Annotated in this window: 49 protein-coding genes and 2 tRNA genes (2 of these 51 only partly in view); 30 read left to right on the forward strand and 21 right to left on the reverse strand. The window is 72.6% G+C overall.

The genetic code is table 11. The annotated features are described in order from the left end of the window. The 9 genes from E8M80_RS08740 to E8M80_RS08780 form a co-directional block, all read left to right on the forward strand. Nucleotides 1-706, forward strand: partial view of a cysteine desulfurase family protein gene (locus tag E8M80_RS08740; protein ID WP_137125289.1) — the 3' portion only. Its footprint begins 392 nt before the window's first position; the window shows 706 of its 1,098 coding nt (coding positions 393-1,098); its start codon lies off the left edge, out of view; its stop codon occupies nt 704-706. A 17-nt stretch (nt 707-723) separates the two neighbouring features. Beyond that, nucleotides 724-1,911 (forward strand): cysteine desulfurase family protein, encoded by a 1,188-nt coding sequence (locus E8M80_RS08745; protein ID WP_137125290.1) that lies wholly within the window; start codon nt 724-726, stop codon nt 1,909-1,911. 2 nt (nt 1,912-1,913) lie between these two features. Next, nucleotides 1,914-2,243 (forward strand): ferredoxin family 2Fe-2S iron-sulfur cluster binding protein, encoded by a 330-nt coding sequence (locus tag E8M80_RS08750; protein WP_137125291.1) that lies wholly within the window; start codon nt 1,914-1,916, stop codon nt 2,241-2,243. A 4-nt stretch (nt 2,244-2,247) separates the two neighbouring features. Next, nucleotides 2,248-2,949: a TenA family protein gene (locus tag E8M80_RS08755; RefSeq protein WP_137125292.1), complete on the forward strand. Its 702-nt coding sequence runs from the start codon at nt 2,248-2,250 to the stop codon at nt 2,947-2,949. Continuing rightward, entirely contained in the window at nt 2,949-4,052 is a 1,104-nt protein-coding gene (gene mnmA / locus E8M80_RS08760; RefSeq protein ID WP_137125293.1) for a tRNA 2-thiouridine(34) synthase MnmA, read from the forward strand. The genes E8M80_RS08755 and mnmA overlap by 1 nt, the downstream gene beginning before the upstream one ends. Before the next feature lie 19 nt (nt 4,053-4,071). Beyond that, a tRNA-Met gene (locus tag E8M80_RS08765) sits at nt 4,072-4,148 on the forward strand. 46 nt (nt 4,149-4,194) lie between these two features. Then, nucleotides 4,195-4,905, forward strand: coding sequence for a thermonuclease family protein (locus tag E8M80_RS08770; protein WP_137125294.1), 711 nt, complete (start codon nt 4,195-4,197; stop codon nt 4,903-4,905). Nucleotides 4,906-4,984: 79 nt separating this feature from the next. Then, nucleotides 4,985-5,992 carry a tripartite tricarboxylate transporter substrate binding protein gene (locus E8M80_RS08775; RefSeq protein ID WP_170979291.1) on the forward strand — a complete coding sequence of 336 codons (1,008 nt, stop codon included), beginning with the start codon at nt 4,985-4,987 and terminating at the stop codon, nt 5,990-5,992. Continuing rightward, entirely contained in the window at nt 5,989-7,446 is a 1,458-nt protein-coding gene (locus tag E8M80_RS08780; RefSeq protein ID WP_137125296.1) for a class I adenylate-forming enzyme family protein, read from the forward strand. The genes E8M80_RS08775 and E8M80_RS08780 overlap by 4 nt, the downstream gene beginning before the upstream one ends. Before the next feature lie 244 nt (nt 7,447-7,690). Here the strand turns inward: E8M80_RS08780 and E8M80_RS08785 are convergent, their stop codons facing one another. Genes E8M80_RS08785 through E8M80_RS08800 form a run of 4 tightly spaced genes read right to left on the reverse strand, consistent with a single transcriptional unit; the run spans nt 7,691 to nt 12,498 of the window. Continuing rightward, nucleotides 7,691-8,257 carry a sugar O-acetyltransferase gene (locus tag E8M80_RS08785; protein ID WP_137125297.1) on the reverse strand — a complete coding sequence of 189 codons (567 nt, stop codon included), beginning with the start codon at nt 8,255-8,257 and terminating at the stop codon, nt 7,691-7,693. A gap of 24 nt (nt 8,258-8,281) precedes the next feature. Beyond that, a complete protein-coding gene (locus tag E8M80_RS08790; protein ID WP_137125298.1) occupies nt 8,282-9,991 on the reverse strand; it encodes an amidohydrolase family protein in 1,710 nt (569 codons plus the stop codon). A 12-nt stretch (nt 9,992-10,003) separates the two neighbouring features. Then, nucleotides 10,004-10,987, reverse strand: a complete 984-nt coding sequence (locus tag E8M80_RS08795) for a zinc-binding dehydrogenase (RefSeq protein ID WP_206035593.1) — start codon at nt 10,985-10,987, stop codon at nt 10,004-10,006. Between the two features lie 8 nt (nt 10,988-10,995). Beyond that, complete coding sequence (locus E8M80_RS08800) at nt 10,996-12,498, reverse strand: ABC transporter substrate-binding protein (RefSeq protein ID WP_137125299.1); 1,503 nt, start codon at nt 12,496-12,498, stop codon at nt 10,996-10,998. A gap of 194 nt (nt 12,499-12,692) precedes the next feature. Here E8M80_RS08800 and E8M80_RS08805 point away from each other — a divergent pair, with 194 nt between their 5' ends. Then, a complete protein-coding gene (locus E8M80_RS08805) occupies nt 12,693-13,553 on the forward strand; it encodes a hypothetical protein (RefSeq protein ID WP_137125300.1) in 861 nt (286 codons plus the stop codon). Nucleotides 13,554-13,602: 49 nt separating this feature from the next. On the opposite strand, the gene E8M80_RS08810 is transcribed toward E8M80_RS08805, so the two are convergent. The 6 genes from E8M80_RS08810 to E8M80_RS08835 all read right to left on the reverse strand — a co-directional run bounded on the left by E8M80_RS08810 (nt 13,603) and on the right by E8M80_RS08835 (nt 18,722). After that, nucleotides 13,603-14,088: a hypothetical protein gene (locus E8M80_RS08810; RefSeq protein WP_137125301.1), complete on the reverse strand. Its 486-nt coding sequence runs from the start codon at nt 14,086-14,088 to the stop codon at nt 13,603-13,605. Nucleotides 14,089-14,201: 113 nt separating this feature from the next. Beyond that, nucleotides 14,202-15,377, reverse strand: a complete 1,176-nt coding sequence (locus E8M80_RS08815) for a M20 aminoacylase family protein (protein ID WP_137125302.1) — start codon at nt 15,375-15,377, stop codon at nt 14,202-14,204. 18 nt (nt 15,378-15,395) lie between these two features. After that, a complete protein-coding gene (locus tag E8M80_RS08820; protein ID WP_137125303.1) occupies nt 15,396-16,253 on the reverse strand; it encodes an SDR family oxidoreductase in 858 nt (285 codons plus the stop codon). After that, entirely contained in the window at nt 16,250-17,974 is a 1,725-nt protein-coding gene (locus tag E8M80_RS08825) for a dihydroxy-acid dehydratase (protein WP_137125304.1), read from the reverse strand. The genes E8M80_RS08820 and E8M80_RS08825 overlap by 4 nt, the downstream gene beginning before the upstream one ends. 34 nt (nt 17,975-18,008) lie before the next feature. Next, complete coding sequence (locus tag E8M80_RS08830; protein ID WP_137125305.1) at nt 18,009-18,398, reverse strand: VOC family protein; 390 nt, start codon at nt 18,396-18,398, stop codon at nt 18,009-18,011. Between the two features lie 57 nt (nt 18,399-18,455). Beyond that, a complete protein-coding gene (locus E8M80_RS08835; protein WP_137125306.1) occupies nt 18,456-18,722 on the reverse strand; it encodes a hypothetical protein in 267 nt (88 codons plus the stop codon). A gap of 148 nt (nt 18,723-18,870) precedes the next feature. Between E8M80_RS08835 and rplM the strand changes: the two genes are divergently transcribed. The 9 genes from rplM to E8M80_RS08880 all read left to right on the forward strand — a co-directional run bounded on the left by rplM (nt 18,871) and on the right by E8M80_RS08880 (nt 25,810). After that, a complete protein-coding gene (gene rplM / locus E8M80_RS08840) occupies nt 18,871-19,356 on the forward strand; it encodes a 50S ribosomal protein L13 (RefSeq protein ID WP_137125307.1) in 486 nt (161 codons plus the stop codon). Nucleotides 19,357-19,360: 4 nt separating this feature from the next. Continuing rightward, nucleotides 19,361-19,846: a 30S ribosomal protein S9 gene (gene rpsI / locus E8M80_RS08845; protein WP_137125308.1), complete on the forward strand. Its 486-nt coding sequence runs from the start codon at nt 19,361-19,363 to the stop codon at nt 19,844-19,846. 133 nt (nt 19,847-19,979) lie between these two features. Then, nucleotides 19,980-20,945, forward strand: a complete 966-nt coding sequence (argC, locus tag E8M80_RS08850) for an N-acetyl-gamma-glutamyl-phosphate reductase (protein WP_137125309.1) — start codon at nt 19,980-19,982, stop codon at nt 20,943-20,945. Nucleotides 20,946-21,020: 75 nt separating this feature from the next. Continuing rightward, a complete protein-coding gene (locus E8M80_RS08855) occupies nt 21,021-21,572 on the forward strand; it encodes a gamma carbonic anhydrase family protein (RefSeq protein ID WP_137125310.1) in 552 nt (183 codons plus the stop codon). Between the two features lie 52 nt (nt 21,573-21,624). After that, a complete protein-coding gene (locus tag E8M80_RS08860) occupies nt 21,625-23,136 on the forward strand; it encodes an acyl--CoA ligase (RefSeq protein ID WP_137125311.1) in 1,512 nt (503 codons plus the stop codon). A 1-nt stretch (nt 23,137) separates the two neighbouring features. Continuing rightward, nucleotides 23,138-23,542: a VOC family protein gene (locus E8M80_RS08865; RefSeq protein WP_137125312.1), complete on the forward strand. Its 405-nt coding sequence runs from the start codon at nt 23,138-23,140 to the stop codon at nt 23,540-23,542. Then, nucleotides 23,539-24,519 carry a 2-dehydropantoate 2-reductase gene (locus E8M80_RS08870; RefSeq protein ID WP_137125313.1) on the forward strand — a complete coding sequence of 327 codons (981 nt, stop codon included), beginning with the start codon at nt 23,539-23,541 and terminating at the stop codon, nt 24,517-24,519. The genes E8M80_RS08865 and E8M80_RS08870 overlap by 4 nt, the downstream gene beginning before the upstream one ends. A gap of 71 nt (nt 24,520-24,590) precedes the next feature. Then, a complete protein-coding gene (locus tag E8M80_RS08875) occupies nt 24,591-25,184 on the forward strand; it encodes a hypothetical protein (protein ID WP_137125314.1) in 594 nt (197 codons plus the stop codon). Then, entirely contained in the window at nt 25,181-25,810 is a 630-nt protein-coding gene (locus E8M80_RS08880) for a hypothetical protein (protein WP_137125315.1), read from the forward strand. Before E8M80_RS08875 ends, E8M80_RS08880 begins: the two co-directional genes overlap by 4 nt. Before the next feature lie 173 nt (nt 25,811-25,983). Here the strand turns inward: E8M80_RS08880 and E8M80_RS08885 are convergent, their stop codons facing one another. Further along, on the reverse strand, nt 25,984-27,786 hold the full coding sequence (locus tag E8M80_RS08885) for an alpha/beta hydrolase (RefSeq protein ID WP_137125316.1): 1,803 nt from the start codon (nt 27,784-27,786) through the stop codon (nt 25,984-25,986). A 171-nt stretch (nt 27,787-27,957) separates the two neighbouring features. Here E8M80_RS08885 and E8M80_RS08890 point away from each other — a divergent pair, with 171 nt between their 5' ends. The 6 genes from E8M80_RS08890 to E8M80_RS08915 all read left to right on the forward strand — a co-directional run bounded on the left by E8M80_RS08890 (nt 27,958) and on the right by E8M80_RS08915 (nt 34,063). After that, nucleotides 27,958-28,524 carry a hypothetical protein gene (locus tag E8M80_RS08890; protein ID WP_137125317.1) on the forward strand — a complete coding sequence of 189 codons (567 nt, stop codon included), beginning with the start codon at nt 27,958-27,960 and terminating at the stop codon, nt 28,522-28,524. Nucleotides 28,525-28,591: 67 nt separating this feature from the next. After that, nucleotides 28,592-29,812, forward strand: a complete 1,221-nt coding sequence (locus tag E8M80_RS08895) for an LL-diaminopimelate aminotransferase (protein ID WP_137125318.1) — start codon at nt 28,592-28,594, stop codon at nt 29,810-29,812. Further along, nucleotides 29,809-31,101, forward strand: coding sequence for a homoserine dehydrogenase (locus E8M80_RS08900; RefSeq protein ID WP_137125319.1), 1,293 nt, complete (start codon nt 29,809-29,811; stop codon nt 31,099-31,101). Before E8M80_RS08895 ends, E8M80_RS08900 begins: the two co-directional genes overlap by 4 nt. A 56-nt stretch (nt 31,102-31,157) precedes the next feature. Next, a complete protein-coding gene (gene glpX / locus E8M80_RS08905) occupies nt 31,158-32,156 on the forward strand; it encodes a class II fructose-bisphosphatase (protein WP_137125320.1) in 999 nt (332 codons plus the stop codon). Then, nucleotides 32,156-33,940: a single-stranded-DNA-specific exonuclease RecJ gene (recJ, locus tag E8M80_RS08910; RefSeq protein ID WP_137125321.1), complete on the forward strand. Its 1,785-nt coding sequence runs from the start codon at nt 32,156-32,158 to the stop codon at nt 33,938-33,940. Before glpX ends, recJ begins: the two co-directional genes overlap by 1 nt. Before the next feature lie 47 nt (nt 33,941-33,987). After that, nucleotides 33,988-34,063: transfer RNA gene (locus E8M80_RS08915), tRNA-Glu, on the forward strand. 120 nt (nt 34,064-34,183) lie between these two features. Here E8M80_RS08915 and E8M80_RS08920 read toward each other — a convergent pair. The 6 genes from E8M80_RS08920 to E8M80_RS08945 form a co-directional block, all read right to left on the reverse strand. Beyond that, complete coding sequence (locus tag E8M80_RS08920) at nt 34,184-36,436, reverse strand: class I SAM-dependent methyltransferase (protein WP_137125322.1); 2,253 nt, start codon at nt 36,434-36,436, stop codon at nt 34,184-34,186. 9 nt (nt 36,437-36,445) lie between these two features. Continuing rightward, the gene (locus E8M80_RS08925; protein WP_137125323.1) at nt 36,446-37,327 is read right to left on the reverse strand and encodes a class I SAM-dependent methyltransferase; all 882 of its coding nucleotides are present in this window, start codon (nt 37,325-37,327) and stop codon (nt 36,446-36,448) included. Continuing rightward, the gene (locus tag E8M80_RS08930; protein ID WP_170979292.1) at nt 37,324-39,351 is read right to left on the reverse strand and encodes a glycoside hydrolase family 99-like domain-containing protein; all 2,028 of its coding nucleotides are present in this window, start codon (nt 39,349-39,351) and stop codon (nt 37,324-37,326) included. The genes E8M80_RS08925 and E8M80_RS08930 overlap by 4 nt, the downstream gene beginning before the upstream one ends. A 1-nt stretch (nt 39,352) precedes the next feature. Beyond that, nucleotides 39,353-40,999 (reverse strand): glycosyltransferase family 2 protein, encoded by a 1,647-nt coding sequence (locus E8M80_RS08935; RefSeq protein ID WP_137125324.1) that lies wholly within the window; start codon nt 40,997-40,999, stop codon nt 39,353-39,355. A gap of 472 nt (nt 41,000-41,471) precedes the next feature. Next, nucleotides 41,472-42,239, reverse strand: a complete 768-nt coding sequence (locus tag E8M80_RS08940) for an arginyltransferase (RefSeq protein WP_137125325.1) — start codon at nt 42,237-42,239, stop codon at nt 41,472-41,474. A gap of 71 nt (nt 42,240-42,310) precedes the next feature. Then, entirely contained in the window at nt 42,311-44,692 is a 2,382-nt protein-coding gene (locus E8M80_RS08945) for a penicillin acylase family protein (protein ID WP_137125326.1), read from the reverse strand. A 93-nt stretch (nt 44,693-44,785) separates the two neighbouring features. Here E8M80_RS08945 and E8M80_RS08950 point away from each other — a divergent pair, with 93 nt between their 5' ends. Beyond that, nucleotides 44,786-47,284 carry a tetratricopeptide repeat protein gene (locus E8M80_RS08950; RefSeq protein ID WP_137125327.1) on the forward strand — a complete coding sequence of 833 codons (2,499 nt, stop codon included), beginning with the start codon at nt 44,786-44,788 and terminating at the stop codon, nt 47,282-47,284. A gap of 5 nt (nt 47,285-47,289) precedes the next feature. Here the strand turns inward: E8M80_RS08950 and E8M80_RS08955 are convergent, their stop codons facing one another. Continuing rightward, complete coding sequence (locus E8M80_RS08955; RefSeq protein ID WP_370287313.1) at nt 47,290-47,739, reverse strand: surface-adhesin E family protein; 450 nt, start codon at nt 47,737-47,739, stop codon at nt 47,290-47,292. Next, entirely contained in the window at nt 47,739-49,250 is a 1,512-nt protein-coding gene (locus tag E8M80_RS08960) for an aldehyde dehydrogenase family protein (RefSeq protein ID WP_137125329.1), read from the reverse strand. Before E8M80_RS08960 ends, E8M80_RS08955 begins: the two co-directional genes overlap by 1 nt. 303 nt (nt 49,251-49,553) lie before the next feature. Between E8M80_RS08960 and E8M80_RS08965 the strand changes: the two genes are divergently transcribed. Continuing rightward, nucleotides 49,554-50,759 carry a CaiB/BaiF CoA-transferase family protein gene (locus tag E8M80_RS08965; protein ID WP_137125330.1) on the forward strand — a complete coding sequence of 402 codons (1,206 nt, stop codon included), beginning with the start codon at nt 49,554-49,556 and terminating at the stop codon, nt 50,757-50,759. Between the two features lie 28 nt (nt 50,760-50,787). Beyond that, the gene (locus E8M80_RS08970; protein ID WP_240789951.1) at nt 50,788-51,621 is read left to right on the forward strand and encodes an alpha/beta fold hydrolase; all 834 of its coding nucleotides are present in this window, start codon (nt 50,788-50,790) and stop codon (nt 51,619-51,621) included. An 18-nt stretch (nt 51,622-51,639) separates the two neighbouring features. On the opposite strand, the gene E8M80_RS08975 is transcribed toward E8M80_RS08970, so the two are convergent. Together E8M80_RS08975 and E8M80_RS08980 are read right to left on the reverse strand one after the other, a co-directional pair. Next, complete coding sequence (locus E8M80_RS08975) at nt 51,640-53,046, reverse strand: TRAP transporter large permease subunit (protein ID WP_137125331.1); 1,407 nt, start codon at nt 53,044-53,046, stop codon at nt 51,640-51,642. 4 nt (nt 53,047-53,050) lie between these two features. After that, nucleotides 53,051-53,599: a TRAP transporter small permease subunit gene (locus E8M80_RS08980; RefSeq protein ID WP_137125332.1), complete on the reverse strand. Its 549-nt coding sequence runs from the start codon at nt 53,597-53,599 to the stop codon at nt 53,051-53,053. A 342-nt stretch (nt 53,600-53,941) separates the two neighbouring features. Between E8M80_RS08980 and E8M80_RS08985 the strand changes: the two genes are divergently transcribed. Next, the gene (locus E8M80_RS08985) at nt 53,942-55,957 is read left to right on the forward strand and encodes a proton-conducting transporter membrane subunit (protein WP_137125333.1); all 2,016 of its coding nucleotides are present in this window, start codon (nt 53,942-53,944) and stop codon (nt 55,955-55,957) included. 1 nt (nt 55,958) lies between these two features. Continuing rightward, on the forward strand, nt 55,959-56,756 hold the 5' portion of the coding sequence (locus tag E8M80_RS08990) for a respiratory chain complex I subunit 1 family protein (protein ID WP_137125334.1). It continues 162 nt past the right edge of the window; the window shows 798 of its 960 coding nt (coding positions 1-798); its start codon is at nt 55,959-55,961; the stop codon falls past the right edge of the window.

A 56,756-nucleotide genomic window follows, 5' to 3' on the forward strand; every position in this document is an offset into this window, starting at 1 on the left:
GCTGGTCTGCCTGATGGCGGCGAACAACGAGACCGGCGTGCTGCACCCGGTCGCGGAGGCCGCCGCGCTCTGCCGCCGCCACGGCGCGCTGCTGCACGTGGACGCGGTGCAGGCGGCCGGCCGCGTGCCGCTGGCGCTGGCGGGCGCGGACAGCATCGCGCTGTCCGGCCACAAGATGGGCGGCCCCAAGGGGGCGGGGGCGCTGCTGCTGCGCCCGGGCATCGACCTCGCGCCGCTCATCGCCGGTGGCGGACAGGAACGCGGCCGGCGCGGGGGCACGGAACCGCTGCCGGCCATCGCCGGCATGGCCGCGGCGGCGCTGGCCGCGAGACCCGAGGCGGCGATACGCCTTGCCGCGCTCAGGGACGCGATCGAGGTTGGCGTCGCGGCGGCGGCACCCGAGGCGCGCTTCCCCGGCCGTGCCGCGCCGCGCCTGCCCAACACGACCTCGATCCTGCTGCCGGGCGTCGCCGCCGAGACGCAGGTGATCGCGCTCGACCTGGCGGGCGTGCGGGTTTCGGCGGGCGCCGCCTGTTCTTCGGGCAAGGTGGCGGCGAGCCACGTGCTTGCGGCGATGGGGCTGGGCGCCGAGGCCGGCGCGGCGATCCGCGTGTCCCTGCCCTGGAACGCGGCGGAGGACGCGCCGGAGCGTTTCGTCGCCGCGTGGTCCGCCATGCGCGACCGTCTCTCGCGCCGGGCCGCCTGAACGCCTATCTGGCGGTCATGAGCGCGACGAACCGCCCGATCTATCTTGACTGCCACGCGACCACGCCGGTCGACCCGCGCGTGCTCGCCGCCATGCGACCCTGGTGGGAGGAGAACTTCGCCAATCCCGGCAGCGTCGAGCACGCCATGGGCCGCGCGGCGGAGGAAGCAGTCGAGCAGGCGCGCGGATACGTGGCCGACCTGATCGGCGCCGACGCGAAGGAGATCGTGCTGACCTCCGGCGCGACCGAGGCGAACAACCTCGCCATCAAGGGCGCGGCCAGGTTCGCCGCGTCGCAGGGCACCGATCGCCGCCGCGTCGTGACCCTGGCCACCGAGCACAAATGCGTCCTGGAAAGCGTCAAGGCGCTGGAGGCCGAGGGTTTCGAGGCCGTCATCCTGCCGGTGGGCGGCAACGGCCTGCTCGACCCCGAGGTGCTGCGCGCCGCCGTCGATGATCGCACGCTGCTCGTCTCCGTCATGGCGGTGAACAACGAGATCGGCGTCATCCAGGACCTCGCCGCGATCGGCGCCGTCGCCAAGGCGGCAGGCGCGCTGTTCCACACGGATGCGGCGCAGGCCGCCGGGCGCGTGCCGCTCGATGTCGGGGAGATCCGGGCCGACCTTCTCTCCCTGTCGGGCCACAAGGTCTATGGGCCGAAGGGGATCGGCGCGCTGTTCGTCCGACGGCGGCCGCGCGTGCGCCTCGCGGCCCTGTTCTCGGGTGGCGGGCAGGAACGCGGGCTGCGCTCGGGCACGCTGCCGGCGCCGCTGGTGGTCGGCTTCGGGGAGGCCTGCCGCGTCGCCGCCATCGAGGGGATGCTCGATTCCGGACGCATCGCGGGGCAGCGCGACCGCTTCCTCGCGGCGCTGGCAGCCGCCATCCCCGGGATCGCGGTGAACGCGCCGGACGCCCCGCGCGTGAGCGGCAACCTCAATATCGCCTTCCCCGGCGGGGTCGCGGCGCAGGACATCATGGCGGCGGCGCCGGGCGTCTGCGTCTCGACCGGCTCGGCCTGTTCCTCGGCCGAGGTCGAGCCATCCTACGTGCTGCGCGCGCTGGGGCTGGACGAGGCGCGGGCGCGCGCCACCTTGCGGATCGGGATCGGACGCTTTACCTCGCCCGCCGACGCGGACCGCGCCGCCGCCATGCTGGCGGAAGCGTGGCGACGGGTGGTTTCCGGAACAAGCAGGGCGGCGGGGTAGCAATGCCGAAGATGGTGTTCGTCGAGCGCGACGGGACGCGCAAGGAAGTGGAGGCGCCGCTCGGGCTCTCGGTGCTCGAGATCGCGCACCGCCACGGCGTCGATATCGAGGGCGCCTGCGAGGGCTCGCTCGCCTGCTCCACCTGCCACGTCATCGTGGATGCCTCGTGGTTCGGCCAGCTGGCCAAGCCGACCGAGGACGAGGAGGACATGCTCGACCTCGCCTTCGACCTGCAGGAAACAAGCCGCCTCGGCTGCCAGATCATCATGACCGATGCGCTCGACGGGCTGGTGGTGAAGCTGCCCGCGGGCTCGCGCAACGCGGGCGGCTGAAGCGATGCCCGCGCCCCGCTGGGAAACCGACTTCGGTGCGCCGGGCGGGCTGTTCCGCCGCCTGCGCGAAGCCGCCTCGGACGCCTGGTCGGGCTATACGTGGCATCCCTTCGTGCAGCGCCTGTCGGACGGCACGCTGCCGATGGCGGCCTTCCGCACCTACCTGATCCAGGACTACCTGTTCCTCATCCATTTCGCGCGCGCCAAGGCGCTGGCGGTGGTCAAGGGCGAGAGCCTGGCCGCCATGCGCGACAAGGCCGCCGCCGTCCTCGCCATCCTGGACGAGACGAAGCTGCACCTGAAGTACTGCGCCGAATGGGGCCTGGCCGAGTCCGACGTCATCGCGACGCCCGAGACCGCCGAGACGGTCTCCTACACCCGCTGGGTGCTGGACCGCGGGCTGTTCGGGGACATCCTCGACCTCGAGGTCGCGCTGGCGCCCTGCACGGTCGGCTACGGGGAGGTGGCGCTGCGCATCCTGGGCGACCCGGCCCGGCGCGCGGCGGACAACACCTACCAGTCCTGGATCGACACCTACGCGGCCGATGACTACCAGGCGATGGCGCGCGCCGCGGCCAGGCGCATCGACGCGCTGGGCGTGAGCCATGGCGGGGAGGCGCGCTTCGCCCGGCTGGCGGCGGACTTCGCCGAGGCCGCGCGGCTCGAGCAGCGCTTCTGGCAGCAGGGGCTGGACGCCGCCCGCTGATGCGCATCCTGGTCGCCATGTCGGGGGGTGTCGATTCCAGCGTGGTCGCGGGCCTGCTGGCCGAGCAGGGCCACGAGGTCGTGGGCGCCACGCTCCAGCTGTATGACCACGGCGCGGCGGCGGCGAAGAGGGGCGCCTGCTGCGCCGGCCAGGACATCCACGACGCGCGCGACGTGGCCGACCGCCTCGGCATCCCGCATTACGTGCTGGACCGCGAGCAGGTGTTCCGGCGCGAGGTGATCGGCGACTTCGCCGACACCTATGCCCGTGGGGAAACCCCCGTCCCCTGCATCCGCTGCAACCAGACCGTGAAGTTCCGCGACCTGGTGGCGCTCGCCCGCGACCTCGGCTGCGCGGCGCTGGCAACCGGGCACTATGCCCGCCGCGTCGAAGGCCCGGACGGCGCCGAACTTCACCGCGCGGCCGACCCGGCGCGTGACCAGTCCTACTTCCTGGCCGCCACCACGCGCGACCAACTCGCCTTCGCGCGTTTCCCGCTGGGCGACATGCCGGACAAGGCGGCGGTGCGCGCGGTCGCGCTCAGGCTCGGCCTGGCGGTCGCGGAGAAGCCGGACAGCCAGGACATCTGTTTCGTGCCCGAGGGCCGCTACGATTCCCTGGTGGCACGGCTCCGCCCCGGGGCCGTCGCGGCCGGGGACGTGGTGCATGCCGATGGCCGCGTGCTTGGCGCGCATGGCGGCATCGCGCGTTACACGGTCGGGCAGGGCAGGGGCCTCGGCGCCGCGTCCTGGGATGGGCAGGAAAGGCTCTATGTCGCCGGCGTGGACGCGGCGCGCCGGCGCGTCGTCGTCGCGCCGCGCGGGTCGCTGGAGACGGGCACGGCCACGGTGGGCGAGGTGAACTGGCTGATCGACCCGCCGTCCGAGCCGCTGCGTTGCGCCGTCAAGCTTCGCGCGCGGGAGGCGCCGCGCGCCGCGACCGTCGCGTGGGATGCCGCGGCGGGTCTCGCGCGCGTGGCGCTGGACGCGCCCGGAATTGTCGCGCCCGGCCAGGCCTGCGTGCTGTATGATGGTGACCGCGTGATCGGCGGCGGCTTCCTGCGCGCGCCGGGATCGGTTGACAGGGTGCCTGCCGCGGCCTAACTCGCGGCCCCTGACGGATGGCGGCGTAGCTCAGCTGGTTAGAGCACGGCACTCATAATGCCGGGGTCAGCGGTTCAAGTCCGCTCGCCGCTACCATCCCCGCACCCATCCGCGATGCTGCCGCCCAACGGAACCAGAAACCGTGTGGCCGAACCGCCGCAGACTTCCCCCCGAACTGCATGACGCGCTCCGCGCCGCGCGGCGCGCAACGGGGCGCGAACGCATCCGCACCTTCGCTTGGCGCTTCCGGCGCCTCGGGCGGCGCCTCTTGGCGCTCGTCGTCGGACTGCTGGTCCTGGGCGGCATCGCCACCTGGCAGGCGGGTCCCTGGCCATCGCCCAACATCGCCGCATGGCTCGCGCCCGGGGCCTCGCAGGCGCCGCTGCCGCGGGTGATCTACGGCGAACCCTCCGCCGCCCCTTCGTCGCAGCCCGGCGCGCGCTTCACGCTGCGCGCCACCGCTGTGGACGGCGACACGCTCGCTGCGGGCGACCTCCGGCTCCGCCTCCATGCCATCGACGCGCCCGAGATGAGCCAGACATGCTCGCGCGGCGGCCGCCCCTATGCCTGCGGCGAGGAGGCGCGCCGCGCCATGGCCCGCATCCTGGGCTCGGGCCAGGTCACCTGCAGCGGCGCCGACCACGACCGCTACGGCCGACGCATCGCCCGCTGCACCAATGCCGCGGGCCTCGACATCGCCGCGGCGCTGGTCGCCGAGGGCTGGGCCATCGCCTTCCGCCGCTTCGGCGAGGACTACGTCCCGCAGGAGGAGGAGGCGCGCCGCCGCGGCCTCGGCCTCTGGGCCGGCAGCTTCGAGAGCCCCGACGAGCATCGTCGGCGGCAGCGACCGTAGACTGCGCGGCGTCGCCCGGCCGCGGACCGGCCGCAGGAATGGCATGGTTCCGACGCCGAACCACCTGTATGCCGGAAGCATGAAGGGTCTCCACGCCGCCCCCGCTGGATCCCGGCCCGGCCGTCGGACCGTCCTCGGCCTCGGCGCCGGTCTCCTCGCGCCCACGGCGCCGCGCGCGCAGCCGAGGTGGAGCCCCTCCCGCCCCGTCGTCATCACCGTGCCCTATGCGCCGGGCGGGTCCTCCGACGCGCTCGCGCGCCCGCTGGCGGACCGCCTGGCGCCGCTGCTCGGCGTCCCGGTCGTGATCGAGAACCGGCCGGGCGCGCAGACCGCCATCGCCGCCGAGGCCGTCGCCCGCGCCGCGCCGGACGGACACCGGCTGCTGTTCTCGGCCACCGCCACGCTGACCGTGAACCCGCTGACGCGCCGCGACCTGCCCTATCGCGTGGAGGATTTCGCGCCGGTCGCGCATCTCGCGACGCTGCCCTACGCCGTCGCGATCCGCACCGGCCTGCCCGCGACCATCGAGGCCTTCGTCGCGCATGTGCGCGCCAACCCGGGCCGCATCAGCATCGGCAGCAGCGGCCGCGGATCCTCCCTGCACTTGGCCGGCGCCCTGATCGCCGCGCGCCTCGGCCTCGACTGGACCGAGGTCACCTACCGCGGCGATGCACCGCAGGTGACCGACCTGATGACGGGCGCGCTCGATGTCGCGGTGCTGGGCGGGCCGCCGGCGCTGGCCGCCGAGCACACGGGCCGCGTGCGCGTGCTCGGCTGGACGGCGCCCGCGCGGCTGCCGCATCTGCCGGACCATCCGGTCTTCGCCGAGACCTGGCCCGACATCGTCTCGGTCGGCTGGTTCGGCCTGCACGCGCAGGCTGCCACGCCGCCCGAGGCCGTCGCGCGCCTGAACGCCGTCTGCGCCGAGGCGCTGCGCGCCGACCCCGCGCTGCGCGAGCGCCTGACGGCCGAAGGCGTGCTGGTGCAGGTGCCGGGCCCTCCGGCCGCCTTCGCCGCGTTCCTCGCGGGCGAGCAGCGCCGCCTCGCCCCCATCGTGGCCGGGCTGCGCGAGGCGCCCAGCCCTTGAGGCCCGACGCCGCGACCTTCCTCGGCCGGCTGCGGGCGACGGCGGCAGCCGATCCCGCACGGATCGCGGTGGCGGGCACGGGCCTGGCGCTGACCTATGGGAACCTCGCCGGGCGGATCGCGCGCATGGCCGGCTGGCTGCACCGCGCCGGGCTCGCGCCCGGGCAGATGTGCGGGCTGACGCTGCGCGACGACCTCGCGCATCTCGTGGTGGCACTCGCGCTCATGCGGCTCGGCTGCCACCAGGTGACGCTCGCGAGTCACGAGCCCGCGGCGATGCGCGCCGACATCGCGCGGCGCGCCGGCGTGGTCGCCGTGCTGGCCGATCGCGCCGAGGATGCCATGCCGGGCCTGCCCTGCCTGCTGCCCGACCACGCCGAGGCCGCCGGGGATGCCGGGCTTGCGGCCCTGGTGCCGGCCGAGCCTACGGCGCTGCCGCTGCCGCTGCTGGTGCTGACGAGCTCGGGCACCACGGGCCGGCCGAAGCTCGTGCCGCTGAGCGAACCCGGGCTGCTCGCGCAGTCGGTGCGGCGGCGCGGCCTCGGCCGCGTGCGGCACCGGCCGATCGGGCTCGAATACAACAACGGCAAGCGCTTCCCGCTGTTCGCGCTGGCCAATGGCGACACCCACGTGCTGGCCGAGGCCTCGCGCGGGATCGGCCTGGAGGCGGTTTGCCGGCGCTTCGGCGTCGCCATGCTGGGCCTCGCGCCGCACCAGGCCGAGACGCTGCTGGCCCGGGAACGCCCCGTCGCATGGCCCGCCGCCACGCGCATTGACCTGGCCGGCGCAGCGCCCGGGGACGGGCTGGTGCAGCGCCTGAAGGCGCGGCTGACGCCCGAGGTCTACGTGCTCTACGGCACCACCGAGGTCGGCTCGGTCGCCCGCGCGGGCCCGGCCGAGCATGCCGCCTGCCCCGAGGGATCGGGCCTGGTCTTCCCGACCGTCGAGGTCGCGATCGTGGACGATCGCGGCACGCCGCTGCCGCCGGGCGCGACGGGGCTGATCCGCATCCGCGCCACCGGGATGGCGGAGCGCTACCTCGACGACCCCGAGGCGACGGCGCGCGCCTTCGTGGGCGGCTGGTTCCAGCCGGGCGACATGGGCCGGCTGCTGCCCGACGGCACGCTCGTGGTCTCGGGGCGGGCGGACGACATGATGATGCTCGGCACCGTCAACATCTTCCCGGCCGAGATCGAGCGTGTCGCGGCCGCCTTCCCCGGGGTCGCGGAATGCGCGGCCTTTGCGCTGCGCAGCCCGGCGCTGGGCGACATCCCGGTGATCGCGATTGTGGCGGAGCCGGGAGCGACGCCGGACGCCGCGGCGCTGCTCGCGCATTGCCGGCAGCGGCTCGGCCTGCGCGCGCCGCGCAAGGCGGTGATGATGGCGGCGCTGCCGCGCACGCGGTCCGGGAAGGTCATGCGCCACGAACTCGCGGCGATGGCCGCACGGGGCTGATGCCGAGCGGACGAAGGTGAAGCCCTCGTGCGCGGCTTGTCGGAAACGCGATGCCGCGTTGATCCGCTGCCGGGGCGGCGATCCGGGGCGCAGGGATTCTGCGCCGCCGGCAGCGGGCGTCCCGGGATCGGCCCGGACGACGCTCGGCTCAAGGCGGCGCGCTGTCACCCGTCGCGCCCGGGCGGGTCGCCAGCCCGCAAACCGTATCCGCCCACGGCATTAGGTCAGGCCGAACCGGCCGCCATCACTCCGGCCGCGTGCGCCGCTCCCGCAGCCGCGCCGGATAGCCGACGGCGATGCGCCCCGCCGGCACGTCGTGCGTGACGATGCTGCCCGCGCCGATCACCGCGTCGTCGCCCACGGTGATGCCGGGCAGGATGATGGCTGCGGCGCCGATCCAGACATTGCGCCCGATGCGGACGGGCCTGCCGAATTCGAGCCCCTTCGCGCGTTCGGCCGCATCGCGCGGATGGTCGGCGGCCAGGATCTGCACGCCGGGGCCCACCTGCGTGCCCTCGCCGATCGAGATCTCCACCACGTCGAGGATGACGCAGTTGAAGTTCAGGAAGGCGCCGGCGCCGAGGCGGATGTTGAAGCCGTAGTCGCAGTGGAAGGGCGGGCGAATCGTGGCGCCCTCGCCGACGAAGCCGAGGCGTTCGCGCAGCAGTTCGTGCCGCAGCGCCGCCGGGCCGCCGAGCGCGGCGTTGTAGCGCGCGAGCCAGGCCTCGGTCTCGGCGAGCGCCGCCTGGATCTCGGGCGCGGCGGCGCTGTAGGGCTCGCCGGCCAGCATCTTCTCCATCTCGGTGCGCATCGGCCGGCCCCGCGCGCCGCGCCCTCAGCCCGCCGCCTGCGGCCCGCGCACGAGCCGCCCCGGCAGCGCGCCGGTCGCCTCGCCCTCCCGGTATGTGACGGCGCCGGACAGCACGGTGGCGACATACCCTTCCGCCTGCTGCACCAGCCGCTTGCCGCCCGCGGGCAGGTCGTAGCGCATCTCCGGCGCCCGCATGCGCAGCCGCGCGAAGTCGATCACGTTGAGGTCCGCCTTGAGGCCCGGAGCGATCACGCCGCGGTCGGCCAACCCCATCGCGGCGGCGTTGTCGCGGCTGATGCGCCGCACGGCCTGCTCGACCGGCAGGCGCGGTCCGCGCGCGCGGTCCCGCGCCCAGTGCACCAGCATGTGCGTCATGCAGGATGCGTCGCAGATGTAGCCGACATGCGCGCCGCCGTCGCCGAGGCCCATCAGCGTGTGCGGATGCGTCATCATCGCGCGGATCGCCTCGAGGTCGCCATCGGCGTAGTTCAGCAGCGGGCGGTTCAGGATGGCGCGGCCGTCGCGCTCCAGCATCAGGTCGTAGCAGAGCGCCTCGGCCGTCATGCCGCGCGCGGCGGCCATGGCCGCGACGGAACGCTCCGGCGGCGGCTCGTAGTCCGGCGGGTCGCCGAGCGGGAAGATCTTGTCCCAGGTGTTGAGCCGCGCCTTGAGCGCCGGGTCGTCGGTCGCCTCGGCCAGGATGCGCGCGCGCCGGGCGGGGTCGCGCAGCGCGGCCACGCGCTCGGGCAGCGGCAGGTGCGCGACCTCGCGGAAGGATGGCCGCGTCAGGAAGGGGTGCTGCGACAATTCGAAGCCGAACATGAGCCCGACCGGCCGGCCCATCACCTGGCCGAACATACGCACGCCCTCGGCGTTCGCCACCTCCACGCGGTCGAGCAGCCAGCGCCAGAAGGCGGGCTTCGATTCGCGCTGCAGCAGGGAAAAGGTGAGCGGCCGTCCGGCCGCGGCGGCGACGCGCCTGAGGCGGGCGAATTCCTCCTCCGCCGGGTCGTCGAAGTCGGAGATCACCTGCAGCCAGCCGCTGCCATGCGCGCGCAGCGTGCGGGCCAGCGCCTCCAACTCCGCTTCCGGCGCGCCGAGGGTCGGGATGTGACGCCCGTCCAGCGTCCGGTGCGCCAGCGCGCGGGAGGTGGAGATGCCGACGGCGCCGGCGGCCAGGCCCTCGGCGGCGAGGCGCGCCATCTCCGCGCATTCCTCGGGCGTCGCCTCGGCATGCGCTTCCGCGCGCTCGCCCATCACGTGCACGCGCAGCGGCGCATGCGTCACCATGGCGGCGATGTCGGTGTCGAAGCGGCGCGTGGCGAGGAAATCCATGTAGTCGGGGAAGGATTCCCAGGTCCACGGGAGGCCCTCGGTCAGCACGACCTCGGGCAGGTCCTCGACGCCCTCCATGAGCTTCACCAGCATGTCGCGCCGGTCCGGCCGGCAGGGCGCGAATCCCACGCCGCAATTGCCGATCAGCGCGGTGGTCACGCCGTTGATCGAGGAGGAGAGGAGTTGCGAACTCCAGGTCGCCTGTGCGTCGTAATGCGTGTGGATGTCGACGAAGCCGGGCGTGACGAGCAGGCCCTTCGCGTCGATCTCCTCCGCGCCGCGGCCGGCCACGCGCCCGACCTCGGCGATGCGCCCGGCGGCGATGGCGACATCCGCCTCGAAGGCGGGCGCGCCAGTGCCGTCCACCACCGTGCCGCCGCGGATCACCAGGTCATGCATGGCGTGCCTTCCTCAGATGCTGAGCGCGATCTTCCCGAAATGGCGGTTGGCCTTCATGTGGGCCAGTGCCTCCACCGCGTCCTCCAGCGGGAAGACCTTGTCGATCGGGATGCCGAAGCGTCCCTCCTGCACCGCGCCCCAGAGGTCGCGCCGCATCGCCGCGTATTCGGCGCGGATCTCGTCGCGCGAGCGCGTGCGGTGCGTGACGCCGATATAGGCGATGCGCCGGTTGGCATGCAGGTCGAAGTCGAATTCCGCGCGCGCGCCGCCGAGCCGCCCGACATTCACGATCCGCCCCATGATGGCCGTCGCGCGCATCGCCGCGCTGACCAGCGCGCCGCTGATCTGGTCCACCACCACATTCGCGCCGCGCCCGCCGGTCGCCGCCAGCACCGCGTCCACCCAGGCGGGGTCGCTGGTGTCCAGCGCGACATCGGCGCCGAATTCGGCCAGCCGCGCGCGGCGCCCCGCATCGGTCGAGGTGCCGACCACGACCGCGGCGCCGAGGAACTTCGCAATCTGCAGCGCCATCAACCCGACGCCCGAGGACGCGCCGAGGATCATAACCGCATCCCCCTCAGCCATCCGCCCGTTCGTCACCAGCGCGTCGTGCATGGTGCCGAGCGCGACCGGCAGCGCCGCGGCCTGTTCCCACGACATGTTGCGGTCCGGCACCGGCAGCACGCGGCCCATGTCGGCCACCGCGTATTCCGCATAGCCCCCGGCGCCCGAGCAGGTGACGCGGTCGCCCGGCTTCACGCCGGCAACACCGGGCCCGACGGCCGCGACCTCGCCTGCGAAGTCGAGGCCGAGGATCGTCCCGGCGCCGCCCATCGCGCCATGCGCATGCCCCGCCGCGACGCCGAGGTCCGCGCGGTTCAGCGTGGCCGCGCGCACCCGCACCAGCACCTGCTCCGGCCCGGGGGAGGGGCGCGGCGCCGCCTGCACCTTCACCCCCTCGGCCGTCACCACCGCCGCGCGCATCGTCTCCGTCATCGTCGTTCCTATCCCCTGGCGCCCCTGAGGCCCTGCACACGGATGAGGCCGTCCGGCACCGGGCGCAACCCCTCGATCGCCGCGCCGGTGCCGTGCAGCACGCGCGGATGCCAGAGGTAGATGTAGGGCCGGTCCGCGAGATACAGCCGCGCCGCGCGGTCGTAGGCGGCGGCGCGCGTCGCAGGATCGACGCTCTGCCGCGCCTCGATCAGCGCGGCATCCACGTCCCGGTTGCAGTAGCGCCCGCCGTTCAGCGGCACGCCGCAGGCCTTGAAGCCGTAGATGTTGGCATCGAGGTCGACGCGCCCGGACCACTGGATGATCAGCGCCTCGAAGTCGCCCGCGGTCCATTGGCGGAGCAGCGTCGCCGTCTCGATCACCTGCAGTTCGATGTCGAAGCCGGCCTCGGCGGCCATGGCCTGGATCACCTCGGAGGCCTGCAGGTAGTCGGTGGTGTTCGGCACCGAGAGGCGGAAGCGCACGCGCTCGTGCCCCGCCTCGCGCAGCAGCGCGCGGGCGCGCGCCACGTCGCGCGGCGGCACCGGCACCGACGCCGCGTAGAACGGGTGCCCCGGCGGCACCGACTGGTTGCCCGGCGTCCAGAGGCCCTCGAAGGCCACGTTGACCAGTGCGCGGCGGTCGATGCTGCGCTCGAAGGCTTCGCGCACGCGCGGGTCGCGGCCGAGCGGCCCCTCGGCGCGCGCGCCGTTCGCCAGGTTGATCGCGATGTAGAAGGAGGCCAGCGAGGGCGCCTCGATCAGCCGCACGCGGCGGTCGCGGCGCATCTCCGGCACGTCGGATGGGCTGATGCGCTCGATGATGTCGATCGCCCCGGCACGCAGGTTCGCCAGCCGCACCGTCGCGTCGGGGATCGGCCGGTAGGTGATGCGCGCGGCGTGGATATTCGCGCGGTCCCAGTAATCGTCGAAGCGTTCGAGTTCCATCGCGTCCTGCGGCACGCGGCGCACCAGGCGGAAGGGGCCGGCGCAGGCGGGCGCGCGCTGGAACTCGGCGCCCGTCACCTGCGCCTGGCGGGGCGAGACCAGCATCCCGGCGCGGTCGGCGAGCGCCGCCAGCAGCGGCGCGAAAGGTTCCGTCAGCCGGATCGTCACTTCGAGCGGCCCGGTCGCGACGACGTCCCGCACCGGTCCCATCTCGGCCCGGCGGGTCGAGCCCTGGGTCTCGATGTGGCGGCGCAGTCCGATGGCGGCGGCCTCGCCGGTCAGCGCCTCCCCATCGTGGAATCGCACGCCGTCGCGGAGCGTCAGCACGAGCGCGCGGCCGCCATCCTCCCACCGCCAGGCTGTGGCGAGCTGCGGCACGATCTCGAGACGCTCATTGATGTCGACCAGCTTGTCGCACATCGCGGCGAAGACCTGGCGGCCCGCGACGGTGCGCGACAGCGTCGGGTCGAGCACGTCGGGGTCCGACGTCAGGCCGATGCGGAGATGCTGCGCGGCGGCAGGCATCGCGAGGCAGGTGAGGAACAGCAGGACGGCAAGGCGGCGCATGGCGGAAGGTTCCCGGATCGGTTTGGTGCGCCCGAGGCCCGTGCCCGCCCCGTTTCCGGGCGATCGGTCGTGCATCCGGCGACATGAAGTCCAGAGCAGCCTCGGCCTTGCCGGCATTGCGCTGGTCGGTCGCACGCCGGCTGGCCAGGCCCTATTGTTCCGCCCAACGCATCGATGGCGCAAGGGAGGCACCGATGGTGGCGACCAGGACCTGGCCGGGCCCCTTTCGTGTGCGCGCCGGCGCCCTGCTTTTGCTCGTGGCCGCCTGCGCGGCGCCCACGCCGCCGCTGCCGGCAGCCGGCACGGCGGAGGCCGCCCGACTGCGCGCGGCCATGCTGGCCGAGGTGCCACGCGCTGCCGTGCCACCGGAGGCGCTCGCACAGCGCTGGATCGCGCTCGCCCGCGCGGCGCTCGCGGTCGAGGGCCTACGCCCGGGGCCGGCGGAGCTTGCGCTGCTGGTCGACCGCGCACCCGCCGTGCAGCGCGTCGCGCTCCTGCTCATGCGCGCGGAGGGGCCGTGGGAGGTGCTCGCCGCCGCGCCGGCCAGCACCGGCCGGAGCGGCCGCCGCGGCTACTTCCTGACGCCGACCGGCGTCTTCGTCCATGATGGCGGCATCCCCGGCTATCGCGCCCTCGGCACGCCGAACGCGCAGGGCATACGCGGGCTCGGGGCGGCGGGAATGCGCGTCTGGGATTTCGGCTGGCGCCACGCGCCACGGGGCTGGACCGGAGACGGCAGCGAGGCCCCGATCCGGTTCCTGCTGCACGCGACCGATCCCGACGTGCTGGAGCCGCGGCTCGGCTCGCCGGACTCGCAGGGCTGCGCCAGGATCGGCGGGGCGATGAACCGCTTCCTGGACCGCAACGGCGTGCTGGACGCGGACCTCGAGCCACGCGCGGCGACCGACCCGCGCGTCGGCGCGCTGCTCGGCCCGGGGCGCACGCCGACGACGCTCGCCGGGCGGATGTTGATCGTGGTGGACAGCGATGCACCCGGGATTGCGTCGGCGCGCGCCTCGCAGCCCGGGGCGGGGGGCGGCGCCTGCGCGGCGTGAGGCAGTGCCGGCGCAGCTGCCCGGGCCGCGTTCCGGCCGCCGCCGGGCGTCAGGCTGCGCTGTGCCGCGTCAGCCAGATCCGCGTCCGGTGGCAGGCGATCAGCAGCAGCGAAAATGCGGCATAGAGCACGCTGAGCCCGTTTACCCCGCCCGACAGGACCAGGAGGCCGAGGCTGCCCGCGACGCTCAGCACGAGCGCGAGGTGCAGGAGATGGTCGAAGGCCCCGAGGGCGAGCCGCCGCAGCATCGGCGGAATGCCGAGCGGCGTCGCCAGCGCGGCCCCGAAGGTCAGCGCGAAGACGCCGAGGATGATGGCAAGGCTGCCCTTGCAGCCGACCAGTGCGACGAGCAGCGCGAACTCCCGCGCGAGGCCGCTGCCGTCGAAGGCATGGCGCAGCACGAGGAACAGCGCGGCGAGGCCGACCGCGGCGGTGACGGCGGCGCGCGCCGGCTCGTCCTCCGGCCTCGTGTCGCCCTCGGCGACCGGGCGCGGCAGGAGGGGCCAGAAATCGATGTCGGGGCGGGGCAGGGGCATCGGGGGGCTCCGGTCCGAAGGAAAACGATCCATGAAATTGTGCACGAAGCGGTTGCCATTCGCTTAATCACAAAGCCCGGCGCGGCGCCCCCGCCCGCGTCGGGCTGTCGTGCTCAGCGCGGCAGCAGCCGCTCCGCCAGCGTCGCCCACCATGATGCGCCGATCGGCAGGATCTCGTCGTTGAAGTCGTAGCGCGGGTGGTGGACGTTGGCATCGTCCGGCCCCCGGCCGCCGCCCAGCATCAGGTAGGCGCCGTCCTTCTTCTCCAGCATGAACGAGAAATCCTCGCCTCCCATGGTGGGCTTGGGCATGTGGATCACGCGCACTTCCCCCTGCACGGCGCGGGCGGCGTCGGCGGCAAGGTCGGTGCTCGCGGCCTCGTTCACCGTGGCGGGGTAGAGGCGGATGAACTTCGCCTCGGCCGTCGCGCCGAAGGCGGCCGCGATGCCGGCGACGGTCTCGAGGAACCGCTTCTCGAGCAGGTCGCCCACCTCCTTCGCGAACCAGCGCGCGGTGCCGAGCATCGTCACGGTCTGCGGGATGACGTTGTAGGTGAAGCCGCCGTTGATGTGGCCGATGGTGACGACGCCCGCATCCACGGGCTCGACGTTGCGGGCCACGATGGATTGCAGCGCCTGCACCATGGCGGCGGCGACGACGATCGGGTCGTTGCCGTTGTGCGGCATGGCGCCATGCGCGCCCTTGCCGGTGATGGTGACTTCCAGGTTGGCGACGGCGGCCATGACTGGCCCGTGGCGCCAGGCGAAGGTGCCGGCCGGCAGGCCCGGCCAGTTGTGCAGGCCGAAGACACGCTCCATCGGGAAGCGCTCGAACAGGCCCTCCTTCACCATCACCTCGCCGCCACCGAAATTCTCCTCGGCCGGCTGGAAGATGACGTGGACGGTGCCGTCGAAGTTGCGCGTCTCGGCCAGGTACTTCGCGGCGCCGAGCAGCATGGTGGTGTGCCCGTCATGGCCGCAGGCGTGCATCTTGCCGGGCGCCTTGGACGCATAGGGGACGCCCGTATCCTCGAGGATCGGCAGCGCGTCCATGTCGGCGCGCAGCCCGATGGCGCGGCCGGACCCCGCGCCGTTGCCGCGGATGACGCCGACCACGCCGGTCTTGGCGATGCCCGTATGGACTTCGTCGCAGCCGAACTCGCGCAGCTTCGCCGCGACGATGCCGGCGGTGCGGACCTCCTCGAAGGCGAGTTCTGGGTGTTCGTGGAAGTCCCGCCGCCAGGCGGTCATCTCCGCGTGGAACTCGGCGATACGATTATGAACGGGCATGGATCGGCTCCGGTCGTTTCATACGGAGGTTTGCGGCGCGGCGAAGATGAGGGCAAGGCCCCGGCCGAGCGGGATGGGCTCGACGCCCAGGATCCGGCGCATCGGGCCGATGTCGAAAGCCTTGTCCTCGGTCAGGCGGCGGATCTCGTCGGCGCCGATGCGCGGCAGCCCGGGGATCAGCCGCGCCAGCGGCGCCAGCAGCCGGAGCGGCAGCGCCGGCACCGGCAGCACGGGCGGCGCGCGCAGCCCCGCCGCGGCGGCCACGGCGCGCAGGAAGTCGCGGTAGGGCATGGCGGCGGGCCCGGCGATGACGATCGCCTCCGCCCCCGCCCAGTCGTGGCGGAGCGCGGCCAGCAGGGCGCACGTGACGTCTCCCTGGTGGATCGGCTGCACCAGCGCGCGCCCGCCGCCGGGCAGCGGCGCCGCGGGCAGGCGCGCCAGCAGCGCGGCCAGGCGGCGGACATTGTCCTCGCCTTCTGCGCCGTAGATCATGGTCGGGTGCAGCATGACGCCGCGGCGGCCGGAAGCGAGGAACGCGGCCTCCCCCGCGCGCACGCCGTCGCCATGCGCATCCGGCCAGCGGGAGAAGCGCCGCGTCGAGCCCATCAGGACAAAGGAGGCGCCAGGCTCGGCCGCTGCCAGCAGCGCCGGCGTCCAGCGCGCATGGGCGGTGCTGACGACGCGCTCCGCCCCCGCCAGCGCCTGGCGCAGCGCCGCCGCGTCGCGCAGGTCCGCGACCCTGGCCGCGCCCGGCAGGCCGATCGCGGCCCATTTCGCGGCATCCCGCACCACCGGAACGAAGGGCATCCCGGCCCCGGCCAGCGCGCGCGCCAGCGCCGCGCCGGAGCGCCCCGCCGCGCCGACCAGCGCGATCAAGGGGCGGCGCGGAGGAAGGCGAGGTCCGCGCCGAGCGGCGCCTGCGTCACCTGGTCGTGCACCAGGCGGTCCCAGCCGCGGGCGGGCGGGGGCGCGGGGTTCCAGGCGGCGCGGCGGGCGGCGAGCACCGCCTCCTCCACCAGCAGGTCGAGCGTGCGGTCCTTCACCGAAAGCCGGATGCGGTCGCCCGTTTCCACGAACTGCAAGGGACCGCCCACCGCGGCCTCGGGCGCGATGTGCAGCACGATGGTGCCGAAGGCGGTGCCGGACATGCGGCAGTCGCTCATGCGCACCATGTCCTTGACGCCCTGGCGCGCGAGCTTCTTCGGGATGGGCAGGTAGCCCGCTTCCGGCATGCCGGCCGGGCTTCGTGGCCCGGCGCCCTTCAGCACCAGGATGCCCTGCGGCGTGACGTCGAGGTCCGGATCGTCGATGCGGGCAGACAGGTCGGCCAGGCCGTCGAAGACGATGCAGCGCGCCTCCGTCTCGAACAGCGCGGGCGTCGCGGCGCTGCGCTTCAGGATGGCGCCGTCGGGTGCCAGCGAGCCGAACAGCGCGACGAGGCCGCCGACCGGGGAGACCGGCTCGGCGCGCGCGCGGATGATGCGGCGGTCGACGAAATGCGACCCGTCCCCGATGCGATCCGCGAGCGAGACGCCGTCGAGGTCCTTCGCCGTCAGGTCGAGCAGGTCGCGCAATTCCCACAGCAGCGCGCGCATGCCGCCGGCGGCGTGGAAATCCTCCATGTAGCCCTCGCCGGTGGGCTTGAGGTCGACCAGCACGGGCGTCGTCTCGCTCAGCGCATCGAGGCGCTTGAGGTCGAGGTCGAGCCCCGCCCGCCCGGCGATCGCGGCCAGGTGCACGATGGCGTTGGTCGACCCGCCGAGCGACAGCAGCACGCGCACCGCGTTGTCGAGGTTGCCCTGCGTCATGAGCGACAGCGGCGCGACGGGATTGCGGATCAGCCGCACGGCCTGCGCGCCCGCTTCCTCGGCGATGCGCAGGCGATCGGCATGGACCGCCGGCGCCGACGCCGCATCGAGCGGCATGAAGCCGAGCGTCGCGGCAAGGCAGGCCATGGTGGAAGCCGTGCCCATCACGCCGCAGGTGCCGGCGGTGGTCGCCAGCTTGCCCTCCAGCGTCGCGATCTTCTCGTCGGTGACGTCGCCGGCGCGGTAGCGCGCCCAGTAGCGGCGGCAATCGGTGCAGGCGGACAGGCGCTCGCCCTCGAAGGCCTGGGCCAGCATGGGGCCGACCACGAGCATGACGGAGGGAGTGCCGGCGCTGATCGCGGCCATGAGCTGCGCGGGGACGGTCTTGTCGCAGCCGCCCACCAGCACGGCGGCGTCCATCGGCTGGTTCGCCAGCATCGTCTCGGTGTCGAGCGCCATCAGGTTGCGGTAGTGCATCGAGCACGGGCTGAGCGAGGGCTCGCAGATGCTGATGGTCGGGAAGGCCAGCGGCAGCCCGCCGGCGGCGAGCACGCCGCGCTTCACGGCCTCGATCAGCTCGGGGATGGTGCGGTGGCAGTTGTTGTAGTCGCTCGCCGTGTCGGCGATGCCGACGACCGGCTTGTCCAGCATCGCCTGCGAATAGCCCATCGACTTGGCGAAGGAGCGGCGCAGATAGAGCGCGAAGGCCGGATCGCCATAGTTCGATGCGTTGCGGCCGAGGCCGTATGGGGCCTTGCCCCGCCCAAAGTCGTCAGGCTTGTCTGTCATGCGCGTCCTCCGCCCCGCCGCGGAGGCCGACCGCCTATTCCGGGCGGTGGCAGACGCAGCAGAGCTTGTTGCCGTCGGGGTCGCGCACATAAGCACCGTAGTAGTGCTCGTGGTAGTGGCGCAGCCCCGGCGCCCCTTCATCCGTGCCGCCATTCGCCAGTGCCGCGGCGTGGAACCGGTCGACCGTCGCGCGGTCCGCCGTCTCGAAGCCGATGGTGACGCCGTTGCCGACGGTCGCGGCCTTCCGGTCGAGCGGCGTGGTCACCCAGAACTGCGGCGTGACGTCAGGCGCGGCGGCATAGCCGGCATAGCCGCGGTCCATGTCGCTGTCCTGCCGCGCCAGGCCCAGCACGGCGAGGACGGGGTCGTAGAAGGCGACGGCGCGCGGCGTGTCGTTGGTGCCGAGGGTGACGTGGCTGTACATCGCGATGACCGTCCTGCGGGGCGGCGCGAAGCTACCGCCCAGCGCTTCCCGGCGGGATCAATTCGGCTCGAGCCCGGCGCGGCATGTCAGGTCGCGGTGCAGCGGCGTTTCGCGGATGATGCTCTTGCCCGGCGGCACCTCCCCCATCGTCGCCGGAGCAAGACCGTGGCCGGTGATGAAATCGATGGTCTGGGCGCTGAGAAGACCTCGGTCAGCGCGGCGCCGGCACTCCGGCACCGGCGCCGGCGTGCCCTTCGGCGCCAGCGCGGAATGCCAGCCGCCCCAGCTGTGGTCCGCGAAGCCGCGCTCGATGCTGGCCGGCACCTCGGGCAGTTGGGCGGCCGCTGCAACGGGGGATCGCGCGGGTATACGGTAAGATGTTACCGTCTCCGAGAAACCCTTCCCTGCCTTGACTTTCCCGGCCCGCGCGTCGATAAGCCGCGCAAGTTCAACGCCTGACCCTGGAACACCGATGCTCACGCGACAGACCACTTCGCTGAAGCCGGCGGACGTCAAGAAGGCCTGGGTGCTGATCGATGCGGACGGGCTCGTGCTCGGCCGCCTCGCCAGCCTCGTCGCCAACCGGCTCCGCGGCAAGCACAAGGCGCAGTTCACGCCCCACGTGGATTGCGGCGACCACGTCGTCATCGTCAACGCCCGCAAGGTGCGCGTCACCGGCGCGAAGGCCGAGCAGAAGGTGTTCTACTGGCACACCGGCTACCCGGGCGGCATCAAGCAGCGCACCGTGCGGGAACGCCTCGACAGCAAGTACCCCGAGCGGGTCATCGAGAAGGCGGTCGAGCGCATGATCACGCGCGGCCCCCTCGGCCGGGCGCAGATGCGCAACCTGCATGTCTATGCCGGTGCCGAGCACCCGCATGCCGGCCAGCAGCCGGAGGCGCTCGACGTCGCGGGCCTGAACCGCAAGAACACCGTGCTCGTGAAGAAGGTGGCCTGATCCGATGAGCGAGACCCGTACGCTTGCGGACCTGAAGGAGATCGTCGCCGGCACGCCGGCGGCGCCCGAGGCCGCCATCAAGCGCGAGCCGAAGCGCGACGCCCAGGGCCGCGCCTATGCCACCGGCCGGCGCAAGGACGCGGTGGCCCGTGTGTGGGTGAAGCCCGGCAAGGGCCAGATCCTGATCAACGACAAGCCGGCCGCGCGCTATTTCGCCCGCCCCGTGCTGCGCATGCTGATCACCCAGCCCTTCCTTGTGGCCGACCGCTACCAGCAGTTCGACGTGAACTGCACGGTCGTCGGCGGCGGGCTGTCGGGCCAGGCCGGCGCGGTGCGCCACGGCATCAGCCGCGCGCTCACGAACTACGAGCCGGAACTGCGCGCCATCCTGAAGAAGGCCGGCTTCCTGACCCGCGACCCCCGCGTCGTCGAGCGCAAGAAGTACGGCAAGGCGAAGGCGCGACGCTCCTTCCAGTTCTCGAAGCGCTGAGGCCCGGCGGACGGGCCTCGCGCCCGGCCGCATGGCTGGTTCGATCGGGGGGCGGGTCCGCAGGGGCCCGCCCCCCTTGCTTTTCGTGCCCCAGATCGCCGCAATGCGTGCGGCAGAACCGAGGTCCAGGACCATGGCCAAGACCCCCAAGGTGTTCATCGACGGCGAAGCCGGCACCACCGGCCTGCAGATCCGCGAGCGGCTCGCCGCCAACCCGAATGTCGCGATCCGCTCGATCGACGCCGAGCGCCGCAAGGACCCCGAGGCGCGCCGCGCCCTCATGGCCGAGGTGGACCTGGTCATCCTCTGCCTGCCCGACGACGCAGCGAAGGAAAGCGCCGCGATGGCGGCCTCGCTCGGCGACATGGCGCCCAAGCTGCTCGACGCCTCCACCGCCCATCGCGTCGACCCGGACTGGGTCTACGGGCTGGCGGAACTGACCCCGGACCAGCCGGCGGCGATCGCGGAGGCGCGGCGCGTCTCCAACCCCGGCTGCTACCCGACGGGCGCGATCCTGCTGCTCCGCCCGCTGGTCGATGCGGGGCTGATGCCGCCGGACTTCCCGGTCACGGTGAACGCGGTCTCGGGCTATTCGGGCGGCGGCAAGGCCATGATCGCGGCCTATGAGGGGCGCCATGCGCCGGATTTCGAACTGTACGGCCTCGGCCTCGGCCACAAGCACGTGCCGGAACTCCAGAAATATGCCGGCCTGACGCGCCGGCCCATCTTCGTGCCCGCCGTCGCCGACTATGCGCAGGGGATGATCGATTCCATCCCGCTGCATCTCGACATGCTGAAGGGCACGCCGAAGCCGGCCGACCTCGAGGCGGTGCTCGCCGCGCGCTACGCGGGCAGCGAGGTCGTCCGCGTCGTCCCCGCCGAGCCCGGCGGCAAGCTGGAGCCCCAGGCGCTGAACGGCACCAACGGCATCGAGCTGCGCGTGCATGGCAGCGCGGCGCTCGGCCAGGCGGTGCTGACCGCGCGCTTCGACAACCTCGGGAAGGGTGCCTCGGGCGCCGCGGTGCAGAACCTCGGCCTGATGCTGGGCATCCCGGTCAATGCCGACCTGCCGGCCGCCCGGCCGCAGGCGGCCGAGTGAACGCCCGGGCGGGGCAGCCTTCCGCGGCCCCGCCCACCGGCGCATCCTGCGCCCCCAATACCGGGAGGACCCGACATGGACACGAACCAGACCCTGACCCTGCCGCCGCTCTATGTCTTCGAGGGCCATCGCCCGGTCATGCACCCCGACGCCTTCGTGGCGCCGACGGCGGCCGTGATCGGCCAGGTGACGGTCGGGGAGGGGTCCAACATCTGGTACCACTGCGTCCTGCGCGGCGACACGAACACCATCACCATCGGCCGGCGCACGAACATCCAGGACGGCACCATCGTGCACGTCAATGCTGGCCGGCAATGCACGACGATCGGGGATGACGTGACGGTCGGCCATGCGGCGATCATCCACGCCTGCACGCTGATGGACCGCGCCTTCGTCGGCATGGGCGCGACCGTGCTGGACGACGCCGTGATCGAGGCGGGCGGCGTGCTCGCCGCGGGGTCCGTGCTGCCGCCGGGCAAGCGCATCGCTGCGCTCGAACTCTGGATGGGCAACCCCGCCAAGCTGGTGCGCGTGCTGACCGAGGAGCAGCGCGCCGGCTTCGACCGCACCGCGCCGCACTATGTCGAGCTGGCCGGGCGGCACCGGCGGTCCCTGTCGGGGGGCTGACGCCGGGGCCGGCCGCGCGCATCATCCGCCCGACACGGCACGGGGGGTGCGCATGACCGAGACGATTTCCCGCCTTCTCGCGGGCGGCGCGGCCGATGCCGCCGCCATCCGCGGCACCAACGAGCGTCCCTGGCTGACCTATGGCGCGCTGCGGGACCTCTGCGGCAGGACCGTGAAGCGACTGAACGGGCTCGGCATCGGGCGCGGCGACCGTGTCGCAATCGTCCTGCCGAACGGGCCCGAGATGGCGGCCGCCTTCCTCGCGATCGGCGCCGGCGCCGTGACGGCGCCGCTCAACCCCGCCTACCGGGCCGAGGAATTCACCTTCTACCTGACCGACCTCCGCGCGAAGGCGCTGGTCGTGCTGCACGGCATGGCGACCGATGCGCGGGAGGTGGCGGCGCGCCTGTCGATCCCCGTGCTCGACCTGGTGCCCGGGGAGGCCGCCGGCGACTTCACGCTGGAGGGCGGCACCCACGGCAATGCGGCCAAGCCTGGCCTCGCCTGGCCGGAGGACGAGGCGCTGGTGCTGCACACATCCGGCACCACGGCGCGCCCCAAGATCGTGCCGCTGACCCAGGCCAACATCTGCGCCTCGGCGCGCAACATCGGCCGCACGCTGGAACTGGCACCCGACGACGCCTGCCTCAACATCATGCCGCTGTTCCACATCCACGGGCTGATGGCCGCGGTGCTCGCCTCGGTCGCGGCGGGCGGCGCGGTCGTCTGCACGCAGGGCTTCGACGCGCTTCGCTTCTTCCGCTGGCTGGACGAGGAACGGCCGACCTGGTTCACCGCCGTGCCGACCATGCACCAGGCGATCCTGGGGCGCGCCGAGCGAAATGCCGACGTCATCGCGCGCGCGCGGCTGCGCTTCCTGCGCTCCTCCTCCGCCTCCCTGCCCGGGCCGGTGATGCAGCAGATGGAGCGGGTCTTCGGCGCGCCGCTGGTCGAGAGCTACGGCATGACGGAAGCTTCCCACCAGATGTGCTCGAACCCGCTGGAGGGGCCGCGCAAGCCCGGCTCGGTCGGCCTGCCGGCGGGGCCCGAGGTTGCCGTCATGGACGATGACGGCCGGCTGCTGCCCCAGGGCGAGATCGGGGAGGTCGTGATCCGCGGCCCCAACGTGACCGCGGGCTACGAGGCAAACCCCGAAGCGAACGCCAAGGCCTACACGCAGGGCTGGTTCCGCACCGGCGACCAGGGCGCCTTCGACGCCGACGGCTTCCTGACGCTGACCGGGCGGCTCAAGGAACTGATCAACCGGGGCGGCGAGAAGGTGAGCCCGCTCGAGGTCGACGGCGTGCTTTCGGGCCACCCTGCCGTGGCGCAGGCGCTGACTTTCGCCATCCCGCACGCCAAGCTCGGCGAGGAGGTGGGCGCCGCCGTCGTCCTGCGCGACGGGATGGCGTGCACCGAGCGCGACCTGCGCGACTTCGCCGCGCAGCACCTGGCCGACTTCAAGGTGCCGCGGAAAGTCGTCTTCCTGGCCGAGATCCCGAAGGGCGCGACGGGCAAGCTCATGCGGATCGGGCTGGCGGACAAGCTCGGGCTGAGCCTCTGACATGACGGGCGCGCGCGCAGGGTTCGCCGGCATCACGCCGCAGCTGCGGACGACGGACCTCAAGGCGTCGATCCGCTTCTATGTCGACAGGCTCGGCTTCACGCTCCCCGTCCGCTGGCAGGATTTCTACGCGGGCCTCTCGGCCGGCGATGCCGAGGCCCGTCTCCGGCGCGTGGACGAACCCGACCCGTCGATCCCGTATGTGGCCGTGGGGGCGTACGTGCATCTCGACATCCATGTGGACGGCATCGACGCGCTGCACGAGGCGTTCCAGGCGCGCGGGGTCTCGGTGCTGGAAGGCCCCGTCGACCAGCCGCGGAACACACGCGAGATCGTGCTGCGCGACGACCAGGACCATACCCTCTACTTCAGCCAGCCATTGACCCCGAAGGAGCAGGCGGCATGAGAATCTGCGTCTTCGGCGCCGGCGCCATCGGCGGGCTGATGGCCGCACGGCTCGCGCTCAAGGGCGAGGCCGAGGTCACCGTCATCGCCCGCGGCCCGCACCTCGCGGCCATGCAGGCGAACGGCCTGCGCCTGCGCAGCGAGGGGCGGGAGGTCGTGGCCCGCCCGCGCTGCGTCGCCGACGCCGCCGAAGCGGGGCCGCAGGACTACGTCGTGGTCACGCTGAAGGCCCATTCCCTTCCCGGCGCCGCGGCGCAGATGCAACCGCTGCTCGGGCCCAGGACTGCGGTGGTCAGTGCCGTGAACGGCGTGCCCTGGTGGTATTTCCACGGCCTCGGCGGGCCGCACGAAGGCCGCGTTGTCGAGAGCGTCGATCCCGGCGGCGTCGTCTCCCGCCTGTTGCCGCCGGCACGCGCCATCGGCTGCATCGTCTATCCCGCGGCCGAGGTGATCGAGCCCGGCGTGATCGAACACACCTACGGCGACCGCTTCTCGTTGGGCGAGCCGGACGGCAGCCGCAGCCCGCGCGCGCAACGCCTGAGCGAGGCGCTGATCGCCGCCGGCTTCAAGGCCCCCGTCCGCCCGCGCATCCGCGACGAATTATGGGTCAAGCTCTGGGGCAACCTCGCCTTCAACCCGATCTCGGCGCTGACGACCGCGACGCTCGATGTGCTGATCAATGACGACGGCCAGCGCGCCGTCGCGCGCGCCATGATGCTGGAGGGCCAGCGCGTCGCCGAGGCGCTCGGCATCCGCTTCGCGATCGACGTCGACAAGCGCATCGCCGGCGCGGCCGAGGTCGGCGCGCACAAGACCTCGATGCTGCAGGACCTCGAGCGCGGGCGGCCGATGGAGATCGAGGCGCTGCTCGGCGCGGTGGTCGAGCTCGCCGACCTGGTCGGCGAGCCGGCGCCCGCCTGCCGCACCGTCCTCGCGCTTGTGCGTGGGCGGGCGCGCGCGGCAGGCTGCCTGGCGTGACCCGGACGCAGCCCGCCATGGTGCCGCCGCGGTCGGGGCGCCAGATGCATCGGGGGCAGGAGGCGACGACCATGACCCATCCGCTTATCCTCGGCCGCCGGGGGGCGGCGCTCGCAGCGCTCGGCCTGTTCGCGGGCTGCGCCAACCTGCCGCCCGTGCCGACGGCGACGCTGCCGGACAGGACCGGCGGCGGCGCGATCCTGGACCCTGCGCGTCAGGCGATCTTCCACACCGCGAGCGCTTTCGCGTCCTCGACGCCCCTGGCCGGGCGCCCGGCGGAAGCCGCGCAGGCGATTTCGGAAGCCGAGTTCCTGGCGGTCGAGCTGCGCCACAATTCCCGCTGGACCGAGATGTCACCGATCGTCGCCACGGCCTTCGAGCAGGCCCGCCCGGAATGGCGCGGCGCGCTGGGCATCGCGGCCGATGCGCCCGCCCAGGCGGTGATCGATGCCATGACGCGCGTGCGCCTCGCCTATGGTGGCCAGGACCTGTCGGCGGCCGCGGCCGCCCTGGCGCCGCCGCTGGTCACGCCGGGCGGGCAGGCCACGCTCGCGCGGCTCGGCGCGCTGCCGCCGCTGCCGCGCACCGCGCGTGCGGCCAGCCTCGCCGAGCGCGAGATCTGGCGTATCCAGCGCCAGGGCAGCGGCGATCGGCGCTGGCCATGACGGGGCGCCGCGGCGTCATCCTGCTGCCCCTGCTCGGCGCCTGCGCGGAACTGCGGACGCCCCAGGACCCACCCGCGGGTGTGCTCGCCGCCGCTCCCGCCGTGGGCTCTCCGCTCCGCGCCGCGGTGGAGGCGACGGCGGCCGACTTCGCCCGTCAGGGGGAGGGGCTGGCCGGCCGCCCGGCCGAGGCCGCGCTTGCGCTCGCGCGGCTCGAGGCGCTTCAGCTCGAGGCGGCGGACCGGCGTGCCTGGCCCGCCCTGGCGCCGGGCATCGCGATCGCACTGCGCACGGCGCGGGACGAGAACCGTGCCGCGCTCGGCGTCGCGGCCGCGGCGCCGGCGGAGGCGGTCATCCGCGCCCTCGGCGCGGTGGCTGCGCGGCTGCGGGCGGGCGACCGGCCCGGCGCCGCCGCGGCGCTGGCGCCGCCCGCCTTCGAGCCCGGCGGCGAGGCCACGCTCGAGCGCCTCGGCGCGCTGGGGCCGCTGCCGGCGGCGGAACAGGCGATGGCGGCGCTGGCGCGGGATGTGCGCCGGCTCGACCTCGACCGTGGCTGGTCGGGGGCGGGGAACTGGTGGCAGGCGGGCACGCCGGGCGCCATCACCGATGGGCTGGGCGCGGGCTTCTGACGCGCTGGCCGGCGCCCGGCATCATACCCGGTGGCCGAAGGTCCGACCTGCGGCGCCCAGGGCCGAGGCGCTGAATGGCGCCCCCCGCACGTGCGGCGAAGCCAAGGGCCTTGGATGCGCGGCCCGCCCGGCGTCCGAGGGCGGCCGACGGTGAAGCCTTCGGCCGTCAGGCATCAGTCCTGCGCCATCACCTTCACGTAGGATCCGGGCGCGTCCTCGATCGCGGACAGCCCGCCCGCGCCCGGGATGCGCGCCGGCACCATCGTCCGGTCCTGGCCGCTGATCCAGCGCTGCCAGTCCGGCCACCAGGACCCGGCCAGCTCGGTCGCGCCCTTCAGCCACGCCTCAGGGTCGGGGGGCAGGTCGTCGCTGACCCAGTGGCTGTACTTGCCGGCATCCGGCGGGTTCGCGACGCCCGCGATGTGGCCGGAGGCGGCCAGCACGAAGCGCACCGGGCCCTTGTAGATCTGCGTCGCGCGGTAGGTCGACATCCAGGGCGCGATGTGGTCTTCCCGCGTGCTCAGGATGTAGGCCGGGACCTTGATCTTCCTGAGGTCGAGCTTCACCCCCAGCAATTCGATCCCGCCGGGCTTCACCAGGTCGTTCTGCTGGTACATGCGCCGCAGATAGAAGCTGTGCATGCGCGCGGGCATGCGCGTGCTGTCGTCGTTCCAGTACAGCAGGTCGAAGGGGAAGGGCTCCTGGCCCATCAGGTAGTTGTTCACCACGAAGGACCAGATCAGGTCGTTGGCGCGCAGCATGTTGAAGGTGGTGGCCATCTCCTGGCCCTCGAGAAAGCCGCGCTTCGACATCTTGTCCTCGAGCGCGGAGAGCTGCTCCTCGTCGATGAAGACGCCGAGCTCCCCCGCTTCCTCGAAATCGACCATGGTGGTGAAGAAGGTCGCGGACTTCACCCGCGTGTCGCGCTTCGTCGCCATGTGCGCGAGGGTCGAGGCCAGCAGCGTGCCGCCCAGGCAATAGCCGATGACGTTGGCGCCGCGCTCCCCGGTCGCCGCCTCGATCGCATCGAGCGCGGCGTAGGGGCCCTGCAGCATGTAGTCGTCGAAGCCCTTCTCGGCCAGCGCCTCGTCGGGGTTGACCCAGGAGACGACGAAGACGGTGTGGCCCTGCTCCACCGCCCAGCGGATGAAGGAGTTCTTCGGCCTGAGATCCAGGATGTAGAACTTGTTGATCCAGGGCGGGATGATCAGCAGCGGGCGTTTCAGCACCTTCTCGGTCGTCGGCGCGTACTGGATCAGCTGCATCAGCTCGTTCTGGAACACGACCTTGCCCGGCGTGACCGCGATGTTCTCGCCGACCTTGAACTTGGTGTCGTCGGTCATGCGGATCTTGAGCTGGCCGCGGCCGCGCTCGAGGTCGCTCAGCAGGTTCGACAGGCCGCGCAGCAGGTTCTCGCCGCCCGTCTCGGCGGTGCGGCGAAGCACCTCGGGGTTGGTCATCAGGAAGTTCGTCGGGCTCATCGCATCGACGAACTGGCGCGTGTAGAAATCGACCTTCTGCGCGGTCTTGCCCTCGAGCCCCTCGGTGCCCTCCACCACATGGCGGAAGTAGCGGGCCGATAGGAGGTAGGACTGGCGGATAAAGTCGAAGACCTCGTGGTCCCGCCAGGCGTCGTCCTTGAAGCGGCGGTCCTTCTGGTCCTCGGCGATCACGGGCGTGGGCTCGTCGCCCATCATCCTGCGCGCCGTATTCTGCCAGAGCGTGAGGTAGTCGTGCCAGAAGCCGAGCTGCGCCTGCACGAGCCGCGTCGGGTTCGCCATCAGCCGCGTCGTCATCTCGAGGAAGGCGCTGCCGATCTTGAGCGGGTCGGGGTCCGAGGCGGTGGCCGACTGCCGCTTCAGGAAGTCCGAGACGATCCGCTGCCCGCGCTCCGCCACGTCGGCCATGGTCCGGCTCACGAGTGCCGGGTCCGGCAGGCGGAAGGTGGCGGGGTTCGAAGGGTCTTGTTCGGCCATCGGGACTTCCGCTGCGGGGCATCGCCCCCCTGTGTCTTCGCGTGTCGCCCGATTCGCGTTACCGCTACCGCCATGCGGAACGACGGCAGCACGATCGGGCGGGTTCACCGCACCGGGGACTCGGGGCACGGTAGGGGCCGGCACCGGGCCGATCAAGCGCGGGGGGCCTGGGTGCTGCTGGCGCTGCTGGCCGGCGGCTGCACGGCGGGGCAGGGGCCGGAGTCGATCGGGCCGCTGTTCCGCAACATGTTCAGCCCCGCCCATGAAGGCCGGGAGCCGCCGCCCGGCGCGGATGCCCCCTATCCCAACCTCGGCACCATCCCGCCGAGGCCGGTGCTGGCGGACCCCGCCGTGCGCGATGCGCTGACCGCGGCACTGGCCGAGGAACGCCAGCGCAGCCGCAACCCGCTAGACCCCGAGATGCGCCCGGAGCCCGTTCGCCCGGCCGGGACCGGCGGCGACGCGGCCATGCCCATGCGCCCGCCCGGGCCGCCGCCGATGGCCTCCGCGCCCCGCATCCCCTGGGACGAGCCGATCTCGCCCCGCGCACCGGCGGCGCTGCCCGCGGCGCCCAGCCCCGCGCAGCCGCGCCCCGTGGGCGGCCCCCCGGCCCCGGCCGCGGCGCCGCTGCCAGAGATGGGGACCACGCCGCCGCCGGCGCCACCCGCCGGCCTTCTCGACCCCGGGGCGGCCCCGCCGCCGCCGCCCGCCGAACTTCTGGCACCGCCACGGCGCTGAACCGCGCGATACACAGCCAGGCGCGGGTGCTCTATACGTCGCCCCCTTTCCGCCACGGACCGCGACCATGACCGAGGACTTCCACCGCATCCGCCGCCTGCCGCCCTATGTCTTCGCCGAGGTCAACGCGGCGAAGGCGAAGGCGCGCGCGGCGGCGGAGGACATCGTCGACCTCGGCATGGGCAACCCCGACAGCCCGACGCCGTCGCACATCGTCGCGAAGCTGATCGAGGCGGTGCAGGATCCGCGCTCGCACCGCTATTCGACGTCGAAGGGCATCCCGGGGCTGCGCCGCGCGCTCGCCGGCTACTACGACCGCCGCTTCGGCGTGAAGCTCGACCCCGAGACGGAGGTGGTCGCGACGCTGGGGTCGAAGGAAGGGCTCGCCAACCTGGCGCAGGCGATCAGCAGTCCGGGCGACACCATCCTGGTGCCGAACCCGTCCTACCCGATCCACCAGTTCGGCTTCATCATCGCCGGCGCCTCGGTGCGCAGCATCCCCTATACGCCCGACGATGCGATGCTGGCGGCGATCGACCGCGCCGTGCGTCATTCCGTGCCGAGCCCGACCGCGTTGATCGTCAACTTCCCGTCCAACCCGACGGCGCTGGTCGCCTCCATCGAGTTCTACCGGGACCTCGTCGCGCTGTGTCGCCGGCACGACCTCTTCATCCTGTCCGACCTCGCCTATGCCGAGCTCTATTTCGGCGACGTGCCGCCGCCCTCGGTGCTCGAGGTGCCGGGGGCCAAGGACATCACGGTCGAATTCACCTCGATGTCCAAGACCTACAACATGCCGGGCTGGCGGATGGGCTTCGCCGCCGGCAATCCGCGGCTGATCGCGGCGCTGGCGCGGGTGAAATCCTACCTCGACTACGGCGCCTTCACGCCGATCCAGGTCGCCGCCACGGCCGCGCTGAACGGCCCGCAGGACTGCATCGCCGAGATGCGCGCGCTCTATCGCGACCGCCGGGAAGTGCTGGTGAAGGGCCTGCGCGCCGCCGGCTGGGACGTGCCCGCGCCGGAGGCGTCCATGTTCCTCTGGGCGCCGATCCCGGAGCGCTTCCGCCACCTCGGCTCGGTCGGCTTCTCGAAGCTGTTGCTCGAGAAGGCGAAGGTCGCCGTCGCCCCGGGCCTCGGCTTCGGGGAACATGGCGACGAGCATGTCCGCATCGCACTCGTCGAGAACAACCACCGCATCCGCCAGGCGCTGCGGGGGATCAAGACGTTCCTCGCCGGCGACAACGCCGCGCCGCCCGAGGCCCAGCAGGAAACCGTGAACGCATGAGCCGTCCCATCTCCGTCGCGGTCGCCGGGCTCGGCACCGTGGGCGCCGGTGTCGTCAACCTGCTGCGCGCCAATGCCGACATCATCGCCGCCCGCGCCGGGCGGCCGGTCGCCGTCACCGCCGTCTCGGCGCGCGACCGCACGCGCGACCGCGGCGTGCCGGTCTCGGGGCTGCGCTGGTACGAGGACGCGGTGGCGCTGGCTGCCGACCCCCAGGTCGAGGTCGTGGTCGAGTGCATCGGCGGCTCCGACGGCCCGGCCAAGGCGCTGGTGGAAGCCGCGATCGCCGCGGGCAAGCATGTGGTGACCGCGAACAAGGCGCTGCTCGCGGTGCATGGCGCGGCGCTGGCCGAGGCCGCCGAGGCCAAGGGCGTGGCGCTCGCCTTCGAGGCGGCGGTCGCGGGCGGCATCCCTGCCATCAAGGCGGTGCGCGAGGGCCTGGCCGCGAACCGCATCTCCCGGATCGCCGGCATCCTGAACGGCACCTGCAACTATATCCTGACCACCATGCGCACCGAGCGACGCGAATTCGCCGAGGTGCTGGCCGAGGCGCAGAAGCTCGGCTACGCCGAAGCCGACCCGTCCTTCGACATCGACGGCATCGACGCGGCGCACAAGCTGGCGATCCTGGCCGCGCTCGCCTTCGGCCGGCCGGTCGATTTCGGCGCGGTGCATGTGGAGGGGATCCGCGAGGTCTCCGCGCTCGACATCGCGCTGGCCGAGGAACTGGGCTACCGGATCAAGCTGCTCGGCATCGCGCGGCGGGAGGATGGCGGCATCTCGACCCGCGTGCATCCCTGCATGGTGCCGGTGGCGGCGCCCATCGCGCGGGTCGACGGCGTGTTCAACGCCGTGGTGGCGGAAGGCGACTTCGTCGGCCGCGTCATGATGGAAGGCCGCGGCGCCGGGGCCGGGCCAACGGCCTCGGCGGTGGTGGCGGACCTGATCGACATCGCGCGCGGGCGCTTCACGCCGGTCTGGGGCGCGGCGACGGTGGCGCTGAAGCCCGAGCCGTCCCTGCCGATGGAGCGCCACGCCGGCGCCTACTACCTGCGCCTGATGGTGGTGGACCGCCCGGGCGTGATCGCGGACGTGACCGGCGTGCTGCGCGACCACGCGATCAGCCTGGAATCCATGCTGCAGCGCGGCCGCGCGCCGGGGGAGGCGGTGCCGGTGGTGCTGACCACGCACGAGACGAGCGAGGCCGCGGTCCGCGCCGCCCTGGCGCGCATCCAGGCCTTCGATGCGGTGGTGGAGAAGCCGGCGCTGATCCGGATCGAGGCGCTGTAGCGCGCCGGCTCGCACGCCCTGGTATAGACTGCCGACGATTCGCAGGAGGACGCGCGATGCCGAACTCGAGCCTGGTCGTCGACCGCAACCTTGCGCTGGAACTGGTGCGCGTGACCGAGGCGGCGGCGCTCGCCGCCTCCCGCTGGATCGGCCGCGGCGACAAGAACGCCGCCGACGGCGCCGCGGTCGAGGCGATGCGCCGCGCCTTCGACACCGTCGCCATAACCGGCACCGTCGTGATCGGCGAGGGAGAGATGGACGAGGCGCCGATGCTCTACATCGGCGAGAAGGTCGGGCTCTATGCCAAGGCCGGCGGCGGCCCGGAGGTCGACATCGCGGTCGATCCGCTGGAGGGGACCGCCATTACCGCCAAGGGTGCGCCCAACGCCATCGCGACCGTCGCGCTGGCCGAGAAGGGCGGCTTCCTGCATGCCCCCGACATCTACATGGACAAGATCGCGGTCGGCCCCGGCCTGCCCGACGGCGTCGTTCACATCGACGCCTCCCCCGAACAGAATCTCCGCGAACTGGCCAAGGCCAAGAAGGTCGACATCACCGACCTCATGGTCTGCACGCTGGACCGCGACCGCCACAAGGACCTGATCAAGGCCTGCCGCGCCGTCGGCGCGCGCATCACGCTGATCGGCGACGGCGATGTCTCCGGCGTCATCAACGTGACGCAGCCGGAATCCGGCATCGACATCTACATCGGCTCGGGCGGCGCGCCGGAGGGCGTGCTGGCCGCCGCCGCCCTGCGCTGCACCGGCGGGCAGATGCAGACCCGCCTGATGTTCGAGACCGAGGAGCAGATCGAGCGCGCCCGCGGCATGGGGATCACCGATCCCAACCGCATCTACTCGGTCGAGGAGATGGCCCGGGGCGACGTGATGTTCGCAGCCACCGGCGTGACGCCGGGCGCGATGCTGCGCGGCGTGCGCCGCTTTTCGGGTGGCGCCTACACGCATTCGATCGTCATGCGGTCGAAGTCCGGCACGGTGCGCTTCGTCGAGGGGCACCACAACTTCGCGCGCAAGCCCGCGGCCTTCGTCGCCTGATGGACGGGGAGGCGGGGGGCGCGCCCGTCCTTGGCATCGGGCGGAGCGTGACGGGCCGGCGCTGGGTCTGGCGGTCGGCCGACCCGCGCACCGGGCTCGGCATCGCGCAGCGCCTCGGCGTGCCGGAGATGGTGGGCCGGCTGCTCGCCGCGCGGGGCATCGGGCTCGACCATGCGGGGGATTATCTCGAGCCGACGCTGCGCGCGCTGATGCCCGACCCCGGCGCGCTGATCGACATGGATGCGGCGGCCGACCGGCTCGCGGCCGCGGTGCGCAGCGGCGAGCACGTCGCGGTCTATGGCGACTACGACGTGGACGGCGCGTGTTCCGGCGCGTTGATGTCACGCTTCCTGCGCGACCTCGGCTGCGAGGTGACGCCCTATGTCCCGGACCGGCTGAAGGAGGGCTACGGCCCCAACGCGCCGGCGATCGCGGCGCTCTGCGAGCGCGGCGCCTCGCTCATCGTCTGCGTCGATTGCGGGATCGCGGCGGCCGAGGCGCTTTCGGCCGCCGAGGGGCGGGCCGATGTCGTGGTGCTGGACCACCACAAGGCGGAGGGGCCGGTGCCGCGAATCCTCGCGGCGGTGAACCCGAACCGGCTCGATTGCGGGTCCGGCCTGCATCATGTCTGCGCGGCCGCGGTCGCCTTCCTGGCCGCGGCGGCGACGGTGCGCACGCTCCGCCGCGCGGGCTGGTTCGCGCGGCGGCCGGAGCCCGACCTGCTCGCGTTGCTGGACCTGGTGGCGCTCGCGACCGTCTGCGACGTGATGCCGCTGACGGGCTTCAACCGCGCGCTGGTCGCGCAGGGGCTTAAGGTGATGGGGCGGCGCGGGCGGGCGGGGATCGCCGCGCTGCTCGACGTGACCGGGGCGCGGGATGCGCCTTCGGCCCACACGCTGGGCTTCCTGCTGGGGCCGCGCATCAATGCGTCCGGCCGGATCGGGGAGCCCGACCTCGGGCTGCGGCTGCTGCTCTGCGAGGACCCGGTCGAGGCGCGGGCGATTGCCGAGAAACTCGATGCCGTGAACCGGCGCCGGCAGGAGGTGGAGGGCGAGGTCATCGGCGCCGCCCATGCCATGGCCGAGGCGCAGGCGGAGGCCGGCCGCGCCGTGCTGCTGCTGGTCGGCGAGGGGTGGCACCCCGGCGTGGTGGGCATCGTCGCGGGCCGCATGAAGGAACGCTTCAACCGCCCGGTCTGTGTGGCGGGCCTGGCGGACGGCCTGGCCAAGGGATCGGGGCGCTCGGTGCCGGGCGTCGACCTCGGCGCCGCGGTGATCGCGGCGCGCCAGTCCGGCCTGCTGGAGACCGGCGGCGGCCATGCCATGGCGGCCGGCTTCTCCTTCCGCGGCGAACGGGCGGCGGAGGTGCATGCCTTCCTCGAGGACCGGCTGAAGCACGCGGCGCTGCTGCCGGCGGCGGCCGACCTGCTGGTGGAGGGGACGCTGAACGTGGCGGCCGCGCAGCCGGGGCTGGCGCAGGACGTGGCGCGGCTCGCGCCCTTCGGTCCGGGGAACGAGGAGCCGATCTTCGCCGTGCAGCGCGCCCGCGTGGTCAAGGCGGACCGGGTGGGCAAGGACGGCGCCACGGTGCGCGCCATCGTGGAGGGGGAGGGCGGCGGACGGCTCAAGACCATCTGCTTCCGGGCGAAGGACGGGCCGCTCGCGCAGGCGCTGCTGGCTGCCGACCGGGTTCCGCTGCATCTCTGTGGCCATCTGCGCGCCGAGACCTGGAACGGCGAGACGTCGGCCGCGCTGCAGGTCGTGGATGCGGCGACGCCGGCGTGAGGCTATTGACCCTGCGCGCCGGCCGGACTACCCCACCGGCGCGGTCGGTCCCGTTCGTCTAGAGGCCTAGGACACCAGCCTTTCACGTTGGCAGCACGGGTTCGAATCCCGTACGGGACGCCACCTCCGCCCATCCCTGCCTTCCTCTTCGCCGATGAGGCGCGCCCAGCTGCGCCAGCGATGGGATACCAAGACCCGCCTGAACCATTGGCTGCGGGATGACTATCGACACCCGAAGCAAGTTCAAAGACGCGTGGTGCTGTTCCGAGCGGCACGCCGATCAGTCAAGCGGGCCCGCAGTTGCAGCGTGACCGTCCACCAGAGCAACCTGGCGCCCCGCCGCAAGAGCCGCGCCGCACCGGGAAACACGTTGCCAGCCCTTCGCAACGGCGCCGTCACGCGCCAGGACGTGCTCCGCTCGAGCGTGTCGGCGCGTTGCTCGGCCAGGGCACGCGCGGCGCGTTCCGCCTCGAGTGCTTGCCGCGCCACGTCCCACTGCGCCTGCGCATACCAGCGATCGCCAATGGTCGCGAAGCGGTCACGCAGCAGGTGGGCGCGCTCCGGGTCGGCGCTGCACAGCGCCCGCACTGCGGCCGGTGCCTGGGCGCCGACGCACAGCACGCCCAGCCCGTGGGAATGCAGGAACAGGAACCCCGGCCAGCGCGCTGAGACCTCCTCCCAGAAGCGCCAGACGCCGAAATCGGCCATGCGTTCGTTGGCATCGTGGAACAGCACCACGCCGCGATCGGAAAGCTTCGGCAGCCAAGTCTCGAAATCGTGCCGGACCGCATCGTAGGTGTGAAGCCCGTCGATATGGAGGATGTCCACCGAGCCGTCGGGGAAGCTCGCCAGCGCCTCGTCGAAGGTACAGCGGTGCATCTGCGAGATGGCGGCATATTTCGCATCGTGGTGGCGCTTGAAGTCGTCATGGATGGAATCGTCGTACTGGCCGGCATGCGCGTCGCCCTGCCACGTGTCCACCGCGTGGCATCGGCACTCCAGGCCTTCGGCGATCACCGCTTGGCAGAAGGCGAAGTAGGATACGCCCGCGAAGCTGCCGAGTTCGACGATGCTGCGTGGCCGCGCGGCGCCGACCAGCCAGGCGGCGAATGGCACATGCCCCCACCAGGCGCTGTTCGTCCCACGCCGGTCCGGCTGGCGAAAGATCGGCTCCAGGCGCGGATCGCACAGCGCATCGAGCGCCGTGTCCGCCCCGTTCGGCTCCATGCCGCCCATGTCCATGTCCCCCTCACGCGATCGTGGCGCAGCGTTCCGCCTTTCCTCGACCTCGTCCATCACCCGTCGCAGCAGGTCGAGGTCCACCTCGCTTTCCATGCCCATCTTCTGCAGGCCGCTCGTATCGTCCTCGGGCAGGACACGCGCCAGGCGGGATCGGCACAGCACAAGGTCATAGTCGAGCCCCATGGCGGAGGTGACGTTGAGCAGCCACCGCTCCGGCGGCGGGTCCGAATTCCAGTATCCGACCCAATCGGCCGGCATGAGGTCGACGACCGTCGCCCCCGGCCGCGTGAAGACCAGATTGCCGAATGCGGATCCATGCGCGCCGATGATCACCTCTGCCTCGGCGAAGGCACGGACCTGGTCGACGAAGGGCATGTTCCCCGGTTCCAGGGTCTCGAAGCCGCGCAAGGTCAGCATTGCGGCAAGCTCGGCCTCGTTGACGATGCTCCGCTGCGAATAACTCGCCTGGTTGGCCCGCGACAGGTAGATGCGCCGGTGCGGCGCGGCAGGCCTGAGCCGCGCCATCAGGTGGTCGCGCAGCGCCCGGCATCGGTCGGGATCGGGCAGGAAACTCGTCCAGCCGCGGATCGAGGATGGGATGACGACCTCGGCGCAGCGGATCGCCTCGCCGCCCGGCATGTGGACGGCGTGCGGGGGGATCCCCATCGCCTGCATCGCGGCAAGTGCCCAGCGGGGGACGTAGGGCGGCACAAGGACATGCAGGCGCCGCTCGCGGATCGCCGGAAGAAAGGCCTGGAGGGTGACCAGGGCGTCGAAGACGAAATGACCGTAGGCGCCACTCGACCGGTGGAAGACATGCAGCAGCGGCGCGCCGAACGCCTCGGCCGCCGCGAACCTGTTCCGCAGGCCTTCGAGGATCGAGAGCGACGGATCCATGAGGCGGGCGACAGACGCACTCTCGGCGGCCACCGCGCCGTCCGGCAGCACGGCGACACCGTACGCAAGTTCGATGATGACATCCTTCAGGCGTGCCGCGAGGACGGGTTCGCTCGTGAAGGACGGATCGGCATAGAGCGCGGCGAGCGTCGAGAGCCGGGTTGCCTCATCGTCCGGCCCATGGAGCGCCACCCGGGTCGCACGGCTTACGACATGCCCGCCACCCAGGGGTGCGTGACCCGGCGCATGCCCCCACAGCATGTCGGCCCGCGCCAGCGCATCGGGTGCCGCGTCCCGGAGGGTGATCAGCCGTGGCAGGCCCGCCACTGTTGCGGGGGACGTGTCGGTAAGGCTCATGCGCCTTTGCTACTGCCGCGCGCCCCGCCGCGCCAGGGTACCGTGGGGCTCTGCTGCGTCCCGGCGCCGCGCGCGGCCGGATCTGCCGGTCACGCCGCCGCGGCCTAGCACCCGCCGGTGTGGCCCGATGTCGCGGACATTGGGCCCGCGGCGGACTGCGCGGCCGCGTCGCCAGTGGCTGTGACCGCCGATGGCAAACCGAGGATGGGGCGTTGCCCGCGTCGCGGGTCCGCGTTCGATCACGGCGATCGAGTCGTGGAAGGCAACCCGGGTGATCTCGGCGCCCTGTGCCGCGGGGCGCGCACGCCCACCCTCCGGGATGGCCGTGTCCCAGGGCACGAAATGGTCGGCTTGGAGCGCATCGACCAGCGACTTCAGGAACTCGATGGATGAGCCCGGGTCGCGGTAGCGTCCGCCCCAATCCCGCCAATATGAGGCCTGCAGGTCTTCGACGACGTGCATGCCGCGTGGCGCGAGGCGACGGAAGCAGGCGCCGAAGGTGGCGACGACATCGGCCGAGCGGTGCGATCCGTCATCGATGATGATGTCGAAGATGATGTCGAAGACGGCATCTCCGAGTGCGGCATCGAGCGCACGCGGATCCGTCCCGTCGAGGATGAGCGCCTCGACAGCCGGCCCGAATGGCAGCGAGGCGCAGGGCGGCTCGATGTCGATCCCGGTGATCCGCGAACCCGGCGGCAGCAGCGCCTCCCAGATCGCGAGCGATCCGCCGCCCGCGATCCCGATCTCGAGCAGGCGCACCGGTCGGCCGGCCGCCGGGAAGGGCGCGATCTCGCGGTCATGGACAGGCAGGTACTGCGCCCACTTGTCGGCCAGGAGCCCATGGCGTTCGAGGAAGATCCGCGAATAAGCGCCACCGCCCCCCGTCATCGCGTGCCCCCCCGCTTGACGGTCGCGCGATAGGCGGAGCGGGCCGCCTGGTGCAGCGAGGGGTATCGATGCAGCGCATTGGAGATCTTGATCGCAAGGCGCGTCGTCAGTGGCGTAGCGTTCGCGTCGGTCAAGCGGGGCGATGGCGCGACGGCGCGGGCGGCCGACCGCGCGGTCTGCCCGCCAACGGGCAGGGCGGCTTCCCATTCGACGTCGGCTGTCGAATGCCCGCTCTTGACCCGCCGCGTCGCCTCGAGGAAGTCGTGCCCGAATTCGCGGCATGGCTCGAGGTGGCAGCCCTCGGCCCATTCGTTCCAGGCATTGAGGAACACAAGCCGCTCCCCTGGCGCGCGTTCGGCGACGGTGCGGTGGGACGCGGCGTCGAGCCACCGCTCGTAGTTCCCTGGCGTGCCGCCCTGGATGATCACCGCCCGCGTGCCGACCCTCGCGGTATTGTCCCAGGACGGGAAGACGCCACGATAGACGCGCCTTGCGGCATGGTCGTGCGCGATGAAGCTGCGCGCGACCTCGCCATAGTCCCAGACAGCGCCGCTCAGCGGCTCGGGCGCGCCGACCTTGTGCGCAAGGTTCTGCGGCGGGCGGCGTGGAGGGGTATGGACGTTATGCGGCGGGAACTCGACCCCGGCGTCGAAGCCGAACTGCTCGAAGTCGTCATTGCCGTGCGTCAGCGCGGCGATGAGGTGGATCTCGCCGATGCCGGCCTCGCGGCAATGGGCACGCCACCGCTCGGCGGTCGCCCGCGCATCCGGCATGTGCTGCGGGCGGTAGACCACCAGCGCCGGCGCGCCATTCACACGCAGATGGCGCGGATCGCGGAAGAAGGGAATGACGCTCTCGATGAAGGCGATGTCATTCTCGGTGCTGTAGGTCTGCTCCATCAGCACCTCGTGCTCGGAGGCGTCCCACTTCCGCGTCCAGTTCTCGTTCGCCCAGCACAGGCAGAACTCGATGTCCGCGCTGGGGTCGGCCAGGAAATCGAGCACCGGGCGTTCGAGCAGGCGCTTGCCGCCGAACCAGTAGTAATGAAAACAAAATGCGTCGATCCCGTGCGCCTTCGCCAGTTCGATCTGGCGGTACTGCACCTCGCGCACGCGAAGATCGTAGAAGCCGAGATCGGTCGGCAGGTGCGGCTGGTTGTGGCCGGGGAACAGTGGCTTCGCCTTGGTGACATTGGTCCATTCGGTGAAGCCCTTTCCCCACCATTCGTCGTTCTCGGGGATCGGGTGGAACTGCGGCAGGTAGAAGGCGATGTATCTCAGCTTCGATAGCGGAGGCGCAGGGCGCGCGGTCAGCACGCGGCCCGGCAATGCCCCGGCGTCAGCTTCAGGCACGGCCCGCAGCACGACCTGATAGACGTTGGCGTAGTCCCCGGTCTCGAGCACGGCCCGGGTCCGCGGCGGCAGCGCATGCCACGCCTCGGCGAATTCCGTCTCGGCGGGATGTCGGAGCACGAAGGAGAAGTCGGCGATCCGCAGTCCGGCCCCTTCGAACAGCGCCTGGAGGTTCTTCATGCTGAAGAAGCGGATATGCGTTCGGTCGAGCAGCCCCCAGTCGCGGTAGTCGAAGTCGTTGTTCAGGAGGCACGCGAGGATCGCTGCATGCGAGGCATGCGGGATCGACACGACGATACTGCCCCCCGGCTTGAGAAAGCCGGCTGCGCGCCGCAGCGTGCCCCAAGGATCAGCGATATGCTCGAGAACGTCGGCGATCACCACGTTGTCGAAAGCGGCGTCGGGAATTCCGTCAGCCCATGCGGGATCATTGAGGTTGCGGCGCCAGACCTCCTCGCAGAAGCCGCGGAGGATCTCGACACTCCTCTCGTCTATCTCCACGGCGCTCACGCGGCAGCCGTTGAATTCCTGAAGGGGGCGGGAGATCGAGCCCGGCCCTGCGCCGATTTCGAGGACCTTCTTGTCGCGGCCGACAAAGCGCAGGACGTTCGCTGCCGCGGTGTCGGAGTTCGGGTCGACATTGAATCGATAGATATCGGCGGCTGTCTTCACGCTAAGCTGCTCCTTCAATAAAATTGATAGGACCATCGATTTTCATGTCGAGCATGATGACTTCTTCTTCGGGCCAGAGATCAATGATCGCCTTGAGAGCCTCGTCCACGGGCTTTGCGTGTTTACTGGCTGAACAAACGACAAGCGAATAGAAATTGCGGCGCTCGGCCAGGAAGCTGCGGAGTTCAGGCAAGGTTGTTGCCCGGATCACTTCGATGCCTGAGTGTCGGAGCACATCCTCCTCCAGCCCCGGCCGATCGGCGGTCGCAAGCCGCAAGTAGGTCATCGCTGCCCCGGCCAGGCGGAGCGAGGCGAACGTGTCGCGAAAGAGGCTGTCCCGCCGATCACCGACGTCAGCTTCTCCATCGAGCAAGAGCACTGCCCCGGGTTGCGACGTGCGGGCGCGAGCCGCCAGCGCGCCACGCGTGGCATCCATATGGGCGGAACGCAGCGTTGGCCCGTGGCGCTCCACGAAGGTGCGGTGGTTGCGAACGTACAGAGGCCTTGCCGACGCTGAGGAACCAACGCTCCCGTATTCGAAATGGGTGATCTGAGCCCCGGGTTCGTAGGCAACCCGGAGGCCCGCGGCACGGATCCGCATGCACAGGTCAGCCTCCTCGAAGTATGCGGGGGCGAAGACCTCGTCCAAGCCGCCCAGTGCTTCGAAGACCTGCCGCCGGACCATGAGGAATGCTCCGGAGCAGTAGTCCACGTCTCGGGTGAAGGCGAACGCGGGCGCTCGGGGGTCCTCGCCGCGTCCGTAGCCTTCACAGTGACCATCGCGCCAAATGATGCACCCCGCTTCCTGCAGGGTGCCATCAAGCCGGAGAACGCGTCCTCCGACCGCACCGAGATCAGGCTCTCCGTCCAGCCGATCCGACGCCGCCTTGATCGCGTTGGCGGCGATGGTCGTATCGTTGTTCAGCAGGAGCAGGTGCCGCCCACGGGCCTCACTGGCCGCCCGATTGACGCCACGAAGGAAATGCAGGTTTTCCGCGGCCTTGATCACGCGCGCGCCATCGATCCGCTCGAGCAGCGCCGGGGTGGCATCCGTCGAGGCATTATCCAGGAGGATCACCTCGGTATCGGGCGGAGCCTCGCGGGCAATGGACTGCAGACAGTCGAACGTCAATTCCGCCTGATTGTACAAGACGATGACCACGCTGGCCCGCGGATTGGCCGAATGAGGCAGCGCCAGCCTGGCATCATTGGCCAGGAACGCGTCCAGAGCGTCGCGACAATTCCTTCGGTACCTTTCCTTCGCCTCGTCCTCGGGTTGAAGCGGGCGTGCCGTCGCACCTTCGGTATCCCGCGTTGCCGCCGCGCGCGTGCCGCCCCTGAGCACCGCCCGATTCCACGAGATGATGCGGCGCAGCCCATGAGCGACCATCCGCAAGGGGGCCGTGAGCCGCCAGCTGGTACTGACCTGAAGGTCGGCCAAGCGTGCTTCCGCCTCGACCATCCTGCGCTGAGCGGCATCGGCATTCTCCTTGGCCAGCCTCGCTCGCTCCTGTGCCGAGAGAGATCCCCGAACCAATGCCGCGGCCAAGGCGGCGCGACCCGTCACAAGCCGCTCAGCATCCGACATCCGCGTCGCGGCCTCCTCGATCCAGCCGCCATTCTGATCGCGTGAGATCGCGTTTTCCACCTACTACTGCCCAGCACGGTTTCGTGATTGGATTCCCCGGGCGCAAGGTCCCGTCAGCGGTCGGCGTGCACCACCGCATCCTGGCGCGCACCGGGCCCGGGAACGACGTTGCTTCGGGATCGACGACGACCCAGGCTCCGCGGGGGGCAGGCGAGATGCCGGATCGGCGCGTCGCGGTGCCGGCCGGTCGAATCGGCGCAGTTGCGGGCCCCCGTCATCGCGGAATGGAATCGGCTGGCCGCCGAGGCCGTCGCCGCCGGTTTCAAGGTGGCGGGGCGGCGGGGCGGAGATCGCTCGGAGCGATGCGACCCTCACCTCACGCCGCGCCGGCATGCACGCCGGTTCGGACCAGGCGGACCCAAGAGCAGGGTCTCTCCCCCCTGTCGCTTCGACGCCTGATGGAGGCCACGGGCCAGCCCGCGACGCATGCCCCGTGCGGTGGCTGCGCGGACCGCCCGCCCGAAGCCGCGGATCAGGCCTCGACGCGCGTCATGCTGGCCGCCTCGGGCGTGGGCGCGGCCTCGCCCAGCACGCGCCATGCGCCGCCGGTGAGCACCTCGCTCGGCCGGAAGCGGGCCTTGTAGGCCATCTTGCGGCTCTCCGGCACCCAGTAGCCGAGGTAGACATAGGGCAGCCCGAGCGCGCGGGCGCGCCAGACCAGCCACAGCACCGCATAGGTGCCGAGGGACCGCTTCTCGAGCCCCGTCTCGTAGAAGGAATAGACCGCCGAGAGCCCGTCCGTGAGCCGATCCGTCAGGCAGGCGCCGAGCAGCCGGTCGGCGCCGTCGCGGAATTCGACCACCCCGGTCCCGATCGGCGTGTCCTCGACCATGGCGCGGTAGTCGTAGAAACCCATCGCCGCCATGTCGCCATCCGCGTGGCGGTCCTTCTGGTAGCGGTGGAACAGGGCGAACTGCTCGGCCGTGGCCCGCGCCGGCATCTCGGTCGCGGTCACGTCGGCGTTGACGCGCGCGATCCGGCGCTGCGTGCGGTCGGGTTCGAAGGCATCGGCCACGATGCGGATCGGGATGCAGGCCTGGCAGCCCGGGCAGACCGGCGAATAGGCGATGTTGTGGCTGCGCCGGAAGCCGGCGCGGGACAGGCGGTCGTGCAATCCCTCCGCCTCCGGGCCCGAGAGCTCGGTCACGATCTTCCGTTCCGTCCGCCCGGCCAGGTAAGGGCAGGGGAGCGGCGCGGTCGTGTAGAAGAACTGCGGTCGGCGGGCGGATCGCTGGAGCATCTGTCGCTGTCGTTGGTCCTTGTCAGTGTCGTTGCAGGGCGCGCCGGAATCAACAGGGGCCCGCGCATGCCTCATGGCATGAGTCCGATGCGCGCAGCCGGCGCCTCTTCCAGCGGGCCCAGCCGCAGCAGCGCCCCCGCCCGCCACGCCGGCAGCAGGTCCGCCCAGTGCCCGCTCATCGGATGGCCGGACTGGCCGGTCGCGATCACCACATGGGCGCCGGCGGGGTCGCCGAGGTCGAAGACGCCCCGGAAGCCGGCGCCGTGCACATTCGGGAAAAGCCCCGCCTGTTCGCCGCGCAGCCCGGCGCGGGCGACGGTCTCGCCATCCCCGGCGGTCGGCACCGCGATGCGCGTGAGCGCGCCGAGGCCGGGGACGTAGCGCAGCACCGGGTGCTCGAAGCGTGCCGGATGCGCGGCCCCCCAGCGCCAGGCGGATGGGTCTGCGCCATGCAGCCCGGCAAGGTCCTGCACGGCCGCCGCCATGGCCGCCGAGAGCAGCGGCCCGCAGCCCGCAGTGCCGCACCAGGCGCGGGCCGCGGCATCGTCGGTCAGGACGCGCCGGAGGAATTCGGGGCTGGCCCGGCGGGCATCCTCCGGCAGGCCGGCGCGGGCCAGCACCGCATCCCCGAAGCGGCCGAGGGTTGCATGGAAGACCAGCGGCGCGGCCGCCTCGGCGCCGACGGTGCCGTCCCAGCGCGCCAGCACGTCCTGCGCGACGCCTGCGGCGCCCGCCGGGCGCGGGGCTGCGCGGAACGCCGGCAGCACCTCGGCCGCGAACAGCGAGACGACATCCCCCTGCATCCGTGCGAAGCCCGCCGCGTCGTGCTGCGGCGCGGCGGCCAGCATCCGGCCGATGCGGCGCAGCCGCCAGTCGCCGTGCCAGTCGCGGCCGAGGAAAACCGGGTGGTCGGGCGGCGCCGGGCGGCTGTTGGCGTGGGCGAGCACGCCGCTCGCGGGGTTCTCGAGATGCGGCATCGCGTCGAAGGGCACGAAGCCGTCCCAGCCATGGCGGCCGTCCCAGCCCGGCAACGGCAGGCTGCCGTCCCCGGCGCGCCGGACCGGCGTGCGGCCGGTGAAATACATGGCGATGGCCCCCGCGGCATCCGCCACCGTCAGGTTCTGGGACGGGCTCGTGACCAGCCGCGCCGCCGCGCGGGCCTCGGCGATGCCGCGCGCCCCGTTCAGCGCAAGAAGCCCCGCGGCGGCGGTGTCTCCCGGTGCGAGGTTCGCCATCGCGACCGCCAGCACGGTGCCGTCGGGCCGCCCGTCCGGCGCGTCGAGGTCGGACAGCACCGGGCCGTGCCGCGTCTCGCGCACCCGCATGGTGACGGGGTTGCCGAAGCGGACGCGGATCACTTCCTCCCGCACCTCGAAGGGGCGGGGGCCGTCCTCGGTCTCGTAGGCGTCCGGCCCGGCGAGGCGCTCGACGAAGACATCCTGCGTGTCGGAGTGCGTGGTGGTGAAACCCCAGGCGATGTGCTCGTTCCGGCCTATCACGATGCCGGGGACGCCTGGCGCCGTGGCGCCCGCCAGCACGCGCCCGCCCGGCAGCTCGATGCGCGCGAGGTACCAGAGGATCGGCGCCGCGTAGCCGAGATGCGGGTCGGTCGCGAGCAGCGGCGCGCCGGAGGCCGAGCGCGCCCCCGCCACCGCCCAGGCATTGGAGGCGAGCGCGGGCAGCGGCGCGTCCACCGGGAAGACCGGCAGCGCGGCCAGCAGCCCGTCGAGCCCCGGCAGCGCCGGCGCCGCGCCGAGCCGCCCGCCCGCACCCGCCGACGGGCCGAGATCGGGCCGGTCCGGCCGACCGGGGGAGGGATCCGGCGGCCAGAGGTCGGCCAGCCGCTCGGGCGGCAGCAGGCCGGCGAGGCGCGCGCGTTCGAGCTCCGTGCGGAAATTGCCGGACAGCCAGAGGCCCATCACCTTGCCCCAGAGCAGGCTGTCCACCGGCCGCCAGGGCTCCGGCGCGCCGAGCAGGACGAATTCCGCGCCGGCGAAGCGCCCGCGCGCGGCGATCCAGGCGTTCACCCCGCGCGCATAGGCCTCCATCGAGGCGCGGACATCGGCGGGCAGGCCGGCGAGGTCGGCCTCGGCGCGGCGCTCCAGGCCCAGCAGGCGCATGAAGCGATCGACGCGCAGCGCCTGCGCGCCGGTCAGTTCCGACAGCCGCCCGGCGGCGCCGCGGCGCATGGTCTCCATCTGGAACATGCGGTCGCGCGCGTGCAGCCAGCCGAGCGCGGCCCAGGCATCCGCCTCGCTGCCGGCCGCGATGCGCGGGATGCCGTGGCCGTCGAAGGCGATCTCGACCGGCGCGGCGAGGCCGGGCAGGGCGAAGCGCCCTTCCCGCGGCGGCAGCGCCCACCAGGCGCCGCCGAGCACCGCGCCAAGGCCGAGCACGAGCAGCAGCAGGAGGCCAAGCAGGATCCGGCCACCCCAGCGGAGAATGCGTCTCATGCGACGTCACATGGCCCCTGCGGCCGCGCTTGGGAACCGTGGCCGGACGGCCGGCATGGACGATCCGCCTGCTTCGCTGCTACCGCACCCGCCATGGCCGAGCCTGAGCCCGCCCCCCGCCCCGACCGCCCGGCGCCCCGCCTGCTCGGCGAGGCCGGCGCGCTCCGGCTGCACCACTGGCCGGGGTCTGGCGAGGCGACGCTCATCGTCTTCGGCCCGCGTGGCGGGACCCCGGCGGGGTCGGAGGGCTGGTGGGGCCGGCCGGTCGCGGCGCGGCTCGGCTGGGACACGCTGTTCTTCGCGAGCGCCGCGCAGGATTGGTATCCGGCGGCGGACATGGCGGCGCTGCTGCCGGCCGCGCTGGCGGCGGCCGGCGCGCGCCGCGTCGCCTGCGGCGCCTCCATGGGCGGCTACGCGGCGCTGAAATACGGCCGGGCGCTCGGCGCGCAGGGCGCGGTCGCGCTGTCGCCGCAGGCCTCGATCGACCCGGCCGACGTGCCGGAGGACCCGCGCGCCGCGTTCGCGTTCGACCCGCGGCGCCATGCCGGCATGGCGATTGGCGCGGAGGACCTCGCGGCGGCGGCGGTCTTCGCCTTCGACCCGCTCGACCCGCTGGAGGCAGCGCATGCGCGCCGGCTGGCGCGGCTGCCGGGCCTCGTCGCGACCCGGCTGCGCCACGCGGGTCCCGCGACGGCCGAGGTGCTGGCCGAGGCCGGCAGGCTGCCGGCCGTGCTGCGCGCGCTGCTGGACGGCGACGCGCCGCTGGCGGCGGCACGGCTGCGGGCGGCGCGGCGCGACTCGCCCACCCTGCTCCGCACCCTGGCGGTGGCTGCCGAGGCGGCGGGCCAAGCCGCGCGGGCCGAGGCGCTGCGTGCTGCGGCGCGGGCGCGGGGCGGGCGCGACCTGCCGCGGGCGCGCGTGCTCGACCTGCGGGCCCGGGCGCTGGCCAGGCTCGGCCGGCGGCAGGAGGAAGCCGCGGCGCTGCGCGACTGGGCCGCGCTGGCGCCGCAGGCACCCGAGCCGCGGTTGCGGCTGTTCGAGTGCCTCCTGGCGCTCGACGCCCCGGAGGAGGCGGTGGCTGCCTTCGCCGAGGTGGCGGCGCGCGGACGCCCGGAGCTTCGCCTGCACGCCCTGCATCTGGAGGCGCTGAAGCGCCTCGGCCGCACGGAGGACGCGGTCGCGGCGGCGCGCCAGGCCGCGACGGCGGCGCCGCGCCTTGCCGCGGCGCAGGCGCTGCTCGGCGAGACGCTGCTCTGGGCGCGGCGCCGTCCGGCGGCGCGGGAGGCATTCCGGCGCGCGCTCGGCATCGACCCCGGGCACGACCGCGCCCGCCTCGGCCTGCTGGCCAGCGCGGCGCCGGGGGAGGAGGGCGCCGACCCCGCCCCGCTGGTCGAGGACCTCGCACGGGAGGGCGCGGCGGAGCCGTCCTGGGTCGCGCTCCTCGATGCGCTGCGCGACACGCGCCGACCGGCCGAGGCGATCGCGGCGGGCGAGCGCGCCGTGGCGCTTCACCCGGCCTCGGTGCCGCTCCGCCACCGGCTCGGCGTGCTGCGCCTGGCCGCCGGGCAGGCGGTTGCGGCGGAGGCCGATTTCCGCATCGTCGTGCAGGCCGCGCCGGGGCTTGCGGATGGCTGGCTCGGCCTGACGGATTCGCTCTGGCGGCAGAAGCGCTTCGCGGAGGGGCGGGAGGAGGCGGCGGCGGCGGCGGCCGCGCATCCTGGCCACGCCACGCTGGCGACGCGCCATGCGTCCTTCCTCCTGGCCGCGGGGGACCTCGTGGGGGCGGAACGCGCGGCGCGGCGCGCGCTTTCGCTCGAGGCCGCGGAGGAAGCGGCCTGGCTCTGCCTCGCCGATGCGCTCTGGCGCCAGCAGCGGCCGAAGGACGCGGTGCGCGCGATGCAGGAGGCCGCCGTCGCGCTGCCCGGCAACGGCGCGATCCTGGCCCGCCTCGGCCACCTGCTGATCGGGCAGGATGAACGGGCGGCGGCGGTCGAGGCCTTCCGCCGCGCGACCGAGGCCGGGCGCGCGCCCGCCCATGTCTGGCTTGGCCTGACGGAGGCGCTGTGGCGACAGGAAAGGCTGGCCCGCGCGGTCGAGGCGGCGCGGCGCGGGCTGGCGGAGCACCCGAATTCCGCCGAGCTGCGCGCGCGGCTGGCGCAGCTCATGCTGGCACAGGGCGAGGACGGTGCGGCGCGGGAGGCGCTGGCCGAGGCGCTGGCGGCCGCGCCGGACTCGGAGGACATCCACCTCGCCATGGCCGATGCGCTCTGGCGGCAAGGGCGGCGGGCCGAGGCGGTGGCCGCGGCGCGCGAGGCGGTGGCGGCGGCGCCCGGCCGGCCGGCGGTGGCGGCGCGGCTCGGCCATCTCCTGATCGAGGCCGGGGAAGCGGAGGAGGCGGCGGCGATCTTCCTGCGCCTGACGGCGGAGACGCCCGACCTCGCGACCGGCTGGGTCGGCCTCAGCGACGCGGAGCGGCTGCGCAAGCGCATCCGTCCGGCGATCGAGGCCTGCCGCCGCGCGGAACTGGCGGGCGCAGACCGCCACACGCTGCGGATGCTGCGCTTCCGCCTGTTCGGCGAGCTGGAGGAATAGCCGCGCTACAGCCCGCAGGCGGCGTCGAGGAAGGTGCCGCCGAGCGTGCCGCGCTCGGCCGGGCGGAAGGCCGCGCTGCGTGGGCGTTCGGCATGCACGGGTTCCTGCGCGCCGAGGCGGGCGAACCAGGCGCCCTCCAGCGGCCGCCAGGCGCGGTCGGCGCAGCGGTATTCGCCGAGGAAGCGGACCGATTGCGCGCGCCCGCCGGTTTCCGGGATCGGGATGGGCTCGCGCAGGTTGATCAGGATCCAGGCGCGGCGGACCGCGCCCGTGGTCACGAGCCCGCGTTCCTGCACGTAGCCGCTGACGATGTCGCCCTCGGTCGCGAGGGCGGGGATGGCGCGCCAGCCGGGCGGCGGCGGCGGGTAGCTCGGCGCCTGCGCCACGGGGGGCGGCGGCTCGGCGGCGCAGGCCGCGAGCAGGAACGCGAGGGCGAGGCCGGGGCGGGAGCGCATCACGCCATGTTCACCATGATGGTCTTCTTGTGCGTGAAGTGCTCGAGCATCGCCTCGAGGCTTGCCTCCTTTCCGAGGCCCGACGACTTCACGCCGCCGTAGGACAGGTTCGCCTGCACGACGAGGTTCTGGTTGATCTGCACGAGGCCCGCTTCCAGGCGATGCGCGAGATCCAGCCCGACCTTGAGGTTGTTCGTCCAGAGGCTGGCGGCCAGGCCGTAGTCGCTGTCATTCGCCTCGGCCAGCACGCTCTCGGGGTCGTCGAAGGGCTGGATCACCGTCACCGGTCCGAAGATCTCCTCCTTCACGAGGCGGCTGTCCTTCGTGAGGCCGGTGAAGATGACCGGCTGGATGAACAGGCCCTTCTTCAGCGCCGGGTCGGTCGGCATGGCGGAGCAGACATGCGCGGTCGCGCCCGGCGTCGCGGCGCCTTCGGCGATGTAGGCGCGCACCTTCTCCATCTGGCCTTCGCTGACGATGGTGCCGATGTCGGTCTTCTCATCCAGCGGGTCGCCCATGACCATGCCGTTCACCGCGTCGGTCATCGCCTTGACGAAGCGGTCGAAGATCGGGCGCTCGACATAGATGCGGCTTGCGGCGGTGCAGGACTGGCCCTGGCGCGTGAAGCGCATCGACGTCAGCGCGCCGGAGACGGTCCTGTCGAAGTCGCAATCGGCGAAGACGATCATCGGCGACTTGCCGCCGAGTTCGAGCGTGACGGGGATCAGCTTCTCGGCCGCGGCGCGCGCCACGATCTTGCCGGTCTCGACGGAGCCCGTGAACGTCACCTTGCGCACGAGCGCGTGCGACACGAGCGGTGCGCCGCATTCCGGGCCGAAGCCGGAGACCATGTTGAAGACGCCGGGCGGCAGCACGCGGTTCATGATCTCGCAGATGCGCAGCACCGCCAGCGGCGCTTCCTCCGCCGACTTCACCACCACCGTGTTGCCGGCGACCAGCGCGGGCGCGACCTTCAGCGCCATCAGCAGCATCGGCACGTTCCACGGGATGATGGCGCCGACCACGCCGAGCGGCTCGCGCACCGTCACGGACAGCACGTTGGGCGCGAAAGGGACGCTCTCGCCCTTCAGTTCCGACCCGAGGCCGCCGAAGAACTCGAAGACATCGGCGACGACACCGGCTTCGACGCGGCTTTCGGTGCGCAGCGCCTTGCCCGTTTCCAGCGCGATCAGACGGCCGAGCTCGTCCACGTGTTCCTTCAGCAGCTGTGCGCACTGGTACACGAGGGCACCGCGCTTGCGGGCCGGGACCTTCGCCCAGTCCTTCTGCGCCTTGGCGGCATTCTGCACGGCGGCATCGACATCGGCCGCGTCGCCTTCCGCCGCGCGCGCGACCTCGGCGCCGGTCGCCGGGTTCACCACCGCGAAGGTCCTGCCGGAGCGCGCGGGCACATAGGCGCCGCCGATGAAATGAATGCCGGACAGCGCCTTGGCCAGCGCGAAGGGATCGGTGCTGGGCGCGGCAGGGGTGGGGTGCGGGCGGTCGAGCATCGGGCGGTTCTCCGGAGGCGGATTTCGGGCAGGCATAGACCCGCCCGGCGCCGGAGGGAACCGTGGGAACGCGGGGGCGCCGCCCCCTCGTGCTCCCCCGCCGAGGGCCGAAAGGCCCTCGGAACCCGATACCGCGCCACCATCGGCGGTTGGGTGCCAGGCGACGGTTCCCAAAGGCCTTTCGGCCTTTGGTGGGGAGGGTGCGGGAGGGGCAAGGCCCCTCCTGCGGCGCTGCCCCCGGGTTGCCGCCGCGCAGGCCCGCGACTAAGCCTCCGCTCCGAGACCTGACCCCGGAGTTGCCTCATGTCCCAGCCGGCCGGCCCGCTTTCGGGCCTTCGCGTCCTCGACCTCACCCGCGTGCTCGCGGGGCCTACCTGCACGCAGATGCTGGGCGACCTCGGTGCCGAGGTCATCAAGATCGAGCGCCCCGAGGCTGGCGACGACACCCGCGGCTTCGCGCCGCCCTTCTGGCCCGAGACGAAGGAGAGCGCCTACTTCCTCGGCGTGAACCGCAACAAGAAGTCGGTCACGCTCGACATGGCGAAGCCGGAGGCGCAGGCGATCATCCACCGGCTGCTCGAGACTTCCGACATCCTGGTCGAGAACTTCAAGGTCGGCGCGCTGGCGAAATACGGCCTCGGCTGGGAGCAGCTGCGCGCGAAGTACCCGCGCCTGATCTATTGCTCCATCACGGGCTTCGGGCAGACCGGCCCCTATGCGCCGCGACCGGGCTACGACGCGCTGATCCAGGCGATGGGTGGCGTGATGTCCCTGACGGGCGAGCCAGCCGGCAGCCCCCAGAAGGTCGGCATCCCGGTCGCCGACCTGTTCGCCGGCCTCTATGGCTGCATCGGCATCCTGGCGGCGCTGAACCACCGCAACGCGACCGGTGAGGGCCAGCAGATCGACATCGGGATGCTGGATACGCATGTCGCCTGGCTCGCGAACCAGGGGATGAACTACCTGGCGACCGGGGAGAACCCGCCGCGGCTCGGCAACCAGCACCCGAACATCAGCCCGTACCAGGAATTCCCGACGAAGGACGGCTACATCATCCTGGCTGTCGGCAACGACCCGACCTTCGAGCGCTTCTGCCGCGCCTTCGGCCAGGAGCACCTGTTGGCCGACGAACGCTTCGCCACCAACCCGAAGCGCGTCGCCAACCGCGACCTGGTGACGGCGACGCTGACGCCGGTGATGAAGACGCGCACCACGACCGAATGGGTCGCGGCGCTGGAAGCGCAGAAGATCGGCTGCGGCCCGATCAACACGCTGGCTGAGGTCTTCGCCGACCCGCATGTCCAGGCGCGCGGCATGACGCTCGAGATGGCGCATGGCACCGGCGCCACGGTGAAGGTCATCGCCAACCCCGTGAAACTCAGCGCGACCCCGCCCACCTATCGATCGGCGCCGCCGGTGCTGGGCGAGCATACCGAGGACGTCCTGACAGGGGTGCTCGGCATGGACGCCGAGGAGATCGCGGGGCTCCGGGCCAAGGCGGTCCTGTAGCCGGCCCCGCCGGCGGGAGGAGGATGTCGTGCGCGAAGGCGCGGTGCGTTGGCTCTCGCCCGTCGGCTTCTTCACCATGCGCTGGTGGGAATGGGGCCCGGCGGATGGCGCGCCCGTCGTCTGCGTGCACGGCCTCACGCGATCGGGGCGGGATTTCGACGCGCTGGCGCGCGCGCTCGCCGCGTCGGGGCGGCGCGTGGTGTGCCCGGACCTCCCCGGTCGCGGCGCCTCGGACTGGCTGCCGGACGGAATGCTCTACCAGCCGCCGGTCTATGTCGCGGCGCTGTCCTACCTGCTGGCGCGGCTCGACGGGCCGGTCGACTGGGTGGGCACCTCGCTCGGCGGGATCTGCGGCATGGGGCTGGCGGCGACGCCGGGCCACCCGATTCGGCGGATGGTGCTGAACGACATCGGCGCCTTCGTCCCGCAGGCGGCGATCGCGCGCATCCGGGACTACATGACGCCGAAGCCTGTGTTCCGAGACATCCCCGCGCTGGAGGCGCATCTGCGCGAGGTGCACGCGCCCTTCGGCAGCCTGACCGACGCCGAATGGCGGCACCTGGCCGAGACGTCGTCACGCCCGGCGGAGGGCGGCGTCGCGCTGCACTACGACCCGGCGATCGGCGCGCCGATTCGCTCGCAGCAGCCCCAGGCGCTCGACATGCAGGCGCTGTGGGAGAAGGTGACGATCCCGGTGCTGCTGATCCGCGGCGCGGCGAGCGACATCCTGTCGGCCGAGACCGCCAGCGCCATGGCCGCGGGCGCGAATGTGCAATTCGCCGAGATCGGCGGTGCCGGGCACGCGCCGGCGCTGATGGATGCGGCCCAGATCGCGCTGGTGGCGGAATTCCTCGGCGGGTAGCGGGACCGGCCCGCCGGCTCAGCGGAACACAGGCACGTCGTCGGTCGGCGGCGGCGCGGGCACGTCGATCGTCACCGTGGCGGGATCGACGCCGGTGCCGGTGTCGAGCCAATAGGTCACGCTCTCGGGCCACATGATGACGATGGCGACCAGCGTGAGCTGGAGGCACAGGAACGGGATGGCGCCCCAGTAGATGTCCTTGGTCAGGACTTCCTTCGGCGCCACGCCGCGCAGGTAGAACAGCGCGAAGCCGAAGGGCGGGTGCATGAAGGATGTCTGCAGGTTCACGCAGAGCAGCACGCCGAACCACACCAGGTTGATGTCGAGCTTCTGCGCCACCGGCACCAGCAGCGGCACGACGATGAAGGCGATCTCGAAGAAGTCGAGGAAGAAAGCCAGCAGGAAGACCGCGACGTTGACCACCACCAGGAAGCCCGTCTGCCCGCCCGGCAGGTGGGCCAGCAGGTGCTCGATCCAGATCGATCCGTCCACGCCCTGGAAGACCAGCGTGAAGACCGTGGCGCCGATCAGGATGAAGATCACCATGGCCGTGATGCGCATGGTGTTGGCCATCGCCTCGAACAGCAGCGCCCAGGTGAAGCGGCGGTTGATGACGGCGATGAGGATGGCGCCCATCGCGCCCATCGCGCCCGCCTCGGTCGGCGTGGCGAGGCCGAGGAAGATGGTGCCAAGCACGAGGAACATCAGCACGAGCGAGGGCACCATGCCCTTGATGACGCGCCAGTAGAGCGGCCAGCCGCGGAGCGTCCGCGCCTCCTCCGGCAGGGGTGGGACCTTCTGCGGCCAGACCGTGCTCACGAAGGCGATGAACAGCAGGAACAGCATCACCTGCATCATCGCCGGGCCGATCGCGCCGGCGTACATCTCGCCCACGGACTTGCCCAGCTGGTCGCCCAGCACGATCAGCACGAGCGATGGCGGGATGAGCTGCGCGATGGTGCCCGACGCCGCGATGACGCCGGTCGCGATCCGCATGTCGTAGCCGTAGCGGAGCATGATGGGCAGGCTGATCATGCCCATGGCGATGACGCTGGCCGCCACCGTGCCCGTGATGGCGCCGAGGATCGCGCCCACCACGATGACGGCATAGGCGAGGCCGCCCGGCACCTTGCCGAACAGCTGGCCCGTGCCTTCCAGCAGGTCCTCGGCCAGGCCGCAGCGTTCCAGGATCGCGCCCATCAGCGTGAAGAACGGGATCGCGAGCAGAACCTCGTTCGACAGGATGCCGAAGACGCGCAGCGGCAGGTTGCCGAGATAGGCGGTGGTGAAGAAGCCCATCTCGATCGACAGGAAGCCGAAGAAGAGCCCGACGGCCGAAAGGCTGAAGGCGACCGGGAAGCCCAGCAGCAGGAAGATCACGAGGCCGCCGAACATCAGCGGCGGCATCAGGTCGAGGCTGATCATCGCCTCACTGCTCCAGCTTCTCGTAAGCGGCGACGCGCGCCGCGTCGTCCTCGATGCCCCTGAGCGCGGCGATGCGCTTCACGAGTTCCGCCAGCCCCTGCAGCACGACCAGCGCGAAGCCCAGCGGCAGCAGCAGCTTCACCGGCCAGCGCAGCAGCCCGCCGGCATTGGGCGAGACCTCGTCGCGCATCCAGGAATCCAGGAAGAAGGGCCAGGTCATCCACGCCAGCAACAGCATGCCCGGCAGCAGGAAGAAGACGATGCCGAAGGCGTCGATCCAAAGGCGCGTGCGCTCCGAGACGATGCTGTAGACGAGGTCGACGCGCACATGGCCGTTGCGCCTCAGCGTATGCGCGGCGCCCAGCATGACGATGCCGGTGAAGAGATACCATTGCGCCTCGAGCCAGGCGTTCGAGGACAGCGAGAAGGCGTAGCGCATCAGCGCATTGCCGGCGCTGACCGCGCAGGCGGCGAGCACGCACCATTCCGCGATGCGCCCGATGCCGGCGCTGACGGCGTCGATGCCGCGGCTGAGGCCGAGCAGCGCGCGCATCTATGCTCCGTCGGGGCGTACCACGCGCCCCCGGTCCTGGCGCATGGCGCCGAGCCCCCCCTTGCCCCGTCCCGGATACCGCACGCAGCGCTGGAGCAGTGTCCGATCGGATGGAACCATGCGACCGGACGCCTTGCTCCAGGAAACACAGGATCCGGAACAGCTCATGCCCGCCCGGCGGAACAGCGTGGCGGTTCCCCGGGCCCGCCGCTGCTCTAGCCGCGCGCCACGGGCGATGCAACGCGCGAGGTGGGCAGTGCGAGCCGCCACCGCGCCTGAAGGCTGGCCCGATGGGAAGCCAGGGGCCTATCCTTCGCCCATGACTCGGCGCGTCGTCCGTCGGTGCTGACCTTCTTCGCCCTGCTGGTGGGCGCGCTTGCGGCACTCGGGGCCGCGTCGGTGGCGCTTGCCCGGTCCGCCGCCGGCAGCCGGGCCGTGTACGCGGCCTGCTGCGCCGCGGGCGTGCTGCTGGTCGCGGGCGGCGTCGCGGGGCTGCTCGGCGGGCCGGCGGTGCTGGACCTGCCCTTCGGGCCGCCCTGGGGCGCGGCGCGGCTCGCGATCGACCAACTCTCCGCCTGGTTCCTGCTGCCGCTCGGCGCCTCGGTCGCCGCGGCCTCGCTGTATGCGTGGGGCGGTGTCCGGGGCGCGGTCGCGCCGCGGCTGCTGGTGCCCTGGCCCATCTTCCTGGCCGGCATGGCGCTGGTCGTGCTCGCCGCCGACGGCTTCACCCTGCTGCTGGGGTTCGAGGCGATGTCGCTCGCCTCCTGGGCGCTGGTCGCGCATGACCACGCGGCGGCGGAGAACCGCCGTGCGGCGCGCATCTACCTGGGCTTCGCGGGCTTCGGCGGGCTGGCGCTGGTCGCGGCCTTCGGGCTGCTGGCCGGCGGCGCCGGGGAGGTCGCCTTCGCCGTGCTGCGCGACGCGCCGCCCGAGGGCTGGCGCGCCGCCGCCGTGCTGGCGCTGGTGCTCGCCGGCGCGGGGTCCAAGGCCGGGCTGTTTCCGCTCCATGTCTGGCTGCCGCTCGCGCATCCGGCGGCGCCGTCGCATGTGTCGGCGGTGATGTCGGGGGCGATGACCAAGGTCGCTCTCTATGTCCTGGCGCGCTTCGCCTTCGACCTGATGGGGCCGGCGCAGCCGGTCTGGCTCGGCGCGCCGCTGATCGCCCTGGGCGCCGCCTCGGCCGTGATCGGCGCGCTCCGCGCCAACCTCGAGGACGACACCAAGACGCTGCTCGCCTGCTCCACCGTCGAAAATGTGGGGCTGATCGCGATCGGGCTCGGCCTCGCACTCGCCTTCCGGGGCGCCGACCTGCCGGCGCTGGCGGCGCTGGCCGCCGGCGCCGCGCTGCTGCACGCGCTGAACCATGCCGTCTTCAAGACGCTGCTGTTCCTGGCGGCGGGGGCGGTCCTGCACGGGGCGCTGTCGCGCCGGCTGGATCGCCTGGGGGGCCTGATCCACCGAATGCCCGTCACGGCCTGGGCCGCGCTGGTCGGGATCGCGGCCGCCGCATCCCTGCCGCCGCTGTCGGGCTTCGCCTCGGAATGGCTGCTGCTGCAGGCGCTGCTGGCGGCATGGCGGGTGGGCGACCTCGCCTTCCAGATGGGCGTGGCCGCCGTCACGGCGCTGGCGGCGCTGGCCGTCGCGCTGGCTGCCGCGGCGATGGTGCGGTTCTGGGGCCTGGTGTTCCTTGGCCGCCCACGGACACCCCGCGCGGCAGGGGCGGAGGATGTGGGCGGCGCGGCCCGCTGGGCGCTGCTGCTGCCGGCCGGGCTGACGGTGCTGCTCGGCCTGCTGCCCGGCGTGATGCTGGATCTCGCCGAGCCGGCACTCCGCCAGATGGCCGGCGCCGCGGCGCCGCGGACAGGGCTGCTTATGGTGGGCGCGGCCGAGGGCGGCGCCCGCTACTGGCCGGCCTTCGCGGCGCTGCTGGTCGCGGCGGCCGTGGGCGGCGTCGCCTGGTGGGTGCGCCGGCGGGCGCCGGCCGGCGTCGCGCGCGGCCCGGCCTGGGATTGCGGCTACATCGCCCCCCCCGCGCACCTGCCCTTCGGCGACCCGGCGACGCAGCCCTCCGCCGCCGGCTTCGGCCAGCCGCTGCGGCGGATGCTGGGCGCCGGCCTGCTCGCGGCGCGGGAGGAGGTCCGGATGCCGCCGCCCGGATCGACGCTGCCCGCCGTGCTCGAGGCCGGGTATCGCGACCCGGCGCTGGCCGCCCTCGAAGGCCCGCTGCCGCGCTGGCGGGACGCGCTGGCAGCGCAGGCCGAGCGGCTGCGCGACCTGTCCATCCGGCAATGCCTCGGCCTGACCTTCGGCACCGTGGTGCTGATGCTGGCGCTGCTGGCCTGGATGGGGGCGCGCTGAGATGGCCGCGGTGCTCTCGGTCCTCGCGCAGCTGCTGCACATTGCGCTGATCCTGGCGGCCGCGCCGGTGCTGACGGGCGTCATCCGCTGGCTGAAGGCGCGCATGATGGGGCGGCGCGGGCCGCATCCGCTGCAGCCGCTGCGCGACCTGCTCAAGCTGCTGCGCAAGGTGCCGGTGCTGGCGGAGAACGCCTCGGCCGTGTCGCGTGTCATGCCCTATGTCGCGGCGGGTGCGGCCATTGCCGCGGCGGCGCTCGTGCCCTCCTTCGCGCGCGGCATGGCCCTGGCGCCGCTGGCCGACCTGCTGCTGGTGGCGGGTCTGCTGGCGCTCGGCCGCGTGGCGATGGCGCTGGCGGGGATGGATGTCGGCACGCCCTTCGGCGGCCTCGGCGCGGCGCGGGAGATGTCGTTCGCCGCGCTGGCCGAGCCCGCGCTGGTCGTCGCCGCGCTCTCGCTCGCGATCCTCGCGGGCACGACGAACCTCGACGCCATCGCGGCCGGCTTCCGGGATGGCGGGCTCGGGCTGCGGGTCTCGCTCGGCCTCGCGCTGGTGGCGCTGCTGGCGGTGGCCGTCGCCGAGAACGCGCGCATCCCGGTCGACAACCCCGCGACCCACCTGGAACTGACCATGGTGCACGAGGCGATGATCCTCGAGGCGTCCGGCCGGCATCTCGCCTTGTGGGACTTCGCCGCGATGCTGCGGCTGACGCTCTGGCTCGCGCTGCTGGTCGCGGTGTTCCTGCCGGTCGGCCAGGCGCCGGCCGGGGCTTGGCCGCATCTCTGGATCCCCGGCCTGCTC

This window comes from Roseomonas sp. HF4, from assembly GCF_005222755.1.
In the GTDB taxonomy this organism is placed as follows: Bacteria; Pseudomonadota; Alphaproteobacteria; order Acetobacterales; family Acetobacteraceae; genus Neoroseomonas.

Coding starts and splice junctions, on each gene's coding strand:
- E8M80_RS08810 (WP_137125301.1), bottom strand. CDS start 14,088: ATGCCCCTGCCCCGCCCCGACATCGATTTCTGGCCCCTCCTGCCGCGC.
- E8M80_RS08785 (WP_137125297.1), bottom strand. CDS start 8,257: ATGCGCACCGAGATGGAGAAGATGCTGGCCGGCGAGCCCTACAGCGCC.
- E8M80_RS08960 (WP_137125329.1), bottom strand. CDS start 49,250: ATGCTCGACCGCCCGCACCCCACCCCTGCCGCGCCCAGCACCGATCCC.
- E8M80_RS08875 (WP_137125314.1), top strand. CDS start 24,591: ATGACCCATCCGCTTATCCTCGGCCGCCGGGGGGCGGCGCTCGCAGCG.
- E8M80_RS08965 (WP_137125330.1), top strand. CDS start 49,554: ATGTCCCAGCCGGCCGGCCCGCTTTCGGGCCTTCGCGTCCTCGACCTC.
- E8M80_RS08955 (WP_370287313.1), bottom strand. CDS start 47,739: ATGCGCTCCCGCCCCGGCCTCGCCCTCGCGTTCCTGCTCGCGGCCTGC.
- glpX (WP_137125320.1), top strand. CDS start 31,158: ATGCCGAACTCGAGCCTGGTCGTCGACCGCAACCTTGCGCTGGAACTG.
- rplM (WP_137125307.1), top strand. CDS start 18,871: ATGCTCACGCGACAGACCACTTCGCTGAAGCCGGCGGACGTCAAGAAG.
- E8M80_RS08855 (WP_137125310.1), top strand. CDS start 21,021: ATGGACACGAACCAGACCCTGACCCTGCCGCCGCTCTATGTCTTCGAG.
- E8M80_RS08795 (WP_206035593.1), bottom strand. CDS start 10,987: ATGACGGAGACGATGCGCGCGGCGGTGGTGACGGCCGAGGGGGTGAAG.
- argC (WP_137125309.1), top strand. CDS start 19,980: ATGGCCAAGACCCCCAAGGTGTTCATCGACGGCGAAGCCGGCACCACC.
- E8M80_RS08755 (WP_137125292.1), top strand. CDS start 2,248: ATGCCCGCGCCCCGCTGGGAAACCGACTTCGGTGCGCCGGGCGGGCTG.
- E8M80_RS08775 (WP_170979291.1), top strand. CDS start 4,985: ATGAAGGGTCTCCACGCCGCCCCCGCTGGATCCCGGCCCGGCCGTCGG.
- E8M80_RS08945 (WP_137125326.1), bottom strand. CDS start 44,692: ATGAGACGCATTCTCCGCTGGGGTGGCCGGATCCTGCTTGGCCTCCTG.
- E8M80_RS08920 (WP_137125322.1), bottom strand. CDS start 36,436: ATGAGCCTTACCGACACGTCCCCCGCAACAGTGGCGGGCCTGCCACGG.
- E8M80_RS08825 (WP_137125304.1), bottom strand. CDS start 17,974: ATGACAGACAAGCCTGACGACTTTGGGCGGGGCAAGGCCCCATACGGC.
- E8M80_RS08900 (WP_137125319.1), top strand. CDS start 29,809: ATGAGCCGTCCCATCTCCGTCGCGGTCGCCGGGCTCGGCACCGTGGGC.
- E8M80_RS08830 (WP_137125305.1), bottom strand. CDS start 18,398: ATGTACAGCCACGTCACCCTCGGCACCAACGACACGCCGCGCGCCGTC.
- E8M80_RS08925 (WP_137125323.1), bottom strand. CDS start 37,327: ATGACGGGGGGCGGTGGCGCTTATTCGCGGATCTTCCTCGAACGCCAT.
- E8M80_RS08880 (WP_137125315.1), top strand. CDS start 25,181: ATGACGGGGCGCCGCGGCGTCATCCTGCTGCCCCTGCTCGGCGCCTGC.
- E8M80_RS08860 (WP_137125311.1), top strand. CDS start 21,625: ATGACCGAGACGATTTCCCGCCTTCTCGCGGGCGGCGCGGCCGATGCC.
- E8M80_RS08800 (WP_137125299.1), bottom strand. CDS start 12,498: ATGCGCCGCCTTGCCGTCCTGCTGTTCCTCACCTGCCTCGCGATGCCT.
- E8M80_RS08745 (WP_137125290.1), top strand. CDS start 724: ATGAGCGCGACGAACCGCCCGATCTATCTTGACTGCCACGCGACCACG.
- E8M80_RS08975 (WP_137125331.1), bottom strand. CDS start 53,046: ATGATCAGCCTCGACCTGATGCCGCCGCTGATGTTCGGCGGCCTCGTG.
- E8M80_RS08980 (WP_137125332.1), bottom strand. CDS start 53,599: ATGCGCGCGCTGCTCGGCCTCAGCCGCGGCATCGACGCCGTCAGCGCC.
- E8M80_RS08790 (WP_137125298.1), bottom strand. CDS start 9,991: ATGCATGACCTGGTGATCCGCGGCGGCACGGTGGTGGACGGCACTGGC.
- E8M80_RS08865 (WP_137125312.1), top strand. CDS start 23,138: ATGACGGGCGCGCGCGCAGGGTTCGCCGGCATCACGCCGCAGCTGCGG.
- E8M80_RS08750 (WP_137125291.1), top strand. CDS start 1,914: ATGCCGAAGATGGTGTTCGTCGAGCGCGACGGGACGCGCAAGGAAGTG.
- E8M80_RS08895 (WP_137125318.1), top strand. CDS start 28,592: ATGACCGAGGACTTCCACCGCATCCGCCGCCTGCCGCCCTATGTCTTC.
- recJ (WP_137125321.1), top strand. CDS start 32,156: ATGGACGGGGAGGCGGGGGGCGCGCCCGTCCTTGGCATCGGGCGGAGC.
- E8M80_RS08940 (WP_137125325.1), bottom strand. CDS start 42,239: ATGCTCCAGCGATCCGCCCGCCGACCGCAGTTCTTCTACACGACCGCG.
- E8M80_RS08815 (WP_137125302.1), bottom strand. CDS start 15,377: ATGCCCGTTCATAATCGTATCGCCGAGTTCCACGCGGAGATGACCGCC.
- E8M80_RS08885 (WP_137125316.1), bottom strand. CDS start 27,786: ATGGCCGAACAAGACCCTTCGAACCCCGCCACCTTCCGCCTGCCGGAC.
- mnmA (WP_137125293.1), top strand. CDS start 2,949: ATGCGCATCCTGGTCGCCATGTCGGGGGGTGTCGATTCCAGCGTGGTC.
- E8M80_RS08805 (WP_137125300.1), top strand. CDS start 12,693: ATGGTGGCGACCAGGACCTGGCCGGGCCCCTTTCGTGTGCGCGCCGGC.
- E8M80_RS08870 (WP_137125313.1), top strand. CDS start 23,539: ATGAGAATCTGCGTCTTCGGCGCCGGCGCCATCGGCGGGCTGATGGCC.
- E8M80_RS08950 (WP_137125327.1), top strand. CDS start 44,786: ATGGCCGAGCCTGAGCCCGCCCCCCGCCCCGACCGCCCGGCGCCCCGC.
- rpsI (WP_137125308.1), top strand. CDS start 19,361: ATGAGCGAGACCCGTACGCTTGCGGACCTGAAGGAGATCGTCGCCGGC.